This window comes from Caballeronia sp. LjRoot34 (assembly GCF_964253815.1).
GTDB lineage: Bacteria > Pseudomonadota > Gammaproteobacteria > Burkholderiales > Burkholderiaceae > Caballeronia.
On record NZ_CAXUSB020000004.1, the window covers coordinates 399,341 to 453,438 of the forward strand.

62 protein-coding genes, 1 tRNA gene and 3 pseudogenes (2 of these 66 running past the window's edge) are annotated in these 54,098 nt (G+C 58.4%); 40 read left to right on the plus strand and 26 right to left on the minus strand.

What is annotated here, in order from left to right; translation table 11 throughout:
* From ACSQ36_RS42275 to ACSQ36_RS42380, 22 genes are all read left to right on the plus strand, one after another.
* Positions 1-20, plus strand: the final stretch of a protein-coding gene (locus ACSQ36_RS42275) for a hypothetical protein (RefSeq protein ID WP_436186840.1). 172 nt of this gene lie to the left of the window's left edge; 20 of the gene's 192 nt are visible here — the last part of the coding sequence; its start codon lies beyond the left edge, outside the window; the stop codon is at positions 18-20.
* The gene (locus ACSQ36_RS42280) at positions 17-838 is read left to right on the plus strand and encodes a hypothetical protein (RefSeq protein WP_436186841.1); all 822 of its coding nucleotides are present in this window, start codon (positions 17-19) and stop codon (positions 836-838) included. Before ACSQ36_RS42275 ends, ACSQ36_RS42280 begins: the two co-directional genes overlap by 4 nt.
* 181 nt (positions 839-1,019) lie before the next feature.
* Positions 1,020-1,700: a tyrosine-type recombinase/integrase gene (locus tag ACSQ36_RS42285; protein WP_436186842.1), complete on the plus strand. Its 681-nt coding sequence runs from the start codon at positions 1,020-1,022 to the stop codon at positions 1,698-1,700.
* A 115-nt stretch (positions 1,701-1,815) separates the two neighbouring features.
* Positions 1,816-2,061: an AbrB/MazE/SpoVT family DNA-binding domain-containing protein gene (locus tag ACSQ36_RS42290; protein ID WP_436186843.1), complete on the plus strand. Its 246-nt coding sequence runs from the start codon at positions 1,816-1,818 to the stop codon at positions 2,059-2,061.
* On the plus strand, positions 2,058-2,456 hold the full coding sequence (locus ACSQ36_RS42295; protein WP_436186844.1) for a PIN domain-containing protein: 399 nt from the start codon (positions 2,058-2,060) through the stop codon (positions 2,454-2,456). Before ACSQ36_RS42290 ends, ACSQ36_RS42295 begins: the two co-directional genes overlap by 4 nt.
* Before the next feature lie 46 nt (positions 2,457-2,502).
* Positions 2,503-2,979 carry a DUF6998 domain-containing protein gene (locus tag ACSQ36_RS42300; protein ID WP_436186845.1) on the plus strand — a complete coding sequence of 159 codons (477 nt, stop codon included), beginning with the start codon at positions 2,503-2,505 and terminating at the stop codon, positions 2,977-2,979.
* Positions 2,980-2,993: 14 nt separating this feature from the next.
* The gene (locus ACSQ36_RS42305; protein ID WP_436186846.1) at positions 2,994-3,233 is read left to right on the plus strand and encodes a hypothetical protein; all 240 of its coding nucleotides are present in this window, start codon (positions 2,994-2,996) and stop codon (positions 3,231-3,233) included.
* A 6-nt stretch (positions 3,234-3,239) separates the two neighbouring features.
* The gene (locus ACSQ36_RS42310) at positions 3,240-3,521 is read left to right on the plus strand and encodes a hypothetical protein (protein ID WP_436186847.1); all 282 of its coding nucleotides are present in this window, start codon (positions 3,240-3,242) and stop codon (positions 3,519-3,521) included.
* Between the two features lie 418 nt (positions 3,522-3,939).
* Positions 3,940-4,281 (plus strand): hypothetical protein, encoded by a 342-nt coding sequence (locus ACSQ36_RS42315; RefSeq protein ID WP_436186848.1) that lies wholly within the window; start codon positions 3,940-3,942, stop codon positions 4,279-4,281.
* Between the two features lie 106 nt (positions 4,282-4,387).
* Positions 4,388-4,681 carry a hypothetical protein gene (locus tag ACSQ36_RS42320; protein WP_436186849.1) on the plus strand — a complete coding sequence of 98 codons (294 nt, stop codon included), beginning with the start codon at positions 4,388-4,390 and terminating at the stop codon, positions 4,679-4,681.
* Positions 4,682-4,702: 21 nt separating this feature from the next.
* Entirely contained in the window at positions 4,703-5,041 is a 339-nt protein-coding gene (locus ACSQ36_RS42325) for a hypothetical protein (protein WP_436186850.1), read from the plus strand.
* A 284-nt stretch (positions 5,042-5,325) separates the two neighbouring features.
* On the plus strand, positions 5,326-5,559 hold the full coding sequence (locus ACSQ36_RS42330) for a hypothetical protein (RefSeq protein WP_436186851.1): 234 nt from the start codon (positions 5,326-5,328) through the stop codon (positions 5,557-5,559).
* Between the two features lie 14 nt (positions 5,560-5,573).
* Positions 5,574-5,984, plus strand: coding sequence for a hypothetical protein (locus ACSQ36_RS42335; protein ID WP_436186852.1), 411 nt, complete (start codon positions 5,574-5,576; stop codon positions 5,982-5,984).
* Between the two features lie 58 nt (positions 5,985-6,042).
* Positions 6,043-6,252, plus strand: a complete 210-nt coding sequence (locus ACSQ36_RS42340; RefSeq protein WP_436186853.1) for a hypothetical protein — start codon at positions 6,043-6,045, stop codon at positions 6,250-6,252.
* A 230-nt stretch (positions 6,253-6,482) separates the two neighbouring features.
* On the plus strand, positions 6,483-7,193 hold the full coding sequence (locus ACSQ36_RS42345; RefSeq protein ID WP_436186854.1) for a hypothetical protein: 711 nt from the start codon (positions 6,483-6,485) through the stop codon (positions 7,191-7,193).
* Between the two features lie 149 nt (positions 7,194-7,342).
* The gene (locus ACSQ36_RS42350) at positions 7,343-7,708 is read left to right on the plus strand and encodes a hypothetical protein (protein WP_436186855.1); all 366 of its coding nucleotides are present in this window, start codon (positions 7,343-7,345) and stop codon (positions 7,706-7,708) included.
* 210 nt (positions 7,709-7,918) lie between these two features.
* Positions 7,919-8,503: an H-type lectin domain-containing protein gene (locus tag ACSQ36_RS42355; protein ID WP_436186856.1), complete on the plus strand. Its 585-nt coding sequence runs from the start codon at positions 7,919-7,921 to the stop codon at positions 8,501-8,503.
* Positions 8,504-8,531: 28 nt separating this feature from the next.
* Positions 8,532-9,089: a hypothetical protein gene (locus ACSQ36_RS42360; protein ID WP_436186857.1), complete on the plus strand. Its 558-nt coding sequence runs from the start codon at positions 8,532-8,534 to the stop codon at positions 9,087-9,089.
* Positions 9,090-9,129: 40 nt separating this feature from the next.
* The gene (locus ACSQ36_RS42365) at positions 9,130-9,393 is read left to right on the plus strand and encodes a hypothetical protein (RefSeq protein ID WP_097276777.1); all 264 of its coding nucleotides are present in this window, start codon (positions 9,130-9,132) and stop codon (positions 9,391-9,393) included.
* A 97-nt stretch (positions 9,394-9,490) separates the two neighbouring features.
* Positions 9,491-9,856 carry a hypothetical protein gene (locus ACSQ36_RS42370; RefSeq protein ID WP_436186858.1) on the plus strand — a complete coding sequence of 122 codons (366 nt, stop codon included), beginning with the start codon at positions 9,491-9,493 and terminating at the stop codon, positions 9,854-9,856.
* 42 nt (positions 9,857-9,898) lie between these two features.
* A complete protein-coding gene (locus tag ACSQ36_RS42375; protein ID WP_143331861.1) occupies positions 9,899-10,162 on the plus strand; it encodes a hypothetical protein in 264 nt (87 codons plus the stop codon).
* A 163-nt stretch (positions 10,163-10,325) separates the two neighbouring features.
* Positions 10,326-10,778, plus strand: coding sequence for a hypothetical protein (locus tag ACSQ36_RS42380; protein ID WP_436186859.1), 453 nt, complete (start codon positions 10,326-10,328; stop codon positions 10,776-10,778).
* A 176-nt stretch (positions 10,779-10,954) separates the two neighbouring features.
* Here ACSQ36_RS42380 and ACSQ36_RS42385 read toward each other — a convergent pair whose 3' ends face one another.
* Complete coding sequence (locus ACSQ36_RS42385) at positions 10,955-11,272, minus strand: hypothetical protein (protein WP_436186860.1); 318 nt, start codon at positions 11,270-11,272, stop codon at positions 10,955-10,957.
* 355 nt (positions 11,273-11,627) lie between these two features.
* Here ACSQ36_RS42385 and ACSQ36_RS42390 point away from each other — a divergent pair, with 355 nt between their 5' ends.
* The 3 genes from ACSQ36_RS42390 (at position 11,628) to ACSQ36_RS42400 (ending at position 13,808) form a co-directional block, all read left to right on the plus strand.
* A complete protein-coding gene (locus tag ACSQ36_RS42390) occupies positions 11,628-12,110 on the plus strand; it encodes a hypothetical protein (RefSeq protein ID WP_436186861.1) in 483 nt (160 codons plus the stop codon).
* A gap of 233 nt (positions 12,111-12,343) precedes the next feature.
* On the plus strand, positions 12,344-12,814 hold the full coding sequence (locus tag ACSQ36_RS42395) for a DUF3876 domain-containing protein (RefSeq protein ID WP_436186862.1): 471 nt from the start codon (positions 12,344-12,346) through the stop codon (positions 12,812-12,814).
* Positions 12,815-13,295: 481 nt separating this feature from the next.
* The gene (locus ACSQ36_RS42400; RefSeq protein WP_436186863.1) at positions 13,296-13,808 is read left to right on the plus strand and encodes a hypothetical protein; all 513 of its coding nucleotides are present in this window, start codon (positions 13,296-13,298) and stop codon (positions 13,806-13,808) included.
* Here ACSQ36_RS42400 and ACSQ36_RS42405 read toward each other — a convergent pair.
* Together ACSQ36_RS42405 and ACSQ36_RS42410 are read right to left on the minus strand one after the other, a co-directional pair.
* A complete protein-coding gene (locus ACSQ36_RS42405; RefSeq protein WP_436186864.1) occupies positions 13,749-14,555 on the minus strand; it encodes a tyrosine-type recombinase/integrase in 807 nt (268 codons plus the stop codon). The two genes, ACSQ36_RS42400 and ACSQ36_RS42405, sit on opposite strands and share 60 nt — an antisense overlap.
* Before the next feature lie 249 nt (positions 14,556-14,804).
* Positions 14,805-14,930 (minus strand): hypothetical protein, encoded by a 126-nt coding sequence (locus ACSQ36_RS42410; RefSeq protein ID WP_436186865.1) that lies wholly within the window; start codon positions 14,928-14,930, stop codon positions 14,805-14,807.
* 349 nt (positions 14,931-15,279) lie between these two features.
* On the opposite strand from ACSQ36_RS42410, the gene ACSQ36_RS42415 reads away from it, so the two are divergent.
* Entirely contained in the window at positions 15,280-15,825 is a 546-nt protein-coding gene (locus tag ACSQ36_RS42415) for a hypothetical protein (protein ID WP_436186866.1), read from the plus strand.
* Between the two features lie 47 nt (positions 15,826-15,872).
* Here the strand turns inward: ACSQ36_RS42415 and ACSQ36_RS42420 are convergent.
* The 8 genes and pseudogenes from ACSQ36_RS42420 to ACSQ36_RS42455 form a co-directional block, all read right to left on the minus strand.
* Positions 15,873-16,037, minus strand: a pseudogene (locus tag ACSQ36_RS42420) (SOS response-associated peptidase family protein); the annotation flags it as partial.
* Between the two features lie 427 nt (positions 16,038-16,464).
* Positions 16,465-16,857 (minus strand): hypothetical protein, encoded by a 393-nt coding sequence (locus tag ACSQ36_RS42425; protein WP_436186867.1) that lies wholly within the window; start codon positions 16,855-16,857, stop codon positions 16,465-16,467.
* A gap of 308 nt (positions 16,858-17,165) precedes the next feature.
* Positions 17,166-17,891: a hypothetical protein gene (locus tag ACSQ36_RS42430; protein WP_436186868.1), complete on the minus strand. Its 726-nt coding sequence runs from the start codon at positions 17,889-17,891 to the stop codon at positions 17,166-17,168.
* Positions 17,892-17,902: 11 nt separating this feature from the next.
* Positions 17,903-18,574 carry a hypothetical protein gene (locus ACSQ36_RS42435; RefSeq protein ID WP_436186869.1) on the minus strand — a complete coding sequence of 224 codons (672 nt, stop codon included), beginning with the start codon at positions 18,572-18,574 and terminating at the stop codon, positions 17,903-17,905.
* A 16-nt stretch (positions 18,575-18,590) separates the two neighbouring features.
* On the minus strand, positions 18,591-19,064 hold the full coding sequence (locus ACSQ36_RS42440; RefSeq protein ID WP_436186870.1) for a hypothetical protein: 474 nt from the start codon (positions 19,062-19,064) through the stop codon (positions 18,591-18,593).
* A 781-nt stretch (positions 19,065-19,845) separates the two neighbouring features.
* A complete protein-coding gene (locus tag ACSQ36_RS42445; protein WP_436186871.1) occupies positions 19,846-21,216 on the minus strand; it encodes a hypothetical protein in 1,371 nt (456 codons plus the stop codon).
* 160 nt (positions 21,217-21,376) lie between these two features.
* Positions 21,377-21,568, minus strand: a complete 192-nt coding sequence (locus tag ACSQ36_RS42450) for a hypothetical protein (protein ID WP_436187008.1) — start codon at positions 21,566-21,568, stop codon at positions 21,377-21,379.
* Positions 21,569-21,657: 89 nt separating this feature from the next.
* Positions 21,658-22,857 carry a hypothetical protein gene (locus tag ACSQ36_RS42455; RefSeq protein ID WP_436186872.1) on the minus strand — a complete coding sequence of 400 codons (1,200 nt, stop codon included), beginning with the start codon at positions 22,855-22,857 and terminating at the stop codon, positions 21,658-21,660.
* Positions 22,858-23,151: 294 nt separating this feature from the next.
* Between ACSQ36_RS42455 and ACSQ36_RS42460 the strand changes: the two genes are divergently transcribed.
* The 3 genes from ACSQ36_RS42460 to ACSQ36_RS42470 all read left to right on the plus strand — a co-directional run bounded on the left by ACSQ36_RS42460 (position 23,152) and on the right by ACSQ36_RS42470 (position 25,584).
* The gene (locus ACSQ36_RS42460; protein ID WP_436186516.1) at positions 23,152-24,648 is read left to right on the plus strand and encodes a hypothetical protein; all 1,497 of its coding nucleotides are present in this window, start codon (positions 23,152-23,154) and stop codon (positions 24,646-24,648) included.
* 104 nt (positions 24,649-24,752) lie between these two features.
* Positions 24,753-25,259 (plus strand): TPM domain-containing protein, encoded by a 507-nt coding sequence (locus ACSQ36_RS42465; protein ID WP_436186873.1) that lies wholly within the window; start codon positions 24,753-24,755, stop codon positions 25,257-25,259.
* 154 nt (positions 25,260-25,413) lie between these two features.
* Complete coding sequence (locus ACSQ36_RS42470) at positions 25,414-25,584, plus strand: hypothetical protein (protein WP_436186874.1); 171 nt, start codon at positions 25,414-25,416, stop codon at positions 25,582-25,584.
* Between the two features lie 76 nt (positions 25,585-25,660).
* Here ACSQ36_RS42470 and ACSQ36_RS42475 read toward each other — a convergent pair.
* Positions 25,661-26,004 (minus strand): annotated as a pseudogene (locus tag ACSQ36_RS42475) (zinc-binding dehydrogenase); the annotation flags it as partial.
* Between the two features lie 77 nt (positions 26,005-26,081).
* On the opposite strand from ACSQ36_RS42475, the gene ACSQ36_RS42480 reads away from it, so the two are divergent.
* Genes ACSQ36_RS42480 through ACSQ36_RS42490 form a run of 3 tightly spaced genes read left to right on the plus strand, consistent with a single transcriptional unit; the run spans position 26,082 to position 29,839 of the window.
* Positions 26,082-27,815, plus strand: a complete 1,734-nt coding sequence (locus ACSQ36_RS42480; protein ID WP_436186875.1) for an ABC transporter permease — start codon at positions 26,082-26,084, stop codon at positions 27,813-27,815.
* Positions 27,816-27,825: 10 nt separating this feature from the next.
* Positions 27,826-29,145 (plus strand): ABC transporter ATP-binding protein, encoded by a 1,320-nt coding sequence (locus ACSQ36_RS42485; RefSeq protein WP_436186876.1) that lies wholly within the window; start codon positions 27,826-27,828, stop codon positions 29,143-29,145.
* A 7-nt stretch (positions 29,146-29,152) separates the two neighbouring features.
* The gene (locus ACSQ36_RS42490) at positions 29,153-29,839 is read left to right on the plus strand and encodes a VIT1/CCC1 transporter family protein (RefSeq protein ID WP_436186877.1); all 687 of its coding nucleotides are present in this window, start codon (positions 29,153-29,155) and stop codon (positions 29,837-29,839) included.
* Positions 29,840-30,108: 269 nt separating this feature from the next.
* Here ACSQ36_RS42490 and ACSQ36_RS42495 read toward each other — a convergent pair whose 3' ends face one another.
* Genes ACSQ36_RS42495 through ACSQ36_RS42515 form a run of 5 tightly spaced genes read right to left on the minus strand, consistent with a single transcriptional unit; the run spans position 30,109 to position 35,310 of the window.
* Entirely contained in the window at positions 30,109-31,560 is a 1,452-nt protein-coding gene (locus ACSQ36_RS42495) for an efflux transporter outer membrane subunit (RefSeq protein WP_436186878.1), read from the minus strand.
* Positions 31,561-31,572: 12 nt separating this feature from the next.
* Entirely contained in the window at positions 31,573-32,715 is a 1,143-nt protein-coding gene (locus ACSQ36_RS42500) for an ABC transporter permease (protein ID WP_436186879.1), read from the minus strand.
* On the minus strand, positions 32,712-33,656 hold the full coding sequence (locus tag ACSQ36_RS42505) for an ABC transporter ATP-binding protein (protein ID WP_436186880.1): 945 nt from the start codon (positions 33,654-33,656) through the stop codon (positions 32,712-32,714). The genes ACSQ36_RS42500 and ACSQ36_RS42505 overlap by 4 nt, the downstream gene beginning before the upstream one ends.
* Positions 33,653-34,612 (minus strand): HlyD family secretion protein, encoded by a 960-nt coding sequence (locus ACSQ36_RS42510; protein ID WP_436186881.1) that lies wholly within the window; start codon positions 34,610-34,612, stop codon positions 33,653-33,655. Before ACSQ36_RS42510 ends, ACSQ36_RS42505 begins: the two co-directional genes overlap by 4 nt.
* Positions 34,609-35,310 carry a TetR/AcrR family transcriptional regulator gene (locus ACSQ36_RS42515; protein ID WP_436186882.1) on the minus strand — a complete coding sequence of 234 codons (702 nt, stop codon included), beginning with the start codon at positions 35,308-35,310 and terminating at the stop codon, positions 34,609-34,611. The genes ACSQ36_RS42510 and ACSQ36_RS42515 overlap by 4 nt, the downstream gene beginning before the upstream one ends.
* Positions 35,311-36,282: 972 nt before the next feature.
* Here ACSQ36_RS42515 and ACSQ36_RS42520 point away from each other — a divergent pair.
* The 3 genes from ACSQ36_RS42520 (at position 36,283) to ACSQ36_RS42530 (ending at position 40,288) form a co-directional block, all read left to right on the plus strand.
* Entirely contained in the window at positions 36,283-36,975 is a 693-nt protein-coding gene (locus ACSQ36_RS42520) for a CBS domain-containing protein (protein ID WP_436186883.1), read from the plus strand.
* Between the two features lie 158 nt (positions 36,976-37,133).
* Positions 37,134-37,967, plus strand: a complete 834-nt coding sequence (locus ACSQ36_RS42525) for an HAD family hydrolase (protein ID WP_436186884.1) — start codon at positions 37,134-37,136, stop codon at positions 37,965-37,967.
* On the plus strand, positions 37,949-40,288 hold the full coding sequence (locus tag ACSQ36_RS42530; RefSeq protein WP_436186885.1) for a glycoside hydrolase family 65 protein: 2,340 nt from the start codon (positions 37,949-37,951) through the stop codon (positions 40,286-40,288). Before ACSQ36_RS42525 ends, ACSQ36_RS42530 begins: the two co-directional genes overlap by 19 nt.
* 60 nt (positions 40,289-40,348) lie before the next feature.
* On the opposite strand, the gene ACSQ36_RS42535 is transcribed toward ACSQ36_RS42530, so the two are convergent.
* From ACSQ36_RS42535 to ACSQ36_RS42550, 4 genes are all read right to left on the minus strand, one after another.
* A complete protein-coding gene (locus tag ACSQ36_RS42535) occupies positions 40,349-40,618 on the minus strand; it encodes a BON domain-containing protein (protein WP_436186886.1) in 270 nt (89 codons plus the stop codon).
* Between the two features lie 480 nt (positions 40,619-41,098).
* On the minus strand, positions 41,099-41,539 hold the full coding sequence (locus ACSQ36_RS42540; protein ID WP_436186887.1) for a hypothetical protein: 441 nt from the start codon (positions 41,537-41,539) through the stop codon (positions 41,099-41,101).
* A 165-nt stretch (positions 41,540-41,704) separates the two neighbouring features.
* Entirely contained in the window at positions 41,705-42,040 is a 336-nt protein-coding gene (locus ACSQ36_RS42545; protein WP_436186888.1) for a c-type cytochrome, read from the minus strand.
* Positions 42,041-42,499: 459 nt separating this feature from the next.
* Positions 42,500-43,051, minus strand: a complete 552-nt coding sequence (locus tag ACSQ36_RS42550; RefSeq protein WP_436186889.1) for a lysylphosphatidylglycerol synthase transmembrane domain-containing protein — start codon at positions 43,049-43,051, stop codon at positions 42,500-42,502.
* Between the two features lie 601 nt (positions 43,052-43,652).
* Between ACSQ36_RS42550 and polX the strand changes: the two genes are divergently transcribed.
* A complete protein-coding gene (gene polX, locus ACSQ36_RS42555) occupies positions 43,653-45,395 on the plus strand; it encodes a DNA polymerase/3'-5' exonuclease PolX (RefSeq protein WP_436186890.1) in 1,743 nt (580 codons plus the stop codon).
* Between the two features lie 99 nt (positions 45,396-45,494).
* Positions 45,495-46,505 carry a DHH family phosphoesterase gene (locus ACSQ36_RS42560; protein WP_436186891.1) on the plus strand — a complete coding sequence of 337 codons (1,011 nt, stop codon included), beginning with the start codon at positions 45,495-45,497 and terminating at the stop codon, positions 46,503-46,505.
* Between the two features lie 49 nt (positions 46,506-46,554).
* On the opposite strand, the gene ACSQ36_RS42565 is transcribed toward ACSQ36_RS42560, so the two are convergent.
* The 4 genes from ACSQ36_RS42565 to ACSQ36_RS42580 all read right to left on the minus strand — a co-directional run bounded on the left by ACSQ36_RS42565 (position 46,555) and on the right by ACSQ36_RS42580 (position 48,742).
* Complete coding sequence (locus tag ACSQ36_RS42565) at positions 46,555-47,508, minus strand: universal stress protein (RefSeq protein WP_436186892.1); 954 nt, start codon at positions 47,506-47,508, stop codon at positions 46,555-46,557.
* 341 nt (positions 47,509-47,849) lie between these two features.
* The gene (locus ACSQ36_RS42570) at positions 47,850-48,068 is read right to left on the minus strand and encodes a hypothetical protein (protein ID WP_436186893.1); all 219 of its coding nucleotides are present in this window, start codon (positions 48,066-48,068) and stop codon (positions 47,850-47,852) included.
* Positions 48,069-48,215: 147 nt separating this feature from the next.
* Positions 48,216-48,503: a hypothetical protein gene (locus ACSQ36_RS42575; protein ID WP_436186894.1), complete on the minus strand. Its 288-nt coding sequence runs from the start codon at positions 48,501-48,503 to the stop codon at positions 48,216-48,218.
* Positions 48,504-48,654: 151 nt separating this feature from the next.
* Positions 48,655-48,742, minus strand: a tRNA-Leu gene (locus ACSQ36_RS42580).
* Between the two features lie 1,144 nt (positions 48,743-49,886).
* Between ACSQ36_RS42580 and ACSQ36_RS42585 the strand changes: the two are divergent.
* Positions 49,887-50,102: pseudogene (locus ACSQ36_RS42585) on the plus strand (hypothetical protein); the annotation flags it as partial.
* Between the two features lie 1,129 nt (positions 50,103-51,231).
* A complete protein-coding gene (gene grpE, locus ACSQ36_RS42590; protein ID WP_436186895.1) occupies positions 51,232-51,807 on the plus strand; it encodes a nucleotide exchange factor GrpE in 576 nt (191 codons plus the stop codon).
* A 210-nt stretch (positions 51,808-52,017) separates the two neighbouring features.
* On the opposite strand, the gene ACSQ36_RS42595 is transcribed toward grpE, so the two are convergent.
* Positions 52,018-52,835 (minus strand): IS5 family transposase gene (locus ACSQ36_RS42595; RefSeq protein WP_436186896.1). Its coding sequence is split into 2 segments (ribosomal slippage): positions 52,018-52,487 and positions 52,487-52,835, totalling 819 coding nucleotides; the frame shifts between segments, so codons are not numbered across the junction.
* Positions 52,836-52,962: 127 nt separating this feature from the next.
* On the opposite strand from ACSQ36_RS42595, the gene dnaK reads away from it, so the two are divergent.
* Positions 52,963-54,098, plus strand: the 5' portion of a protein-coding gene (gene dnaK, locus ACSQ36_RS42600; protein ID WP_436186897.1) for a molecular chaperone DnaK. Its footprint extends 832 nt past the window's final position; 1,136 of the gene's 1,968 nt are visible here — the first part of the coding sequence; the start codon lies at positions 52,963-52,965; its stop codon lies beyond the right edge, outside the window.

The following is a 54,098-nucleotide window of genomic DNA, read 5'->3' on the forward strand; positions in this document are numbered from 1 at the left end:
GGAGGGTGCCACGGCCATGACCACCGATCACTCTATTCCGCAATGGCTTGGGCCTTACGCACGTGGTGAAAAGGCAGGCTGGTCGCAAAATCACATGGCGTACGCTGAGTACGGTGTCGACGGCTCGGCCGACGACGGCGAGTGCGATGAACGCATTGCGATGCAGCGCCCGTTGATGGTGGGCTATGCGAGCCGTACGGGGACCAGACGGAACCTGGCTGCTTTGCGCGATGCCGGGTGGCGCCTTCTCGTTTCCGCCAAAGGCGAGCTTCGCACCGAGGGCATGCGCTACGCCCTGGACAATGGCGCCTGGTCGGCGTTCGTTCAGCAGCAGCCATTTGATGAGGACGCATTTCTCCTTGCCGTAGATCGGCTTGGAGAGGGTGCAGATTGGATCGTGCTGCCGGACATCGTAGCGGGTGGTCTCGCATCGTTGGAGTTTTCGTTGCGGTGGAAGGAACGACTGCGCGGCATGCCAACAAGGATGCTGCTCGCCGTGCAGAACGGGATGCAAATCAACGATGTTGCGAGCTTGCTGTCACCGGCTATAGGCATCTTTATTGGTGGCACGACCGAGTGGAAGGAAGCCACGGCGCAAGCCTGGGGTTCTGTTGCGCGACGGCGGCACTGTCACCTGCACGTCGGGCGGGTGAACTCAGCTCGTCGGATTCGCATTTGCGCGGCCGCCGGCGCTGATAGCTTTGACGGTTCTGGCGTTAGCAGATACGCAAAGGCGTTGCCGCGACTCGACCGTGCTACACGGCAAGGCGATATGTTCGCCGCCGCGGACGATTCGCTTGAGGAAGCACGGCGAGCAACTGCTCAGCTGTTCTTGTAGCAACTTTCGACAATCCCCAAGGCTTGCCTTGGGGATTTTTTTTGGCCGTCGTAGGTGCGCTGCATGTGGCTTCAGGTACTTTCCGAGGTTGGTAGGCGGGGTGCGGTGCTGTGCTCGAAAAACAGCCTCACGGTTTTTCTCTCTGAACACGATCGATTCCCTACACGTTCAGAGGTTCGCTATGCACCCACACATCAAACGCGCCGAAGTACTATCCCCCAGCCAAATCCGGCATCTCCTTCGAGTTACGGATGCCACCAGCCGTCACCCGGCGCGTGACGCGGTTGTTTTGCTACTGGGGCTGGCATGTGGGATGAGAATCACCGAAATTGCCCAGGTTACCGTTGCAGACTTTTACTTCGCGAGCGGCGAGTTACGGCGGGAGGTCTCATTGCGTGCGGCGATTACGAAAGGATGCAGACAACGCTGCATTTATCCATCGTCGCCCAAAATTATTGCTGCGCTGGGCCGCTACGTTTCGCACAGGCGCGAACGGGAGATGGGAACAGCAATGGGCCGCACGGATTATCACGGTTTTAATTCCCACCTTCCTCTCGTGCTCAGTCGGAAGGGTTATCCGTTTTCATTGAGCTTGAAACCCCGTACCGACGCGCAGGGAGCTGCAACAGGCTATTGGGCGGCTGATTCGCTACAGGCGTACGTCACCGGGCTATACCGAGCTGCTGGCACGAAAGGAACAAGCCACAGCGGCCGTCGAACATTCGCGACAAGGCTGCTTTCCAATGGCGCGACCATCGAGCAAGTTCAACTGCTTCTCGGGCACGAGAGCATTGACCAAACGAGCCGGTATATCGATGTGTCGCTCGCCGAGATGGCCCGAGCCATCGCAACGGTCATTTGATGCATGGGAATTTCAGTTTTGGCGCGATTTTGCCGTAATCAAAGGGCTAGCGCGCTATTTGGCGCTTGCTTTTATCGCCACCTTACCATAAAGTAAGGAATATTGGAGGGTGACTATGACAGCAGCAACTATCACATCGAAGGGCCAGGTAACGATCCCGGTGGACGTACGCAACCACCTTGGATTGGAGTCGGGCGACCGGATCGAATTCAGCTTCAATGAGGTCACGGGCCGGTACGAGGTTTACCCAGCGACGCGCTCGCTTGCGTCGCTCAAAGGCATCGTGAAGAAGCCCGCTAATCCCGTGTCGATTGAGGATATGAACCGGGCCATCGCCGAGCAGGGAGCATCACCGCGATGATCGGTCTGGATACAAATGTTTTGGTCCGGTACCTCGCCGAGGACGATGCCTTGCAGTCGAAGAAGGCGACGGCCCTTATGGCGTCTCTGACGGCAGAGCAGCCAGGGTACGTTTCGCAGGTTGCACTGGTCGAGGTCGTGTGGGTGCTCGGGCGCTGCTACGGCGTCGAGCGTGAGCAGATGAAGGACATTATCGATTCGATAATCGGTACCAAGGAACTGGTCGTTGAAGGTGCGGACACGGTGCGAAAAGCACTTCGCGTTTTCGGTGCATCGGCGAAGGCGGATTTCGCGGACTGCCTGATCGAACGGTCGGGGCACGTCGCCGAATGCGAGTACACGGCAACTTTCGACGTGATGGCTTCGAAGGTCGCCGGGATGCGTTTGATTGCGTAATCACGGCGTGGGCCGATAACGGAAAACAGGACAAGGGGGAAGCTGAGTGTTGATAGAACTGCCGAGCGTCGTCCGCGAATTGTGGTGCGCGCAGCAAGCGCTTGCTCGTCATTACGCAAGTACTGGGCTGAAGTTCACACTCGACGGCCGACTTGTAGGGGACATTGCAGAAGCGTTGGCGCTGCACCACTTTGACTTAGTAGCCCCGGAAAAACGAACAAAAGGGGTCGATGCTCTCACCAGAGCCGGGCGCACGGTGCAAGTCAAAGCTACAGGACGGCCGAAAGCGGGACCCGCATTCACGCGCGGACGAGGCTTTGCTGAGTACCTCTTGTTCTTTCGGATCGATTTTTGTGTGGGCACGGCATCGGTCATCTACAACGGACTCGAAGCGCCGATTCGCGCTTTGTTGCCGACCAAGTGGGACGGCACTTCCGTCGTCTCCCTTGCCGCTATCACAGCAGCGGCGAGCACCGTGGTGGGTCACGAAATGTTACCGGGCCGTCTTACGAGCTTGGTATAGGAAAAGAGCCACAGATGAACAACCAGCAATTTCAGTTCGGCAACGTAAGCTACCTCGATGAGCATAGCCGGGAGGTTGGCATTCAGTCGACTGTGCGAGTGGGTATCAAAAGTGTTTTCACCAGCTGCAACTGCGGGCATTACTGGCTCGCGCAAACTGGAGCCGGCCTCGCCAGCGTAATCGGTGGTGTCATCATCGCCTGCCCTGAGTGCAAGGTGTCGGCCAAGGTCTCAGGCAGTGAACTGGAAGCGTAGGAAAACATGCCTAACTCATACACACTAGAACTTCGCCGCAAGCTGTTGCTCGCTCACTTTGAAGAGCGTTACGAGGAAGACTTAAAGCTGGCCCGCGAACGTAGCTCGTTCGTTGAGGTAACAGATGACATTATCGCAGGCAAACACGGTGCAATGACTGCGACAGTCACGTTGACCACCACGTTTAACGGCGAGTTGAGCAACGCCCGTGCGCTCTACGTATATCGGTTGGGCTCACCATCCGGTCAGCCGAAAGGTTGGCATTGCTATAACGATTGGAAAGACTAAACCGCGCAACGGAAAACATCGGCCTGCGAGCGCTTTGCATTGTCCTAAAACTTTACGGAGTTGTCGAACATGGGAGACACGGAAATTTCGTTTGTTAAAACCCCCGGGCTGATACTGGACCGAATCCTTACGCTGCTCGCTCACAAGGGCCGCGCGATAGCGATGGAAGCGCTTACCAGGGCGGTAAGTGAGGACGTACAGGAAAATAGTCGAAATTCCGGTTACACGCCTCGCACACTGCTTTGGTATGTAATCGGGGTCCGTGTTAGCGGAGACTCAACGTTCCACACGCAACCGGCTTTTGTTGATGCGCTGGGTCTCAACGCCCACGCGCAACAGATTTACCGCGTACACCTGTCAGCCATCGATACGTTTCTAGCGCAAACCAAAACTGCCACATAAGCCGGGAAACAAACGTATGAACAATGAGAAGGATTACATCAATGTCCTTAAGGCGTTGGACCGAACTGGACCCATGTCCACTGCCATGAATCAACTCAGCGAAGTGGCCGTCGCGACCGAGGATGAAAAGTTGCGAACAGCGCTTGAGGGAATTTGCGCCATGGCACGACAACAACTCGTGCCGATCGGGGCGCAGGGACGGCTGCTCGGGATATCGCCGCAGAGTTTCCCCACGCTTCATAAGGCTTTCGGGAAGCTCGCCAAGTACTGCGAGCAACAACGTGATGCGTCTGAGAAACAGTGGGAGATTTTGGCGAGACGGGCGGGCTGGACGCCACCAAATTCCACCGGCGGATGAGAATCATCGAAGACTACTTCAGGGATACTCCGCAGGCGGCTCGGCATGTACCGCCTTTCTTGTGTGGACCGCGAAGGTAGGCGGAATGGAAAACAGGGAATCCAACATGACAGGTAACCAAAACGTTGATGAGGCATGGAAGGCGCTGGCCGATCCCGTGCTCAATCAGTCGATCAAGCGGCGACGTTCCGAGATACAAGCGCTGGCAGGATCAACAGCCTTGATCTTGGTCGCGCGCGTGACCGTGGGCGATGAAACGTTGATCGTCCGGGCGGACGAAATCACGGCTGCATTGACGGCCCTGAATGGCGAGCCGAAGGCGGGTATGCGGTTGAACGCAAGGATCGAGTTCGATGCCATGACGCCCGCCGAGTTTGCTTCGATCCCTGAGTATCAGTAACGGCATCGGAAAACGGAAGTCATGAGAAAGCAAAAGATGCCTATGGTCCGCGTTCACAGGGTCATCGCCCGCAATGTGCACAATCAAACTCGCGAGTTCATGGTTCCTGCCCCGAGCGAAACTGCAGCATTGCTGAATTTTCAAGATAGTAACTGGCTATACGATTGCAAATTCATCCGATACAGTGCCCCCGAGATTCATTGGGGTACGTCGGGTATGTCATTCCATCTGGAGGGAGACGTGATCGAGGAAGGGCATCCTAGCTACGAGTACATGTATGCCTATTACGCGCGAGACATTGCGGCGTTCGTCGTAGATCTTCAGCGGACCGGTCACATGTTGCCCGACGATCCGCTCTGAACTGACCCGATACTTCTTAAAGTCGCCACTGCGCGACGGAAAATCATGGCGACTATTCCACGACCCCGCAAGCCGCGTTATGTCGTTCGCGATAGCGCAGGGCGAGCGTTGCGCGAGACTGATTCCAAGCTGACCGCCCGGTGGGTCTGGTTCAAAAATCGACGCAATGGCTCAACCGCACATGACCGTCTTAGCTGGATCGAGGACGAAAAAAGCTGGCTGCGTTGCGGCGATCTACCGCCCGAGAAGCGGGCAAACTGAGAACGGAAAACAGAGGAAAGGACATGGACAAATTTGAACCTATGGCCGATCTGGTCAAACGCCTAAGCGGCTCCGACGCATCGGCTCAGGCGAAAGCGGTTGTCGAGGCGATCAAGCTGATTGAATCTGCACCGGGCTACCTCGATCAACACAACCGGGCGACGGCGCTGTATCACCTGGCGGTTGCGTTGTCTGGTCGTGACCACGCCGCAGAGACGTTGGAGACCGCCTCCTTCCTCGCAAGCGACATCCAATAGCTCGGAAAACAGTTATGAGCGAAGCAAAACTCAAAGACCCGGCGGAGCAGCGTGCCGGGATAGATCAAATAAACCGGGCGCGCGAGCTTTGCGGGCGACCGGTTGCTCTGAACGCGAAGTTGGATGCTTTCTTGAACGGGAAGCCTAATCGCGGTCAGATGGTCGAGTTCATGAATGACTTGAAAACGACCGGACTGCAACAGCAAATGGATGCCAACATCGCGCGCATTTGCAAATCTGTTGGCATTGAAGAACCGACCGGGACCGACAAATTGCTCGCCTTGCAAATCGGCCTCCTTCAGGAACAGAACGAGGCGTTGGCCCTACTGGCGAATTGGACCGGCCAAGTCGTCGACCAAACGAAGCAGCAGCCATCCATCTTCGGCCCCGTTCTCGCGGCTCTCTTGATCGGCAAGGCACTTTAGGCCATCGGAAAACATTGGCGCACAGACTTCCCCCTCATGTGAGAAATCAAGGATATTTATGGCAACAACTATGTACTTCGAAGAAACCATTCGAGACCAAGGCGGCAAGGCAACGTTTGACGTTGAACTAGGCCGGTCGTCGTTTTATCCGGAAGACAGCATCTATCTGACCGTCGACGGGAAGACGGTGATTATGGATTACGACACTGCAAAACGGTTTGTGGAGGCTGTTGTCCATGTGGGGCGATACCACCGCATGATTGACTAGGCCGGACCACGGAAAACACCCATGCCGACAAGACCATTGGCTGACCGTATGTTGGACGCTGATGTAAGAGCGTCAAGGTGGCTGGCTGACGCCAACGAGGCGCGTGAGCGCGGCGACAATAAATATGCCGCAGAGTGTGACGCGAAGAGTCAACATTGGTTGGACCGCTTCAATCTTTTGAGCGGTCGCGGTGATCGGCAAGCACCAAAAAACTGAACACGGAAAAGAGAATGACACTGAGCTTTACTACTGATCCGGTGGTTGACGGCGAGCTTCAATTCACGGCCGGTATGTGGCTCGTCACACGCTCTCAATTGCTGAAGTGGGGCGGTGCAAAACGACTCTTTTTCGCACCGGGTGGCACCGAAGCTCGATGCCTGAAGATCGATAAGGCGTTCGGCAGGTTGGCTTGCTGGACGACTTTTTCTGTCGGTGCGGAATATCTTCTGAAGGGTGCGGTGCTGGCCAACAAAATCGAAATTCGGGAGGCCAAGCCCATGGCGGTAAAACCGAAGGATGCCGACATTGTGGAGTGGTGCCGTAAGGCACGCCGTTACAAAGGGGATCCTTCGAAACTGGAGACCACCGCATATGCAGACTATGGCGCTCTCACGAATCTACTCCAGAGATGGGTGCCGCTGATGATCGATCATCACAAGCCAGGCGCAGCTTCCGACCCAGCGGAAATCGAGCGCTTTGAAGCGAGGGCCGACCTGATGTACGGCGCGTTCGTTCTCCTGACTCAGATGATTCGCAACCGCGATGCGCACGCGTATGTGCCCAACGTGCGGAACCAGCACGAAAATCTACTCGTAGATATGTTTGTTCCTGCGTTCAACACGCTGGTGGATTGGATGCCGCGACCTCCCGTGCAAATCGATGAAAGTTATAGGAAGCGCAAGACTTTGGTACAAGATCTAGTCCGGCCAACGCTTCGCTAACTGCATTCACGGAGCCATTCGATGGGATTTCGTCGCGCTGGAAGAATGAACGAAGGAAGATGCGGAGCGAGTCGGTATGCTGGCCGACGTGGAGCGCAAAGCGATCGCGGCAGTCGAAAAGCTGCTCGCGCAATAGGACGGGAAAGCACATGACCACACATATGGCGCGGCTTCTCTTTGATCGTCGGGGAGACGTAGGCAGGTTGGACTATGTGACTGCGTGTCCAGCCGACTGGGCGCCAACTCCCAATCGTTGTCACGAAAATGCGGCTGCATGGGTGGACAGGTTTCCGTCCTGGGAGGTGGTTCGCGGTTGGTTGCTTGTTGCTGAAGACGAAGTTATGGGAACGATGTTCGATGCGCATTCAGTGGTGCGGGATGAGAATGGCAACCTTTGGGATGTGACGCAAGGTGAAGTGCATCGCTTTCTCGTTCATCCTGGGGATGACGAAGAATTCGTGGAACGGGTCGACGCGGGACCATGGGTTCGGTTGAGTTATATCCCTGGCATGTGAAACAAGGAAAAGAGCCAGGCGCAGGAGCGCCCCGCCGCGGCCGGTATCGCTGCATTTCGCGCCCGGCACGACGAGCTCGCATTGACCAAGATTGGTAGGCCGTGGCGTCAGGCATTGACCGCGATACCCTGCGGAGGCTGTTCAGGGCAGCGGTTTCGGTGCCAACCGTGGACATGCTTCGGTGATAGAAGGGATAAATGGAGGCTTCGTATGGACGATAAGATCGCCGGTGAGGCACCAACCGAGCAGAGCAACAGCGGCAATAAGGGAGCAGGGACAGATTCCGGCGCTCAGCTAAAACTCGGCGTTATAAGTTCGGTCACATCAGTGGTCATTGCTGTGATTAGCGCGATCGCTGCTTGGCATGCGACAACAAAGAGTTCGTCTGTCGAAGCACAAGTTTCAAGCATAAACTTTATAGCAGGGACTGTTAGCACCGGAGGAAATGCCCAGTTCGGCCCGTTACCTGCGGGCTTTGAAGGCAATATGCCGCAAAACTGGCGTGCATGGCGAAGGCAGATTTCGTTTTGGAAGGATGAGAGTGGCATTGCCCGACCGGGCGTTCGACCGTTTTCTCGTCCGCCCCAAGTTTTTGTCACGCTGAAGTCGATAGATGGGGGCGGGCCCGGCACTGGCAACGTTCGTATCAGCGTCGCTGCACCTCCTGCGGAGGTAACACGTGACGGCTTCGCCTTGTACATGTACACATGGGTCGACGAGAGTGGCAAGACGCATGCGCCCGCATGGGTAGAGGTATCGTGGTTCGCCTATGATGGTCCTTCATCGACTCAATGACAGCAAGCAACGGAAAAGAGGAAAAGCCGTGAAACTTGAACAAGGCGCCGCCGCTTCGTTTTTTGCCGGATTGGATGAGGATGGATGGTTATTCTTTCCCAATCGATTTGAGTGCGGTCGATGCGGATACGGCGTGACGTTCTCGTCCAGCGCGTTGGTCAACGCCAGTGCCTATCGATGGAACGGCGCCCGTGTCTCGAAGCTGAAGGGTTATTCACGTGGAATTTTCGATGAGGTCGAGAGGCGTTTCTCTGGGGAAGACCCTGAACGTTTCTTCCTGGACTTCCATTGTCCGCAATGCAGGCTCGCCACGGGAATCGGCTTCGAAAGGTACGAATTTCACATGGCAGCGTACAGATATAGACCACTGGCGGTTTGGACCGTCGATCGCGAAGAAAAGGTCATGCCACAAGAAAGCGAGATGGGAGTCCGGGTGCAGTGCGCGATTTGCGGGCGCGCGCTTGGCGATGTGGACGACCCGCTCAGCGTCGATTGTGGCGGCGACTGTCTGCGATGCATGGCAGACTGTGGCGATCCCGATTGCATCGCAGCGATCGATGCCTTGAAGAGCGCTGGCCGGGTTTAACAAGGGAAAAGCGGCTTCGGCTGCGAGACAAGGAAAAGACATGGACGCGATACAGGCGGTATACACGGCAAGCAAGTGGCTGGACTGCATCAGGACTCAGCAGGCCCGCGATGACCTCAGCAAAGCGCAGAAAGATACTGTGATCCGGGTCGCACTGGACGAGATAGAGAAGGTATTAGCCGAGGCAAAGGCGGCCAATCCGGTTCCAGTCATGTTGAGCCAAATCGATAGGCTCCTCCTCGAAAAGTTTGGACCCGACGCGCTCAAGCAATCTACGGAAGCGGACAACGAGCCGAAAGCGTAACTGAGCAAAGCATCAACGCCAAGACCGTCGCCACGTTTGACGACTTGAGGAACTCAGACAGAAATTCGCCTGCATCGCAGGTACCAAGGACAACATAATGAAAATCGCTGTGACAAGATTCGACTATCTGAGGCGTGGTGGACAGGCGTGGGTGTGTCTTGAAGACGATTTACCCGACAGCAACCTCGACACAACGCCGAGACTGAAGATGCACATGCACTGCGCAGTTCGCGCGACACAAAGTGTCCCCGCCACCGATGATCAGATCGTCGTGCCGCATCCCATTGTGGCTGGACTCCATATCGTCGCTTGGTTTCCGTCCGCCGACGAGAAGACCGCTGACACCCAAATTTGGCCCGAGCGGAACGCATACCGCTTCAAGGCCGTCCAGCTTGTGGCGAACCTCATCGCCACAGCGGAGCTCGATGTATTCGGTTCGCACATTCCGACCATCATTGCGTAGGAAAACCGCTCGCGCCGATCGTGCGGGCAACACGGACAAATCATGAACGTATTTGTTGTTATTGATGATGCAATGGGCGGGGATCAGTACGCTGGTGTTCATCGGACACAACCTGATGCTCGGCCAGGAGCCAAGGTGATTGAAGTGAAGGTAGTGGGTGCGCAGACGGACCCGCAGTTCGTGTATATCGCACAGACCTATGATCGGGCGATGGACGTCCATCGTTATGAAGGCGTTTACGGCAACTATCAAAGCGCGCACCAAGCATCTGGCCCAAAAGGCTCGACGCTTGGCGTCAGGATCTGAGCCAAGGAAAAGCTCGCGCCGGTCGCGCGGGCCAAACAGGACAACAAGGATCGCGAGATGGGGCAAGCAAAACAACGCGGGTCGCGGGAAGGACGCATTGCGCAAGCGCTGGGCCGCGCCGAAGCCAAGGCCGCGCGAAGAGCAACGCTTCCGGTATCCCTGCATGGACATGAGCCTGACGGAAAAGGTTGTAAAAAGAATCCGAACGGAAGAAGAGGCGACCTCGCCGCTGTCCGAAGTGGAAGCGAGGCTTGCGGCTGCCGAACTTCCGTATGACGATCAATGCGAAGTCGCGGTTGTCCTCTATTTCGTGCGCGACTTGATCGCGGAGGCGTATCGGGGTGGGCTTGCGGGTGGCATTTTCTCAACCTCGGAAGTGGATTCGGAACTGGGGAGGAGAAATGCTCTGCTCGCTTGCAAATGCGTGCTTTCTGGTGATGGGCACCTCAATGACCGCTTCCGAGATGTTCTAGTGAGCGTCCTTGATGGGCGTGATGTCGGTGAGCTCGCGGACGTCGATTGCGGCAAGACTGCCGCTCGGTATTGCGAGTGGCTCGAGCTACCTCTCGACTCCGCGTGGAGAACCTTGGCATACAACTCCCGCAGCTCCTGCTGATTCAACGACGGAAAAGACGATGTCTGCATTGACCACATCACTTGCGCTGCGGGCCGCGATTAACGTGCTACATGACTCGGCGGAATCGCGCAGGATGCCGTCAGGAGAGCCGTTGGATGGTAACTGCACCTCGACGCTGCGGAGACCCTTGAAGAGTCTCTGTCGGACCTTCGTGATCACGAGTAGGAACAGCAAAAGCCACGATGAAAAGCGCCAATGATGTGTTGCTTTGCGACTTTTGCGGAAACAGCCAGCACGTTGCCAGATTGCTCGTCCGCGGCATTGCGGACGCGACGATATGCGACGAATGCATAGATGCGTGTGGCGAGATCGTCGCCGAGCGTGGCGCGCAGAAAATGGACCGCATGCCGAAGATAGTGAACGCCGCCAAAGAGTGGGCGGCCAAGGCCATCGGGAAGCGGTGAGCTAACAACTTGGCCTAAATAAAAGGCCGGTTCGCGCCGGCGTACAGGGAAATAGGAAAAGCTATCCATCCGCATTGATCTCAAAGCCGCGGTGCGACGCACACGGTAGTCACGACCAACACCGACATAGAACGCAAATTGGTCGAACGAGCGCTACTTGAGGCACGACGCCTTGTGCCGCGAGCTCAGAGCCTAATGGGATCCGTGTCACCAGGTTGCCAGCCCTGAGCTCGGACGGAAGAAAGTCGGGTGCAGATCTAAAGTTTTCCTTTTTTAATCCGACAACACTTGTAGGCTGGTAGGGCGCGAGCCTCCGGCGGACTGCGGCCGAACGCGACTCGAGCATTCGCTCAACCGGCATCTCGCAGAACTGGGGTAAGGAAATATCTTGTTAAACACTGCAATAATAAAAATCGGAAATCGCATGAATACGAAAAATATCGTGGCTATCGGTCTTGCAACCGTGTTATGTGGCTGCTCGGCATTGCAACAGGTCACATCACAACCGCAGACTACGCCGACGGCTTCGCCATCTCCAGCAGGAAGCACCCAGCAGTCAACTTCTACCGCCGATGGTCGCAGCATCCAGAAAATCCATGTCGGTGGAATTGACGGTGAAATTGTCGGTATACCTGCGAAGAGTAGCAAATTCGCGAAAATTCGGATTGGTATGGGTCAGAAGGAAGTCGAAGATTTGATTGGTGTTCCGAATGACTCTCACGATTACGTTACAGGTAAGGCATTTATTCCGTTCTATTTTGGAAAAGACGCTTATCGTATTCAAACTTTTTACAAGAAAGAAGGCTCTCTCACCTTTCAGGGCGGCGGGATCACTGGGACCAGCAAAGTACTTATCCGCGTGAGTGTCGATACGACAGCGGACGGCTACGCACATGACGGAAATTAAATCATCTTTATGATTGGGTACGCACGCCGAGCGCTGGGTTCGTACGCGTTCCGAGCGTTGAGCCTGGCCCTCGGTGTACTGGCGACGGCAATGTTTGTCACGGTTCGCGAGAGCCGGGAGCCAGACAAAAAAGTACGAGCCCAGATGACGCGCACGTCGAACGAATGTGCTCGGCTTGCTAACTCTCTGCGCGTCCGAAGGGGGGTGCGGAACCCAATGCGGCCCGACATTCCTTGCGCGAAAGCGTGACGGTCATAACCACGGAAAGGTTTTTCGCGCGTAGGCGCACCGAAGCCGGCCGGCCGTTTTTCGCGCGTAGGCGCACCGAAGCCGGCCGGCCGCCGGTAACAAGGAAAAAAGCGATGGTGCGTAGTTTGATTTTCGTGGCGTCTGTGTGTGCATTTTCTCTGCTGGGTGGATGCGGGGATCACGGCGGAGATATTTACCTCGGGAAGTGGTCAGCGCCGACTCGGCACACCACTCTTGAGATAGCAAAGAACGGTGACAACTATCTGGTCGCCGATACGCATCTGAACTTTTTCGCCGGTGGTGTGAAGACCGACAAGTTGCCCGCCGTTTACAAAGACGGAATGTTGGTCATCGGCACGGGGTTGGAATCGCAAAGCTTGGGCTACGACAAAAAGAAGGACGTCGTTCTAATGCAATTTGCCGACGGGACGGGAGAGCTTCAGCGTGTGAAGTGAGAGGAAAGGCCTGTAAGTCAAAGGGAGGTGGGTATGGCAACGTTCAGTTACGCACGGCAGAACGCTATAACGTCGAGTGTGGATCGGACTCGCGTCGACGGTGGCGTGCAGTGAGTTGCCATTATCTCTTTCAACTACTACGATACCTTCGAGCCGCATCGAAATCGAACTCTGAAGTTGAGAGCGGAGGTGACGGGGACTGGAGAGCCAGCGGCGAGCAGGGGCCAGGTACACCTCTGGACTTCCTCTGGATGGAAATTGATTTTCAGTCGCCCCTGGGATTATCTGAAGGCCGACATCAGCGTGTTGGACGACATCGGCAATGCCGAAGCCGAGGCATTCGCATCGGACATACAAAATCTCTTGAAATTCGGTTTTGAGACCGCATCGGAATAGCATCGTGAGAACAGGGAGCAACGATGAATGAGTGATTCTGACGGATATGTTTACCGCTATGACAGCTCGGCTGTCGCATCTCGACTTGTTCGGCAGCCAGTTGCGCGCGCGCCACTGGAGTTGGATAACAAAGGACAGTCATCCGCACGTCTCGCTGATCGAAGCGAAAAAATCTCTGTCGGCAGGACAAGGGATCTTCCGCATCAGCTTCTGGAAGAATTTTGGAGCAGCGTTGCAATCGTTCGGCGCGACTTACCGCACGAGTCTCGCAGTGCTGCAACGCGTGCGCGATGATCATCCCTTCCTGGCGAGCCTGACACGTGAAGACGATGACTGGCTCAAGCCAACCGCGTGGCTCTACTGGAAGATCGACGCGCATGCCCATGAGCAGGAGTGGTCTGTCGATGGGATTTTTCTGGACGACGTCGAAGTACAGGATTTGGACGGAACATGGCGTCGCTTCAAGGACGCACTGGTTATGAAATCCGCAGAGACGCGGCTTGCCGGCCGGGGATTCCGCCCCATTTTACTTCGGCGGTTACATTTCCTCGATGGTCTGGCGAATGCGTACCGCCGTGCGATGGCTCGACAGTCCTAACAATGAACTGACCTGCTCGTTGGTTTTTCCCGCTCGCAGGTGCCGGCGGCAGTACGTGTTGCGCAGCAGTCTAGGGCTCATGTCGGCGGCCGCGACATCGACCTCTGCGAGCGCCTTGCGCACACATTGCCCCAGGGTGTCGTCTTTCACAGGCTTGCCGGCAGCGGTGGCTACGAACAGCCACTCGCTTGTGCATGTCATCTCGTTACGTTCGGCGACATACGCAGTCAGCACCTCGAGGGCGAACACGTCGATGGGTACTTTGCGCCCAAGGCGGGGGCCGCTTTTCGCGATAGCAACGTCGGGTCGGATGCCGCCCACCGCAAGGTCTGCGCGTTTGAGGCGCTTCAGTTCTGCGGATGTAATCCCGCTGGCCGCCAGGAGCGCCACCACGGCCTTGTTCCGAATGATCTTGAAGGATGGATCATCCGGCACCACGAGAGACCGCTGGAGGCGCTCGTCGTCTTCGAAGGACAGATAAACCGGAGTGGGCTCGTCTTCCGGCCACGATTGTGTCAGCAGCATCGTGGTCGCCGGATTTTCTTGGCGCACGCCCACGTCGACCAGATGCCGCGTCAGACGATCGATGAGTTTAAGGTAGCGGATCTGCGTAGTCGTGCCGTCGGCGCAATCGGGTGCGATATGGATAAGGAAGCCATCGATATGGTCTGAACCGAAGGTGGCCACGGTTTGGCCGCGTGAGGCGAGGTAGCGATGAAAGCGCGAGAACATCGCGCGATGCTGCACGATGGACTGTTCAGCAAACGGCCGGCGATCGGCGCCGGCAGCTTCCTCGGCTTGCCAGTTTGCGTAGGATCCTTCGGGGTCGATGAGCCAATGGGTCAATTGCATAAAATCGATATACTGAAATGGCGCCTTTCACATCCTACGCGAAGCGACGCTTCGCGCATCGGTTTGCAAGGAGAGGGGATATTTTCGTGCTATTCGCGCTGGTTCTTGATCCTCATGCCGAGCACTCACGTCACTCACGACGATCTATGCGGTGCAGGCCAGCATCAGATTCGCGCTGAGACCAAGCTCCTCGGCGATATAGCCCCAGTCGTGATGGAACGCGTCGCTGCGAGAAACGTCGAAACCCGCAAGATAGACGCGCAGCGTCATCGCAGCTCGCTCGATAAGCGGGGAGGGCGCAAAGAGGCACTCGCGCACTTTTCGTCGGATACGGTCCAACTGCTTCTGGACCGACGCAACGAGCTTTCCCGTTCGGCTCGCGAGCTCTTCGACGCTCAGCCCTTGGTCAACAAGTTCGAGGGCAATAATTGTTTTTTCGTCAGCCTGAGCATTGCCCTGGACTAAAATTATCAACTATGCTGGATGGACGCAAGACTCGTTGCAGAATACGGCGACCTGCTGAACGCTGGTCCGAATCGCCATAGGTACGTGTCGAATTAGCGAACGGACAGTCATCCAGTCGGTAGTGCCAGAGACAGGCTTTGCTGGGAGCCGCAAAATGGAATGGGTGGCCGCCGAAGACATGACCGCGAGACGGATTTTGCAACTTGCAAGGACTGACTTGGTCGAAATTCTAAGTGCCGTCGTCCACGACAAGTGCGCGGATCACCTTCCCTTAGAAAAACTCGGAGCGGTGGCTCCTGCGGTCAAATCAGGTCTGGTTAGCGCATGTCGCTTTCTACTGAGAAATCCTCACGATATTCGCGATGAAACTTTGTGGAGAGTCTTGTTCGGGCTGCCGTCATACTGGGAACCAGCCGTATCGAGATCTGAACCTCCTTGGCCGCATCATCAGTTGCAAGCGTACAGATGGACGGCGACCATCGTCGCCTACTCGGTTCGCAACGCGCTTGAGGGCCTTCATACGGACCATATTCCAGATGAGTCGATGCCGGCGTTAAATCGCGCTGTGCGGAATGCGGTCTACGATTTATTGTTGCGCACTCCTACTCTCGGTTGGAGACTGAGCAAAATGCCGCGAGCCTATCTCACTGTCGCTGCCGAGACTGGTGAATTTCTACAGCTACCCCGTCCCATCGGCTAGATACCTTGGTCACCTCGAAATCGGCATGCCTACGTGGGCGCGACAGCTCAAGCCGCCTTACGGTCGTCGTAGTACGGTAGGTTCCGATCGTCAAGAATAGCGTCGTATTGCGCCGCGAGATTCAAAGGGTCTGGATCGAGCCATTCATCGTTGTGCTCGGATTTGACCGGGATAATGCAGCGGTCATGGCCAGCAAGTGCTATCTCTTGCGGGTCCGGCCCGAGTTATTTGAGTGGCTGAAGGTCTACACTTAAGCGCGCTTCCGACGCGACACCACGACACCATTTCGCGACTCGGTTACCGATCCTGGTCCGAAGCCGTAATGCTCTCTACGCCAAGCCATCGTCGTATTCACCGCGGCTGCGACGAAGTCGGTCCAAATGCGCTTTGAGGCGTTCGAATCTTCGTAGGCGGAAGCAAAACACTTGGTCGCCTCTTCTAGTGGCATTTCCATTTTGAAGACGTCCACCGCATTGTCTTCGACGTTGACGGCAAGTGTTACCAAGCACCTCGTCATTACCGTATTCCTGTTCCATTTCGTTGCGCATCATGCCATAGGTGTACAGTCTCTTGCGCGATCGAGGACGCTGGCTTGACACAATTAATGCGCTCAACGGTTTTTAAAGTGCATTGCAAGTGTTATCCCCCTACGCGCCGGATCGCCTCTTGCGCGGCCAGCGCGGCAATCTCGGCCTGCAGCTCCGCCCACTTGCCGACCAGGGTCGGATCGGTAGTCAGAAATAGTGGTTTCTTGGCCCATCCGGTGACGACGTCGCCTCTTGAACCGACTTCGAACACGCGCAGGTCCTCGTCCTCGCTCACGCCGTTGTCAACCAGATCGCGATACGAATACAAGTTGTACAGTTCCAGATCGTCGGCGGGCCTGCCGACGATCAACGCGATCGCAGCTTCAAAAAACCGCCGCGCGGAATCTCGCGTGGATTCGAGTGCAAACGCCTGGACACTGCCCTCACCACTTTCCCAGATGATCCGATACAGGCTTACGTGGCAATCGTGACTGAGCATGGTCATTGTCCTTCTCCTGGTGCTCAACGAAGTAAAAGGGTTGGCGTTCGTGTAGAACGTCGTTCAAAAATTTCACCATCGCGACAATGTAACCGTTACTTCGCTCACAGGCTCGCTTGTGCAGCGATTGCCCTGTCTGTTCATACAGCCCGGAGTAGACGTGAGTCACGATCACCCGACTGGGTGCGAGCGGGTGTGAAATCCCCGTCAAATTCTTGTTCCGACTTTCAACGGCCCGTTGCGACATCCGAAGCCGCTGACCGTTGGCCTCACATAGGACGGCACAAATCGCAGCTCGTTGGACGCTTTGAAGGTCAGTCGGTGGCGGCCGTAGGAGCATCGAGATCGGGCGGTTCAGTTCGCATCAAGTCCCCGATGAAGTAGGAGTGGATGTCGGATCCCACGAATGTCTCAGTCGTGACGTCAGCCTGCTTGAATAAGTCGGGCGCCGCCCAGTCCCCGAGCGCCAAGGCAGGCATGCCTCGTACTCTGCGCGACGGGTAGGCAAAGCCGTCGGGCCGGTCCTCGGGCGGCAAACTCAGCATCGCTTCCCTAAGCCGAAGTCCTAGCCATTGGCAGGCTTCGTGATCACTCGACGAAATGATGTCGTGGATTCCAAGGCGACTGCTGTGATCTTCTCCAAGATTCCAGAGCACGAGTTGGCGCTTAAACCTAATTCTCGCGATCACCCCACGCGCGGTGGCCTTGCGCGTGATGTGGTAACCGTTTCCCGCGCCGCGGTTGCTCAAGACGAGTTGGCTTTCCCAAGACGCAACGAGGCTTTCGCCCGCAATATATACCCAGGTGAATTCAAGTGATCCGTCCGCTTTCACAAATTCGGGCGGGGGTCCAAAACGGTGCGCACTAAATGGCGAAGCGGTTGCGACATACTTCTCATTATCGACCGCACGTACGAATTCCTTGCCAACGTCATAGGTATATCGTTGTTGGCTTAAGGCTCGAAAGATTTGCTCCGCGGTTGGAACCAAACCCTCCAGCCAAGTCGGCATGCTCTTTTTTAATTCATCGTCTATGGACATCGGTTGTTTGCTCAGTCCGGGTCCGCGACCTCCAGTGCTGCGAGTGCAATGACTTTGTCCTGCCGCACCTTTTCAGGGAGCGACAGCATCCGCGATTGTTCGGGCGCGATCGCACCACGATCCTCGAACGGCAATCCTGCGAGTACCTCTGCAGGAGACAATTCGTTCAGTGCGTCTCGTTCAGACACGAAGAAGCTATTGACCTGTATTCTCGATTTCCTGTTGAGGACTTCCAGCACTTTTGGTAGGTGAGAAGGGACATCGCCCACGAACTGCCAAGCCGGATAGGCTCGGCCGTTCTGCATCGTTGGCGGGATCACGCTGTAAAACTTCGTATGATCGCCGCGGTATAGGGTGCTCTTCGACATACCAGTGTGCTTGAGTACCTCTTCAGGGCTCCATCTGGAGACTGGCAACGATTGCGTTTCTTGTGGCTCGGGGACGCCGTCGCCTAACAGCATCTCGGCCAGCGACGCGGCAACCGCTTCGCGCGTGGCCTCGCTCGCCAAGAGCTCCTTGTCCTTTTTGGCGAGAGACGTCCGCAGCCCATCAGAAACACCCTTGAGCAAATCTTGCGCGACCCGATCAAGCAACATCGCCGGATCACCTGAATACTGCCCCACCACCAGCGCGAGCAGATCAGTCTTCGTCACGCCCTTGTTTCTCTTCGTTGTCAGTTCCATTTCAGATCCTTCCTGCTCAGGAAATCGACGGCGGCGCGCCGATCGGCGCAACCATGCGGGTTCGCGCTGCGGCGCTTCGCGTGAGAATGCTTGGAACGCGGCCCGCCAACCCAACCGCGCCACAACGGGCGCGCCGCTTCGCTAGCGTACGGTTGCGCAGCGATTTCAGGAGTTCACCGCCGCGTCGAACGGACAGAAGCGCGTATGTGCGCTGGAGCTGCTTCACCCAGCCGGGCGCTTCGCCCGACGCACCCTCGAAAGTCACCGGGCGGCCGTTGCGCCGGATCACTTCGTAGTCAGTAGGTTTAGAGCCTAAATATTTTTCAAGCCAGCCCCAAGGCACGCTGATGAGGCGACCGGACTCTGGCAGCCTTTCCGCAACCTGCGCAAGGCGCTCACGGCGAAGCGCCGCGACGCGGTCTTGCTCGGCGCACACGCGGGCAAGAAACGCGTCGCGATTCTGATCCGGCCGCGGCATTGCCTCGAGCATTGCACGGGTGCGTGATAGCTGGACAAGCACTCTATCAAGCCCAGAGGTAGCAAGCTCTCTTACCCGTCGCCGCTCTTTTTGTGAGAGCTCAACTTCATCGTCCCAAGTAAGCATGGGGTAACCCTCACTAGGGCAATGTCGTAATGAGGATAGCTTACACCATTTTTCCCATTTTTCCCACTTGTCTCATTATTCCCGCGATCGCACGGTTTCAAAGCTGAATGCAAAAAATCGGTTAGCTCGCTCGAGCGGCAGACGCTGGTCGCCGCAGAATCTGGTAAATGCTGGCGAGATGTCGCTCCCCAACTTCGGCAGTGGCATGCCGGGTAATAGCATACCGGGGCGGCGTCACCCCAAGTGCGCGGCACACCTTGGACAAATACGGCTTGACGCCCGGGCTGGCACAGCGTTGCGCCGCGGCGGCGATCGCTGCGTCATCGACCTGGGCGCGCAACCACGTCAGCACTTGGCGATCGCGCTCGTTTTGAACTCGCACCCACTGTTCCATGTGGCCTCCCAAAGCTGTATGTATATACAGTACTTTCAAGATAGCCCAAGCTTGTGACAAACACAAGGCGGCGCAGCTAGAATTCTCTGGTGTGCCGGAGGTGGGGCGCCATAGTCAGGGGCCCACCAATAGGTCTTGCAATGCTGCGAGATTTCCAAAATCTTTCGGCGCCGCGCTGCACCTGGGACGCCAGCGAGAACCGTCCTCGCGGGCTATCGTGGTGAGCCTCCCAATACGTCTGACCCGTGGTATCAACTGCGATGTCGATTCAAATCAGAGCGACACGATTTGTCGCAATAGTTCCAAGGCTTTCATTTCGTCTAGGCGACCAGTACGCGCTTTGCCCGCGAGTGTCTTTATCAGCGCTTCGGCTATCGGTTCGATACCTAGCAAATCGTCCAAGCTAGTTGCCGAAGTGAGACGGTGCGGCTCGGTGATCACCTGCGTTACGGGGGCTGGCGCAAGCTGCTGACGGGCGGCGGAGAACGAGACATCGTTATCACCGGTTTGCCGAACAGCCGGCTCGACAGCGGACGGAGCCGCTTGATCTAGTTGACCCGTGACCAAGTTCGGCTCAGCGGCGTCGCTTGCTGGACCGCCTGTGCCATTCGCATCAGGGGGTAGGGCGAGTCGAGCACCCGCAGTTTTCGCCTTCGTACTCGCAGGCTTCTTCGCCGATGTCGCTTTTGGCTCAATCGCGGGTGGCAGTTCTTGCTGAGCGGATGCATGGTGACGCGACGGGGGAACAAGCAAATCCGACACCGACTCAGGGATGTCGGTTACTGAATGCGGAACGTCCAACCAGCCAGTCGGCAAACCGAGGCGTTCGGTGAACCGGTTTGCTTCGGCATCGTTCATACGTTTCTGTCCGTAGAAACGATTGGCCATGTTAGAGTCGCTAATTTCCATCACCGCGCCGAGCCGCACCTTCGATCCTTTGCGGGACGTAAGCACGTGCAGGTTAGCGCGACGAATGTTTTCCAAAGCTGCGACGTCGTTCAACGGCAAGGTTTGCTGAGCCCCCGACTTTGAAGACGTTTTGACTTTCGCAGGTACCGATTTCAGTGGGGTTGCTGGGACAGGTTTCGCCGCCGTAGTGTTGCTCTTCGCGACGGCCCGTGGCGACCCGCCATTTGTCTTCTTTGGCATTTCTGGTTCTCTGGGCAAACGATCGGTTAGGGTAGGGGGGTGATTGGCCTGCGTAACAGGAGCCGGCTTCAACACTTGCTCGTACGTAGACTCTGGTTCGGCGTTCACATGAATGAAGTCTAGTGGTGACCTCAATCGTGCAATGGTCTCGGGCGTGAGGACAGGATTGGGCTGATCGAAAAACCCATCCGGTAGTCCAAGCGTCGTTTCGATATGAAAGGCTGTCTCAGGCGTGAATCTCTCGCCGTTTACCAATTCGGCCACGCGCGTTAAGTTGGAGTCGAGTCCCAGTGCGATGTTCTCCGCGCCGACCGCGTCTACCAACAATTTAAACGAACGCGTTTTGAAAATGGACGCCGTCTGGGCCGGATCTCGAGTAGGTGGAGCTTTTACGTATGGCTTGTTCTGTCGGTGGGATGTCGTTTTTGAAGGTTGGCGCGATTGACGCTGGCCATTGTCTCGAGATCCCGAGTATCGCCCGTGTGCTTGACTCATAAAGTGGGGCTCCCCGCCGTGAAATCACTATCAGTTTTGGCATTATAGGCGAGGGTGTTGACACACGACTCGCCGTCAGGCGATGAGCCATTCTGGTAACCCGGGTGCTGACTGTCTTGTGTCGGTGAGCTCTATGTCAGGATCTAGGGACAGCTTGCGGCTAAATAATTCGTAGATGGCGAATCTTGCCGATGCGCACGGAGCGTTTCAGGATGAGATCAGTGATGTACTCGGGAAGAAGGGCGCGCGGAATGTTCGCGGGCACGCCTTCGACAACTTGCGACGGAACCTTGGCGATGTAGTCGTCGGGCGCGCTCGCCAGGCTGTGCTCGTAGCTGACGCGATAGTCCATGATGGGGGAGAGTCCGGGGAAGGTCGTTGTCACGCCCGATTTTATCAGCGCGGACCGTTTGCCGGCTCCTTTTACGGTGACATTCCGGCTTACGTTTTCGGCGTCCACATGAAGCCGCCGTTCATTAGGCGCTTCACCCACGCTCCACGGTTCCCGTGTTTCGCCATCAAACGAACGAGGCCTCTGCGAAATGCCGCGTCGTTCTTGACGCATGCGTAGGCCTCTGCAAGATCCTGAAGAAGTTGAAACGCCTGACCGTATGCGTGGCCGGACCCGCGCTGTAGTGTGGTGTCGATACGCTCCCATGTCGCGCTTTCGTGCTCGATCAGCGAATCCAGGTAGCGGCGCCGTTCGGCAATATGGCGCACCTCTGCAGCGTCATTTGCTGCCCGTTCGCGACGTAGTCGAAGTGCGCGGGCAGCATCGCGTCGAGCGTCTATTTCAGCAACCGTCCGACGCGCCACTGGCTCGGCCCCGCCGGGGTTACGAGTGCGATCCCAGTTTAGAAACCGAGTGCGCAAACCACGTTCGGTTTCCTGAGCGTTCCCACGAAGCAGTTGGCGCAAAGCATCACGCATTTCCGCTGCGGTGAGTCCAAGCAACCATGGCTCGAAGCGCGCGTCGTCGGCGACGTCGGCCAATAGAGGCGGGCTGGTTTCGGCTGCTGCTGCGAGCCAGTCTGGATCGAGCATCATGAACTCTGCCAATGACGCCTGCGCAGGCGTCAGTGTTTGCAGCCCGTTCGGCAACGGGGGTTCACGGTCGCTGTCGCGGAGTTCGCCATTGACTAGCCGGGCGAGCCAGCCGAGGTACAGGGGGCGTGTGTCGCCTCTTAGTAGTTCATCGCGCAAAGGCAACAGCCTTGCCATCCAACCCGGACCGTCTGCCTGTTCATAAAATCTGGCGTGTTCGCCGGAATCGTCGTTGAACGACCAGTCAAGAATCGAGTGCTGAGCGGTTCGATTTACCTCAAAAGCCGTCGGCATGGAAGCATTCGCCGAGAGAGTCGGGGAACCTACGCAGTCGAGTATGAGCTTCACGTCGATGACGTCCCGTGGGATACGGAGCAGCAGGCGGCAATTTCCCCAACTCGAGGAATAGACATGAGCGTCGAAAAACCGCTCGACCCAGTCAAGCGGTTCACCCTTCAGATTGCCCCAGTGATATTCGTTGATAAAGCACGATGCCGTGATCGTCGCTCGTGTGGAACGGCTTCTCAATTCGGATTGAGCTTGCTCCGTCAGTAGTTGGTCAACCGCGGCAAACTCGTAGTATTGATATTCGCTCATGACTTATTTCGTAAACGCGTTCAGGGCTGGACAGGCGGATCGAACTTCAAACCATGTCAAGTCTGGTTTTAGGCACGAACTTGTTCAATCAACGGGCCAGGCATCGGCCCACGTGGCTCTCGGCATCAGTTAGATTCGCATTGCGTGACCGGCCGAGACTCCGCGGCAGTACATCGACCTCGATTGCAGCCACCACACCTCAAATCTCGGGCGAGGTTCAAAGCTGCGTTACACATGCGAGGGAGCGAAGAATAATGCGGGATAATGCGACCCCATTTTCAACGCCACGTCGCCATGAATTTATCCGTTTGCGCAGCCTCCATAAAACTGACTACCGACGACCGTAAGGTGATGGCCGTTCGGGCTTTGGCGGGCGCTGAACCGATCAGTGCGCTGGCCGCCCGGCACGGCGTGAGTCGTCCGTTGGTCTACCGGCAGATGGACAAGGCCCGCGCCGCGCTTGACGAGCTCTTTTCGCCGGCGCAGAGCGACAACGGCCAAGACAAGGTGCTGTTCTCGCTGCCGGTCACCAAACGATGGCTGGAGCAGGTCACCCTGGCGCTGACGATGGTTGCTCACGCCTCGATGCGCGGCGTCATGGAGTTCATGACTGATCTGCTGGGCGTGTCCATCAGTCTGGGCACCGTGCACAATATCCACCAACGGGCGGCGCAGCACGCCATCGTCATCAGAGACAGCGTTGAGCTGTCGGCGATCCGGGTGGGACTGCACGATGAGCTTTTTCAGGGCTCGCAGCCCGTGCTCGTCGGCATCGACGCCGCCTCGACCTATTGCTATCTGCTGGCCGCCGAAGACCATCGCGACGCCGACACCTGGGCCGTCCATCTGCTCGACCTGAAGGCGCGCGGACTGAATCCCGGTTACACGATTGCCGACGCCGGCACGGGTCTGCGCGCCGGCCAGAAACTCGCCTGGCCCGGCACTCCGTGTCATGGCGACGTGTTCCACATCTGTCAGCAGTTCGAAACCCTCGTCAACATCTGGGCACGCATCGCCAGCGGCGTACGCTCGCAACGCGAAGCACTCGAAGCCCGGCTCGCCAACCCGCGCCGGCGCTGCCAGGATCACCTGCTCGTGGCTGAGCTGGTCGCGCTTCGTCAGCTTGAAGCGCGCTCGTCTGAGCGGGCGGACGACCTGCGCACCCTCGCCCAGTGGCTCGAACGTGACATTCTGTCGCTGGCGGGTCCTGAGCGGGCCGCCCGTCAGGAGCTGTTCGACTTCATCGTCGATGAACTTCATCAACGTGAGCCTGAAGATCCATCACGCATCGGCACGATGCGCGTCGCCCTGCAGAACCAGCGCGACGACCTGCTCGCCTTCGTCGGCGTGCTCGATGACAAGCTGGCCGCTATCGCGCGCACGGCGGCAGTACCGGACTATCTGGTCCGCGCAACGTGCATGCTGCATCGCAAGCCCGACACCTCGGCTGCCTTCTGGCAAGGCTGGAACCGGCTGCATGCCGCTATGGGGCGCAAGTTCTACGGGGTCTGGACCGCGGTCTCGCAAGCCATGCAGAGCACGCCACGCAGCAGCTCGCTGGTTGAAAACCTCAACTCCCGGCTGCGCAACTGCCTGACGCTGCGGCGCCATCTGAACGGTAGCCGCGCCTGGCTGGGCCTGCTGCAGTTCTTCTTCAATCACCGTCGCTTCATGCGCAGCCGGTGCAGCGAGCGGATCGGCAAAAGTCCGCGTGAAGCGATGACCGGCCAGGACCATCCGCACTGGCTGACACTACTCGGACTCGGTCCGCTTCAGCCTCGGCAAAGTTGATCGCCTGAGGTCGAAAAACCTCAAATTGATTCGTATTCCATATTACGTCTGCCTGAAAACGCAGGACGAGTCAGCTCGTCTGTGTAACGCAAAAAACACGGGTTTTGAACCACGCCGACCTCAAACGTGTCATCAGACATTTGTTCGTGACTCGCTGGCACGTGGATCGGGCCTTTCCACCTGACACGCTGCGCGCAACTGAAAACGCCATCCAGGAAAGCCATCGCGCGCACATCGGTCAGATCCGGGTTGCTGTTGAAGGCGCGCTGCATATCGCGGCCTTATTGGACGGAATGTCGGCGAGAGCACGTGCTATCGACGTCTTTTCCGAATTGCGAGTCTGGGATACGGAACACAACAATGGGGTACTCATCTATCTGGTGCTCGCCGATCACGATGTGGAGATTGTTGCCGACCGCGGGGTGCATGCCAGGGTGAAGCCCCCCGAGTGGGAGGCCATCTGCCGGCAGATGGAGGCCGACTTCGCGCTCGGCAAATATCAGACCGGAATATTGCGGGGCATCGAGCAGGTAACGGCGTTGCTGAAAAGACATTTTCCGCCTCAGCAGGAAAATCTCGACGAATTGCCGAGCAAGCCGGCCGTGCTTTGAGCACTTACCCACTCGCGCGGGACGATTTTGGCGCTCGTGCAAGGTGTTAAGGGGATCGCGCGTAGCCCAAGCCACCGCGACGCTGAATGTAACGTTCCTCACAGAGGAACGAAGTTGATCTGAAAGTCCTTTACCGACCCAACAAGGAGTAGCCATGAGCACCAATACTGTTAGCAAGATACTTTCTGAATTTGATGATCTCGCGTCGAAAAGCGACGACATAAACGTCCAGGCCTTGATTCGAGCAATGAAGCTTCATGCCGAACTGACGAATGCGAGGCTCTTGTCACTTGAACAAGCATTGCTTGCCTCATTGAAAAAATAAGGAAGCAGTAAGTTGGGGCCACGGCCGCAGGTAGGTCTTGCCGCCGCGTTTTCTGAATCAGTCAGCAGACTATCCGTCAGTCGAGTGTCAGCACCGCGCGGTCGTCGATCTTGTCGTTCTTCAGATTGGCGAACACGCTGCTGATGTTTGCCGGGCGCTCAGTGTGAATGCGCGCGCGTATCCCACCTTCGGCTGCAAGTTCAAGGGACTTCTGCAAATCCCGTCGCGTCCCGACGATCGATCCACGCACGGTGATGCCATTGAGCGCCGTTGAAAAGAACGGCAGCGGAAAGTTGCCCGGGGCAAGCCGTTGAGCACGACGGTACCGCCGCGCCGGATCATACCGAGCGCTGGAGCGAAGGCGCGGCGCGATACGGCGGTGACGAGCACGCCATGGGCTCCGCCGATTTCCTGACGCAGTCCCCGTTGATACAGGTCAAACGGGCCGCTCCGAATTCGGACACGATACCCAGGGACATATTCAACGGGGTAACGCTGTGGAGCACCACGCCGAAGTTCTGCGAGGAGGAACATGGCACCAGCACAGTCCGAGCTGGCAGGATCTTGCTGCGGTGCTGCTGGTGTTGGGCATGGTGATCCTGCTAGGCGTGGGTGCCCGGCAGATGGTGGGGCCGCTTGTGATCTCTCATCAATCGGGCATCTCGCTGGCTCCCGCAGCACTGCCACTCTATACGCTAAGGACGATCACGCGGATGCTGGCCGCGCTTGGCGCTTCGTTGATCTTCACTTTCACGTATGCCACGCTGGCGGCAAAGAGCCGCCGGGCCGAAATGGTCCTGATCCCGCTGCTGGACGTGCTGCAATCGGTGCCTATTCTCGGCTACCTGTCCTTTACCGTAGTCTTCTTTGTCTCGCTGTTTCCTGGCAATGTGCTTGGTCCGGAACTCGCTGCCATTTTCGCCATTTTCACCAGCCAAGCCTGGAACATGGCGTTCAGTTTCTATCAATCACTCAAGACGATTCCGATCAGTCTCGACGAAGCGAGCCGCAGCTTCCGTTTGTCCGGCTGGCAACGCTTCTGGCGCCTGGATGTTCCCTTCGCCATGCCGGGTCTCATCTGGAACATGATGATGTCTATGTCGGGAGGATGGTTCTTCGTCGTTGCCGCAGAAGCCATCTCGGTTGGCACTCTCCAGATCGAGCTTCCGGGTGTCGGATCGTACGTCGCGACGGCGATACAGCAACGCAGCCTGGGTGCGGTAGGCTGGGCGATCCTCGCGATGACGATCGCCATCGTGCTTTACGATCAGTTGCTGTTCCGGCCAATGGTTGCCTGGGCCGACAAGTTCCGCCTCGAGGATACAGTTGCGCAAACCGCGCCGAGAAGCTGGGTTCTCGATCTGTTTCGTCGCTCGAAAATCACTGCGCGCCTGAGCGAACCAATTGGAATGGGCTTGCACAAGGCGGCACGCGCCCGGTTAGTCCCGCCGGTCCATGTTCGTATCAGAGGCGGGGCGCCCCTGTACCGCCTTGCTGATGTCCTCTGGATGGCTCCCATCCTCGCCGCCGTCGCCTACGCCGCGTGGCGCCTCGCAAGGCTTGCCGGGGGCGCACTTTCGTGGAGCGATGTCTGGGTTGTCGCGACCAACGGGGGGCTTACGCTGGTACGCGTTGCATTCCTCGTTTTTTTCGCGTCCCTCGTCTGGGTGCCGATCGGCGTTGCCGTCGGCTTACGGCCCAGGTTGACGGCACGGGTCCAGCCAGTTGCGCAGTTCCTTGCCGCCTTTCCAGCCAACCTTCTGTTTCCCGTGTTCGTTTATTTCATCGTGCGCTTCGGTCTCGCGCCCAGGATCTGGCTCGTTCCGCTCATGATTCTGGGGACCCAGTGGTACATCCTGTTTAACGTCATCGCGGGTGCCAGTGCATTTCCGAGCGATTTGCGGGAAGCGGCCACCAGCTTCAGGGTGCGGCCCTGGCGCTGGTGGCGCGACGTCATGCTTCCAGGCATCTTCCCTTATTACGTGACAGGCGCGATCACCGCATCCGGAGGTGCATGGAATGCGAGCATCGTCGCCGAGGTGGTTAGCTGGGGGCCGACCAAGCTCAGCGCGGGCGGGCTTGGCGCCTATGTCGCGCAGATGACCGACGCAGGCGATTTTCGCCGTATCGGACTCGGTATCGCGATGATGTCGGTGCTCGTTATCCTCACCAACAGGCTGTTGTGGCGGCCGCTTTACGCCTTTGCGGAACGCCGCACACGGCTCGATTGAGAAAGACATCATGGACAGAATCGCGACCGCGACAATACACGTGCCGACCATTGCGTTCGACAAGGTCTGCATGGCCTTTGCCAAGCCGTCCGGCGAGCCCTTGCCCGTGCTCGAGAATATCGACCTGGCATTGCGGGAGGGGGAGATCCTTGGGCTGCTTGGACGCTCGGGGTCGGGGAAATCGACCCTGCTGCGCATCGCCGGCGGACTGATCAAACCGACCTCGGGGCAGGTGCTCTATCGGGGAGCGCGATTGACCGGCCCATCGGAGGGTATCGCCGTCGTGTTCCAGACATTCGCGCTTTATCCGTGGCTCACCGTCCTCGAGAACGTGGAGTTCGGCCTCGACGCTCTTGGGCTAGCGTTGGACCAAGTGCGCCGCCGCGCGATGTCGGCCATCGATCTCATCGGGCTCGATGGCTTCCAGTCCGCCTTTCCGCGCGAGCTCTCAGGCGGCATGCGTCAGCGCGTCGGCTTTGCCCGGGCAATTGTCAGCGAGCCGACTCTGCTTCTGATGGACGAGCCCTTTTCGGCGCTGGACGTGCTGACGGCCGAAACCTTGCGAACGGATTTCCTCGATCTTTGGGTCGAACATCAACTCTCTACCAAAGCCGTGCTGATGGTGACACATAACATAGAGGAGGCAGTCATGATGTGTGACCGGATTCTCGTCCTTGGGGCGAATCCCGGCCACATTGCGGCCGAGATCCAGGTTCCCTTGCCGCAGCCGCGCAATCGGCTCGATGCGTCGTTTCTCGCCATCGTGAACGAGATCTATTCGATTCTGACTTCGCGCATGAGCGAAGCGATCGACAGGCAAACTCAGATCCACGGGGGATTGGCGCTGCATCTGCCGAACGTCTCGATCAATCGTATCGCCGGGTTCATCGAGAACCTGACTTCACCATCTTATGAAGGACAGGCGGAGCTGGCGAAGATCGCCACACCTCTTGGCCTTAAGAGCAGCGACGTTTTCCCCATCGCAGTGGCTCTCCAGATTCTCGAGTTCGCTGATATCAAGGACGGAGCGATCAAGCTCACCACAGCCGGTCGAGTTTTCGCCCAGAGCGACATGGATGAACGTAAGCGCCTCTTCAAAGAGCACCTGCTCCGCTTTGTGCCTCTGGTCACTCATATCCACCAGGTACTCGATGAACGCGAGGAGCACCGCGCGCCCCGAGAGCGCTTCGAGCTGGAACTTCAGGATCATCTGAACCGTAACGAAGCGGAGAATACGCTGCGAACGGCGATCGACTGGGGGCGATACGCAGAGCTCTTTACCTATGACGACCGGACGCGAACGTTTGGGCGCGATGAAGCGAAGGAATAGTCGAACCATGGCCCACCATATTCATCGTACGCATCGTGCGGGCTGGCTACGCGCTGCTGTTCTTGGCGCCAACGACGGTGTGTTATCGATGTCAGGTCTCATGGTCGGCGTGGCCGCGGCACAGACACAGCCGCACGGTATCCTGGTCTCCGGAGTGGCAGGATTGGTAGCGGGGATGCTGTCAATGGCTGCCGGAGAATATGTCTCCGTCAGCTCACAAGCTGACATTGAACGCGCCGACCTCGCAGTGGAGAAACTCGCACTAGAAAACGAGTACCCTCTGGAGCAGGCTGAACTGGCGGGTATCTACGTTCGTCGTGGCCTCGAGCCGGCGCTCGCGACTAGGGTCGCCGAGCAATTGATGGCTTTCGACGCGCTTGCGGCCCACGCGCGCGACGATATTGGCATATCGGACGCAATGACGGCGCGGCCGATTATTGCGGCAACGACATCCGCCGTGAGTTTTGCCAGCGGCGGTATCGTACCGCTGCTGAGCGCATTGGTTGCACCGGGAGCCACGCTCATACCTGTCGTTGCCACTGTTTCGCTTGTCTTCCTGGCTGTGGTAGGCGCTCTGGCGGCACACGCTGGCGGCGCACGCATCATTCCCGGGATGTTGCGGATGCTCGCGTGGGGCGCGATCGCGATGGGCGTCGCAGGCTTAGTCGGGACATGGTTCGGTGGGGGCGCCTGACGGAAACTCCGATTCCCAGTCCGGATTCGCCTCAGTGGCTGTATTCAAGCCTCGGAGATCAGGGTGAGTCGGAATATCGTGGCGCGGCATTTGGAATTCTCCGGTACTCCTATCAGGCCGTGGCGGTGGCTCCGTCGGCTCGTGTCACGCAAAGCCTGAAGTTCAAGATCAGTGCGGGCGTCAGTTCAGCCATCACGACCGTCGGTGCCGGTGCGGCGTATCAACGGCAGGGCATGGCTTGCGCTGGCGACGGCTTGAGTACGGCGCCCCTACTGCGCCGCCGAAACCTGCCACACCCCACCCAGCGCTTGAAACAGCGCCGCCGTATCTGCGAACCGATCGGCCTGCGCACGGGTGCGGTCGAGCGCGGATTGCAACGCCTGCCGCTGCGTATCGAGCAAACCAAACTGGCTGACCCCGCCCGCCGAATACTGCGCGTGCGCGATGTCGAGGCTCGCCTGCGCCTGCTGCGCGGCATCATCACGCGCCTGCAGTTCATGCGCGTCGTTCTGGAGCGCTGTCAACGTATCCGCCACCTGTTGCAGCGCCTGCAGCACCGTCTGCTGATAGTCGGCGAGCGCTACATCGTAAGCCGCTTGCGCCGAACGCTTCTTCGCGCGCAATTCGCCGCCGTGGAAGATCGGTTGTGTCAGATTCAGGCCGACATTCCAGATGTTCAGCCCGCTCACCACGTCTTGAATACTGGTGCGCTCCGAGCCGATCCCCGCCGATAGCGCAAACTGCGGATACAGGTTCGCCGTCGCCACGCCGACATTTGCGCTTGCCTGATGCAGCAGCGCCTCCGACGCACGGATATCAGGCCGCTCGCGCGCGAGCGTCGACGGAAGGGTAAGAGGCAACGTCTCCGGCAGATGCAGCGAATCGAGGGTGATTTCGCCGAAATCCGCCTTAGACGGCGCAACGCCAAGCAGGATCGCAAGCTGATGATCGGCTTGCGCGAGTTGCGTCGCGAGCGGCGGCAACGACGCACGGGTTTGCGCGAGCAGCGTGCGCTGGCTGCGCACATCGAGCTGCGAGACACTGCCTGCTACATAGCGTCCTTCCATGATCGAAAGTTGCTGTGCCTGGGTGTCGGCGAGGCTTTGCGTCAGCGCGATCTGTTGCTGCAGCGATGCACGCCGAACCGCAGTCGAGACCACATTGCCCGCGAGCGAGAGCCGCGCCGCTTCGAATTCGAACGCCTGATAGTCGACTTGCGCCATCAGCGCTTCCAGGGCCCGGCGATTGCTGCCGAAGAAATCGAGCGCATACGATACGCTTACCGATGCGTTATACAGCGTGAACGGCCCCGGATTACGCACATTCGGAATGCCGAACTGCGCGATATCGATTTGCTGCCGCACACCGGATAGGTTGGCGTCGACGCTGGGGAATTCGCTAGCGCCAAATTGCGCGTTGTAGTTTTCGCGCGCCTCGATGAGTTTCGCGCGGGCTTGCGCGAGCGTCGGGCTCTGCCGCAAGGCCTGCTCGACCACACGATTGAGCGCGTCGGATTGAAACTGTGTCCACCACATCGCCGTGGCGTGCCGGGCAGCGTTGAACGCTTGCGACGCCCCTGCAGCACCGTTTGCGGCTACCGTCGCGGTGGGCTGTGCCTCGCGCGTATAGGTCCGCGTATCTGGCGCCGCAGGTACCTGAAAATCTGGTCCAACCGCGCAACCAGATAGCGCAGCGACGGCAACGAGAACGAGCGGTTTCATCGACCCGCCCCCCTAGTCAAGCGTGCGCCGATAGAAGCGCAGCGCAATGCCCATCACGACGACAGTGAACAGCGCCACCGGCCATACCGACGGCCACAGATCCACCCAGCCGTTCCCTTTGAGCAGGATGCCGCGAATCAGCCGGTTGAAATACGTGAGCGGCAGCAGACTACCAATGAAGCGCGCCCACGCTGGCATGCCCGCGAACGGAAATATGAAGCCTGACAGCAGCAGGTTCGGCAGAAAATAGAAGATCGTCAACTGCATCGCCTGCAGCTGGTTCTGCGCCAGCGACGACAGCGTAATACCGACCGTCAGATTTGCAGCGATAAACAGCAGCGCGGCCAGATAGATCGCAATGACATTGCCGAGGAACGGTACATGGAACACAAAGCGTGCCGCAGTAAGAATGATCGTCGCCTGAATCAGTCCGATCATCACGTAAGGCACGATCTTGCCGGTCATCACTTCGATCGGCAGCACAGGGGTGGCGAGCAGGTTTTCCATCGTGCCGCGCTCGCGTTCGCGGGTGATCGCGAGGCCGGTCATCATCACCATCGTCATCGTCAGGATCACGCCCATGAGGCCCGGCACCACATTGTATTGCGTGATGGCTTCCGGGTTGTACAGCTGGTGGACCTGCACGTCGAAGGCGGCGGGGCTGCCGTTCAGGTGCGCGAGCGGTCCGACAATGTCCTTGTCCGCGACCGGCTGCACGAGGCCGGGCAGGGCTGCGACGGCGGTGCTGGTTGCGGTCGGGTCGGTGGCGTCTGCTTCGACCAGCAGAGACGGATGTTCACCACGCAGCAGACGCCGCGAAAAGTCTTCCGGTACGCTCAGCACAAACTGCACACGACCCTGGGCCAGCGCGCGGCGGCCGGCTTCTTCGTTGGGCAAGGTTTCGACGATGTCGAAATAGTCGGAGTTCTTCATACCCGCGACGAAGCTGCGTGAGAAAGGGCTCTCGTCGCCCATGATGACGGCGGTCGGCAGATGCTTCGGGTTGGTGTTGATCGCGAAGCCGAATAGTGTGAGCTGGATGATCGGCACGCCGACGATCATCGCAAACGTGACGCGGTCGCGCCGCAACTGGCGGAATTCCTTCAGCACGACGGCCCACCAGCGCGTCAGCGAGAACAGGACGCGCGTGGTCACGATGGCGCTCCGTAGTTGTCGGTCGAATGGGTCATCAGGGAAATGAAGACGTCTTCGAGCCCGGTTTCGATGCGCTCGGCGCGTAACGCTGTACCTTCCGTGGCCTGTTTGACCGCGGACTCGAGCGCAGCGTGGTCGCTGCCGCTTACATGCAACGCTGAACCGAATACGACGGTCTGATCGACGCCGGGTGTCTTGCGCAATTGCTCCGTCAGTCGGCTCATGTGCTCGCCGTAGATGGCCCACGTGGCGAGGTTTTGCGATTCGATGATCTGTTTCGCCGTGCCTTGCGCGAGCAGTTTGCCGTAGGCGATGTACGCCAGCTTGTGGCAACGCTCGGCTTCATCCATGTAATGCGTGCTGACGAGAACCGAAATGCCGCGCGCGGCGAGCCGATGCAGTTCTTCCCAGAAGTCGCGGCGCGCGGCGGGATCGACGCCTGCGGTCGGTTCGTCGAGCAACAGCAATTGCGGCTCATGCAGCATGCACGCGGCGAGCGCGAGGCGCTGCTTCCAGCCGCCGGATAGCGCGCCCGTCAACTGGTTCGCGCGGCTTTGCAGTCCTAGCGATTCGAGCGCGCGGTCGACCGCCTCGCGCCGGTTCGGCATCTGATAGATGCGTGCAACGAAGTCGAGGTTCTCGCGGATCGTCAGGTCGTCCCAATAGGAAAAGCGCTGCGTCATGTAGCCGACGTTGCGCTTGATCTGCGCGCTCTCGCGCACGATGTCGTAGCCCAGGCATGTACCGGTGCCCGAGTCCGGCGTCAGCAGGCCACACATCAGGCGGATGGAGGTCGTTTTGCCGCTGCCGTTCGGCCCGAGAAAGCCGAAGATCTCGCCACGCGCAACCTGCAATGACACATCGATGACGACATGCTTGTCGCCGAAGCGCTTGTTGAGCTTCTGCGCGTCGATCGCGTATTGCGGCGCGGGCGAGTTCATTGCAGCGTGACCGCGACAGGTTGGCCAGGATGCAGCTTGACTGCGTCGGCGGTAGACGGATGGGCTTCAACCATGAACACCAGCTTCGCGCGATTCTCGTTGCTGTAGATCACGGGCGGCGTGTATTCGGCCTCGCTCGACAGGTAAGTGATCTTCGCGGCAACGTCCGCCGCACAGCCATCGCAGTGGATCGTCAACGCACGGCCAAGCGCGAGCTTGCCGACCACCGTCTCCGGCACGAAGAACCGCACCTTCACATTCTGTGGCGGCAGCATCTGCACGACCGGATTGCCGGCCTGGACCCACTCGCCGACGCGATATAGCGTGTCGTACACGAGTCCTTCTGCGGGCGCACCGACGCGCTTCTGGTCGAGCTTCCATTGCGCCTGTGCGACGACTGCCTGCGCCGCGGCGACCTGCGCACTCTGTGTGGACAGTTGCTGCGTTCTGCCTGGCAGTAGCGCGACCTCAACCTGGCTGGTCAGCTCGTGGACCTGCGCCGCGGTGGCGTCGGCGTCGGCGCGCGAGTTGTCGAGCTGCGCCTTCGCGATGCCGCCCACGCGGAACTGCGCGTCGTCGCGCGTCAGTTGCAGCGCGGCCTTGCGGGCATTGGCGACGGCTTGCGCCAGCTGAGCCCGGGTGGCATTCACCTCGGGACGGCGCTTGCCGGTCTGGATGTCCGCTAGTTGCGCGCGTGCCGCGGCGAGTTGCTGCTGGGCTTGCTGGAGCGCGGCGGCTTCATTGACGGATTCGAGTGCGAAGACAGGCTCGCTTGCCGCGACGGTTTGTCCGCGCGCGACCGACAGTTGCGTCAGCGTGCCGGACTGCGACGAACCGAGATACACGAACTCGCCCTCCACGTACCCTTGATACGTGTTGTCGTCGTGATGCGAGCAGGCGGACAGCGTCAGTACAACGAACAGCATACATACGCAGGCGCGCAAACGTCGGGTCATGACTTGCTCCGTGAAGCAACGCGGCGCTTTGGCTGCGCCGCACGGGGTAGCGGCTGCATGCCGCCGATCAACAGCGCGCTCACATGCCGGCGCAACGCGTCGCGCTCGATCACGGGCAGACCCCGCACGCTTTGCCAGATCTTCGCGGTAGCGAGTGGCAACATCACCAGCGCGAGTATTGAGTTGAACAGCATCTGCGCTTCGAGTTCACTGTTGACGGTGCCATCCTGCTGAGCTTGCGCGACCCGAGCGCCAAAGCGCTTGATGTTATGGAATGGAATGCGCCGCAGCATCCGTTCGCGCAGCAGGCCGCCCTCGTTGACGATTTCCCGCAGCCACAACGGCGGCAACCACGGCATGCGCTCCGTCACATCGAACAGGCGCGCGACGAATTCCTGAGCAATCGCGAACGGATCGCCGGCGGTGTCTTCCGCCGCGGGCTGCCAGACGAACTCCGCTGCCAAGGCAAGCCGCTCCTCGACCACCGCATCGAGCAACCGTTCCCGATTAGTGAAGTAGTAATGGACTAGCGCTGACGTGACATCTGCCGCAGCCGCGATCTGCGCGACGGTGGTGGCGGCAATGCCGCGTTCGGCAAAGAGCCGCGTTGCCGTATCGAGCAGATGTTCTCGCACGTCGAAGTCTTCGACCGCTGGGCGGCGGCCGAGTGGCTTCGTGGGCGTGTGTTTTGCGTTCATTGCTTCACAGTAATTGATGAGTTAGTTAAATTCAAGATCGGGTGCGCCCTATGCTATCTGGATGTCTCTGACGGATGCGTTGCCGTATCTGTCTCGGGAATTGCAGGCAACGGCGCACAGATGGCCGATCTCGTCTTTATGCGTGAGTTGAAGAAATGACTGCGCTTCAATCCGCGCCAGGCGCTCGAAACAGGTGATGGACTATTTAGCGCCGTGAGCGGCAATCTGATCGCACCGACTTGGGTTGGTAGCCTGCTGTTCGATCTCGCCTTCCGTGTCTCGGTGGAAACGACAACTACGCTCGTCGGCAGGGATCGCCGTCTTTGTGTCGGAACGCGATATTAATCGCTGGGGTCATAGCGCGCACGCCGCAGTTGACGTCGACAAATACCATGTTCAGGTCTGTACGAAATCGAACACCGGAGCCCATCGAAGGCGGCAAAAGAAGCGGAAGTAAGCAGGAGGTGACGCCTGATAGCCGCGCATGCTGCTGATGTAATAGGCAGTTCAGTGGATGCTGGCGCAGGTAAATCGATACGCACTTGATATAGGTCAACGAAAGCCCCGACATCACCGCTGCTGTCAGGAAAGCGTCATATGGGCAGTCGAGACTGGATCGCTCACCCAGACAAACGGCTGCCATGATGCAAAAGACCCAAGCGATCGCTGTGATGCGACAGAGCAACCCAATACTTGTTGGCAAACAGGCCCGGCGACAACATTGACCCACATCAATGGCCCCGGGTCTGTCATCGCATAGTCTGAAATTTGGGCAAACGGCTCGGCTATCGTCCTTCAGACGTCAAGTGCTGGCGCGTCTGCAGCACGGACACGAACGACGGTTCTAGAGAGTTTGGGAAGCAACCCGGACCGTTTGTAAAAGCCCGACCGGAGGACAAACTGGTCGTCGCGAAATCGTCACCTATTCTAGTCAGCGTAAAAGCGTACGAAAGACCAATTGAGGAGGCTAGCATGCGCGCATCGGATGTAATGACCACGGCCGTCATAACGGTAAAGCCGGAAATGGCCGTGCGTGAAGTTGCCAGATTGCTTTTGGAACAGGGAATCAGTGGGGCACCGGTTATCGATGCAACTGGAAAAATCGTCGGGATGATCACCGAAGGCGACCTGATTCACCGGACAGAGGTCGATACCGAGAAGCCCACACGCTCTTGGTGGCTTGATCTGTTTTCGTCGGACCGTGATGCAGAGGACTATGTGAAGTCTCATGGCCTGAGGGTTAGCGACGTTATGACCTCAGATGTGATCTCGGTTGATGAGGCGACCTCTTTAAGTGAGGTTGCTAACTTACTGGAAACACGACGAATTAAGCGGCTTCCTGTTATACGGGCCGGGCAACTTGTGGGTATTGTCAGCCGAGCCAATCTCATCCAGGCGTTGGCCAGTTCATCGGAGGAGGATGTGTTGAATGAGGCGCCTACAGACCACGAGATCCGCGCGATGCTGATGGGCGAACTAACCGGTCACAGTTGGGCTTTTGCGGGCCGCAACATTGTCGTTAGCAACGGCGTTGTCCACCTGTGGGGCACGTTTCGCTCAAGGGAGGCGGTGGAGGCAGTGCGTGTTGCGGCGGAAGCGACTCCTGGGGTCAAGCGCGTTGATGATCACACTGAGGAATACCCGGTGGTCATTTCAGGGTTTTAAGGTTCGCAGGAGGAAGGGGAATAAAGGGTCTGCACGGCCTTCCGTAATTCACCCTGATCCGCGTACCGATCGGGTTGATGTGGCGTCGCGCCACCTTGCACGAAGCCGTGCTGCCGGTCCCAAGCTACTTCGACCGAAATGATTTCCCGGAGCATGACATGCGATCAATTGGACGTACGGGCTCAATGCGCGCCTTCAAGTCGGGCGCTCCAGGACCGTCCGCCCTGAACGCTCAAAATCTTCCGGCCATCGACCGCCGCGAACCGCCAGCATCAGCATCCAAGGTCTCGCAGGTCCTGTCGGCCGCCATTTTCGATGTGGACGGCGTTCTGCTCGCTTCGCCTCACGAGCGCGCCTGGCGAGAGGCGTTCCATGACTTTGGCGACCAAGCACGCTTTACCACGGCGATGTATCAGTCTGAGGTCGCGGGCAAACCGCGACTCAGCGGCGCACTGGCCGCCCTACAGGCGTTGGGCGTACCCAATGCTGAGAAACAGGCCGCGGCGTACGCAGAGCGTAAGCAGACGCGACTGGAGGAACTGATCGGCGCAGGGTCTGTGAACCCTTTTCCCGACGCGCTGCGTTTCGTCCTGGCCCTTAGAGGATTAGGTTGGTCGCTCGCCGTCGCCTCATCGTCGAAGAACGCCAACGACATGATGCGGCGCATTTCCGTGGATCCTGATCACAGCCTGTTTGATGTCTTTAGCGCCAATGTCTGCGGTGTCGATCTGAGGCACGGTAAGCCAAACCCTGAGATCTTCCTGCGTGCTGTCGCGGAACTACGTGCCGCGCCCGCACAATGTTTTGTGGCCGAGGATTCGCCGGCGGGTATTGAAGCCGCCCGTGCAGGCGGAATGGTAGCGTTGGGGATCGCGCGGCTGGGTGACGCTGCGCTGCTTTGGGCGGCCGGGGCGAATCTGGTTGTGACTAGCCTCGATGAGATCGACATCAATGAACTCGCGCGCGGGCGCCTGTGCCGGAGATCGCCGTGAACGGGCGGGGGATTCTGGACCGAGCGTTGACGCCAAGCACCGACCCAGACTGGATCATCTCCGAGGCCGGCTACGACCCACTACGTGCAGCCAGTCGGGCATCGCGATTCGCAATCAGCAATGGCTTTCTCGGCGTGCGCGGCGCGCGTGCAATTCATCGCGGAGGCCGTTGGGTTGCTGTGTCCCATACGATGGTGGCCGGGCTTTTCGACGCGCTCGAGGAGGAGGACGCCATACCGCGCCTGGTGGCGATTCCCAACTGGCTTCAAACCCGGATCCTCCTCGGGAAGGAGCCCCTGGTACACGCAGAGGGTGACGAGAAATCGCAGCAGCGGATCCTGGATATGCGACGGGGCGCGGTGGTCGCTGTAGACCATCTTTCGAACACAGAGGGCATCAGCGTCCGATTACGGAGTCTGCACCTCACCTCGCTTGCCGAGCGGTCAATCGGCCTTCAACTCGTCCAGTTTGAGATAGAGCAAGCTGGTATCGAGGTCACGCTTGAGGCTGCCGTGGACAGCGTTGGCATGGGCCTGCTGTCGGAGCACGTCGAACAGGGTTTCGGCGTATGGCGCACGAGTTCTTCTGGCAAATGTGTGGCAATCGCTGCTGCATTGTCGCTGCGGATTGACGATCAGGATGTCGTGCCGACGGAATGCGGGCCGTTGCGTTGGTCCTGGAGTTGGAGGTCACAGCCCGGACAGACGATTTGTCTAGCGCGTTCGGTAGCTGTGACGCGCAGCGATGTTGAAGACGCCAAGTCCGGCCGCGATGCGCAGATCTCGCTCGACGCTGCGCAGAAACTCGGTTGGTCTGGCGTGGTGGCCGCGCATGAGGCCGCCTGGACGAGCCGCTGGCACGATAGCGACGTCGAGGTGCAAGGCGATCCGGCCGCACAGCGGGCATTGCGGTTTGCGCTCTATCATCTAAACGGCGCCGCCAATCCGGCAGACGAGCGCGTCTCGATCGCAGCTAGGGCGCTCACCGGCACCGATTATCATGGGCATGTATTCTGGGACACCGAAATTTACCTGCTCCCGTTCTACATTCTGACCTGGCCCAAAGCGGCGAGGGCGCTTCTCATGTACCGCTTCCACACGCTGGATGGAGCTCGCGCGAAGGCGACTGCAATGGGCTGGAAGGGTGCCCTGTATGCCTGGGAGTCGGCTGATACCGGCGAAGAGGCGTGTCCTTCCCGGGTGATCGCACCGGATCGCAAGCTTGTCGACGTTCGCTGCGGCAAGCAAGAGCAACATATCAGCGCGGACGTCGCCTACGCTGTCTGGCAATACTGGGAGGCGACAGACGATGATGTCTTCCTGCGCGAAGCCGGAGCCGAGATCCTGTTCGAGACCGCCCGTTTCTGGTCGTGCCGGGCACAACTTGAGGGGGACGGACACTATCACATACGCGGCGTTATTGGTCCCGACGAATATCATGAATCAATTGACGACAACGCCTTCACCAATGGCATGGCGCGCTGGAATATCCGGCGTGCGCTCGAGGTGGCCGCATTGTTGCGCACACGTTGGCCGCAACGCTGGGTGAGCTTGTCAGCCTCCCTTGTCCTGAACGACAACGAACTGAAGCAATGGCATAGCGTTGCCGAAAGAATAACGACCGGATTTGATCCCCGGACCGGGCTCTTCGAGCAATTTGCGGGGTTTTTTGCACTCGAGGACATCGATCTCGGTAACTATGCGGGTCGTTCGGTGCCGATCGACGTGGTGCTGGGGCGTGAGCGAACGCAACGATCCCAGGTGGTTAAGCAAGCTGATGTCGTAGCCCTGCTGGCACTGCTACCTGACGAGTTTCCCGGCGACTCAGCGATGCGAAACTTTGACTACTACACGCCGCGCTGCGGGCATGGGAGCTCGTTGAGCTTCGCCATGCACGGGATTGTCGCTGCCCGGCTGGGTAACACTGAAGCCGCGTTGGATTTTTTTCATAACACATCGGCGATTGATCTCGACGATAGCCACCCAACTATGGACGGTGGCGTACATATTGCGAGTCTGGGCGGGTTATGGATGATGGCGGTATTTGGCTTTGCCGGGCTATCGCTTGGGGGTGACCACCTCGCGCTCAATCCAAACTTGCCAGCTTCATGGCAGTGCCTTGCCTTTAGCGTGCAATGGCGTAACAGGCGTCTAAAGATCAAGCTCGTGCCTGCTATGCAAAGCCTCGAAGCGACGCTGGAAACGGGAGAACCGATGAAGCTTGCGGTAAGCGGGAAGGTCTTTGATCTAACTTCGCTGGAGACGCTTCGAATTGCAACAATTTCGAGGACCAGCATGTCGCCGGGCGAATCGAATGGATGATCGCTACGTCAGCGATGGTGGCTTTCCGCATATCATCCAGCTCTATAGCGGAGTTCTCGATCACAGTTCGACGCGGAAAAGACACTGAGGAGATGTGCTATATCGAACTCGACCGTTAACGACCAACGCGACTCCGCGCAGACGAGCTACGTTGCTTGCCGCCACGTTCCGCTGATAACCTGAGGCCACTTCGCCCGATAGCGTTACGCGGCCCTTCTCAACTTCGATCCTAACCGCTCCCTCTGTCAAACCGGCAATCCATCTAAGGACTGAGCGAGCAGCCGACGCGATCTCCTCGTCGGCCCGCTTGTCGCTGTCCGGAATCCGCACGTCGAGTCCGATGACGACCGCCTTTACTCCTTTTACACGCTGAGCCGCTCTTTCCGCCCTGATTTTGCTATGGCAGAACTTGCGACTTGCTGTCTGTCAATCTGGCCCTGCATTGCAATTTGCTGCCTCGGACCGACTGGTGGGAGCCAGCGAGGACATCAGAAGGGCAGTTCTCATCAATCGGCCCGATCGCCCAGTTAAGCGCGCAGACCACGGCCTCGTTGGGCGTGCGGAACGATTCCACGTCCTCGGACAAATACTTGCGATAGTCGCTCGATACTTCTTCGGGCCGCAAGTGGCAACGGGCGGCGACCGGGAAAAATGGGCCGCCGGCCTCGCGTGCCGTGGCACTAATAATGCATGACTTATAGTCGAAAACGCATGGAACTCTCTCCATGTTGAATGAGGCGGCACCAAATCAGGACGGCGGTTCGTCGTCGAAGCACCCACGTTCACGGCTCGTGAACGGCTGCGCAAGGGTCATTGCCGCACTTCGTTGTCCCTTTGGCGCTCGAGTTCTGTCGACTTCAACTCGTTCATAGCAGCGTCCTTGTCGGCCTTGCGGTTGATCTTCGCGTTGGCGACTTCTTCCTTGTATCGGGCCTTCGCTTCCTCGACGCTCGCATGCATCTGCTGTTTAGATGCCTTCTTCGACGCACGATATTCGGCGGCCGCCTGGGCATTGGCATTTCGCCGTTGCACGAAGGGGTCGGTCGGAGCCGGCGTCACCGGTCGCTGCGCAGGTGTCGGAACGCCAGCGGCAGATGCTTGACCGTTCGAAATACTGGGCGCCGGCACGTCGGCCGTGTTCCGGTCGACGCGCTCCTGTTCTGCCATCGCGGGTCTGGTGCTCAAGGTATATGTAAGCGTCATGAGCGCAACCAACACGCCGACCAATACACGAATTCGAATCTGAGTCATATAACGCTTGCTCCGAAAATATCCTGGTGTCCAGTCATGGCGCTGAGAGTCGCCATACCCTCCAGATTACTCACGCATGCGTGATTGTCGACCTGCCGTTTGGCAGGCGGAAGCGGGCCGCGATGTGTATCGCTTGCTTCAGCCGACGAGCCAGCGGGCATTTCATCACTGGCGAAGTACCCACTGAACGAGAACATGTGCATCGTCGCGCGAGAGAAGACCGCCGCCGCGTCCAGCGGCTGATGGCATCGCCATGTCTCCCCAGTGCGCCCGGCCGCCCAGCCGTAGCTTGCCTTCGAGCATGGCGCTGGCATCTGGCACGCGGCGATAACGTGCGGCGATCTGTTGAAAGGAGGGGGCGCGAAACGGTGTATCGACGGTGTGGCAAAACATGCAGCGTTGCTGGTCTAAGAGCGCCGTGGGTTCGCCCTCGGCGAACGCGCAGCCAACGCCACCGAGTAGCGTTGTGGCGGTGCCGAGCACGCGGAACAGATGCCTCATGTTTGGCCGATTCAGGATGACACTCCAAGAAAGCCACGTTCTCGGCACAGCGTACGTGCGCAGAGGTCTGCTGCCTTGATCCAGGTCAAGTGACATTTCGTTTGGCCACGCCCGTTTTGCGTCGAAGCGGTTGCTCTACCTACCCCGAAATTGCCCGACGCTTGAGTGTCGACCTATGACGGTTGGTGCGCCGCGAGTTGGAGCATGGACGGAAGTGTGAAGCCCGCTTTTTGCGTGCGGTGCATACCTTCGCGAACGCCTTGAAGCGACCTTCAACATCCGATCGACAGATCAATCGTGGCCGACATGGCGGCACCGGAGTGCGCCGAAGTTCGCGCGATGCGAGCTAGCTCTTTACTTCTCGCCAGGCAGCCGGACAGCGATGTCTACCGGTCCTTTTTCTTTACCGAACAACGTTTCCGGATGCTGCCGATAATCTGCATTCCTATATGGCGTCCATCATACAGGGCTAACCCACGCGATCGGCCGGCGTTTGCCCCATTTCTTCAGCCCCAGGACAGCTGCGGGGACTGCTACCGTCACGACCACGAAAATAGTGATCCCGATCACTAGCGGCAGGTTTAGCCGATGCTGCAGCCCGAGCATGCCGGCGCTGGCGAGCACGACGATCAGGTAGGCAATATCGTAAGACACGAGGCCGATCAGCATCGCTGCCATCGCGATCTCCGGGGGAACGTGTCGTCTGATCAGACCAAGTACCACCAACATCGTGCCGCTGATGCCGCCGCTGGGCAGTACCTGGTCGGTGAAGACCTTGGCGACGCCAAGCGGAACGAGAGTCCGCAGCGGCAGTGGATGTCCCGCGCGATGCAAGGCCTGACGCCACACGAAAGCTGCACTGACGTAGGTTCCCGCCTGCACGAGGAGCGCCACGAGTAGCCACGCAGGATGTGCCGATCGCACAAGCTGGAGCAGCTTTTCGAGCGAACCGAGATGCAGTGTGACGAGAATGACCGCGAAAAAACCCAGCAGGCCCACCACCCAAAACATCAACGATCGCAGCCGTGACGCTTTGCCGAGCAGACCCGGCGCGATCCTGACAATCCCTGTCTCGGTAGAAGGAAGGGGCCTTCCCTCCTGCGGTAGGACCTTGCTCTCAAGGTTTTGGGACGCGTGGACGGTGTGAGTTTGCGGAGTGGGCTTGTATGACCTGTAGCGAGACAGGAAAAGGCTGCCGATGCTCTCGGTATTGCCTGGTCGTTGGCGCCGACTTGAACATTGTAGTTGGGGTTGGGGTTGGACGCCACCATCCTGAAGGAAGAATTTCGCCGTGGCGGCTCGCTGCAGCGGCTGTTGCCGCCACCGCTCCAGTCGTGAGCCGCGTCGGTTGCATGCGCAAAGCCAGACACTCACTCGTCCGTTTCGAGAAACTCCCGCGTGGCGCGCGCCTGCGTCGAGTTATGCAGGGCATCGAGAGCGCGGCGTTCCTTCGATAACCGTGATAGCCGGGGAGCGAGTGGGTTGACCCATGTCAATGTGGAGGATGAGTCGCGGAATAGAGTGAATCGGGGCGCTGTCACCGGACCGGTTGGGACCGGCTGGCAGTGCACATCACTCGCCCGCGAAAGTACTACCAATTATCCGAGGAAACATGCCGGTCCACAACGCAGACATCGGGGCCGCATTCACTGAAATCGCGGATCTGCTCGAGATCCAGGGCGAGAATCCGTTCCGCGTGCGTGCGTACCGCAATGCGGCACGCTCCGTGGGCGAACTCGGACGCAGTGTGCAAACCATGATCTCGCAGGGCGAAGACCTGAAAGGCATTCCCGGCATCGGTGACGATCTTGCGGCAAAGATCCAGGAGATCGCCGCCAGTGGGACGTGCACGCTGCTTCAGCGTTTGCGCAAAGCGTTGCCTCCCGCGGTCACGGAGTTGCTGCAGATTCCGGGGCTTGGTCCGAAGCGGGTTCGTGCGCTGCACGAGGCACTCGATATACAGACGCTGGAAGAACTCGATCACGCGGCAAGGCAGGGGCGGATCCGTCTGCTGCCGGGTTTTGGCGAAAAGACCGAAGAGCACATCATCGAGAGCATCGAAGCGCGTCTGAACAAATCACGACGCTTCAGGCTGGCTGTGGCCGAGCAGTACGCCGAGCCTCTGCTTGAATACCTGCGAGCCGTGCCAGGTGTGGAAGCGGTGCTCGCCGCAGGCAGTTTTCGTCGCATGCGGGATACCGTCGGCGATCTCGATGTCCTTGTCGCGGCACGTGACAGCGCCGAGGCGACACGGCGCTTCACACACTATGATGAGGTGAAGACGGTCCTTGCCAGTGGCGAGACCCGGTCGAGCGTGGTTCTGCGTTGTGGCATGCAGGTCGATCTGCGTGTCGTTGCACCGGAAAGCATTGGTGCGGCGCTGGTCTATTTCACGGGATCAAAAGCGCACAACATTGCCTTGCGGCGCATGGCTCAGGCGCGGGGGCTCAAGATGAACGAGTACGGTGTGTTCAGGGGCGCCCAGCGCATCGCCGGAGAGACGGAAGAATCCGTCTATCAATCTGTCGGGCTCGTGTGGGTCCCACCGGAATTGCGCGAAGATCGCGGTGAAGTGGAGGCGGCGCATACAGGACATCTGCCGACCTTGATTGAACTGGGTGACCTGCGCGGCGATCTGCATGCCCATACGAAAGCAACAGACGGCCACGATAGCCTGCGTGACATGGCACTGGCTGCGCGTCAAAGCGGATTGAGTTATCTCGCGATTACCGAGCACTCGCAGCAGCTTGCGATGGCGCATGGATTGGACACGGTACGCCTCGCGAAGCAGATTGATGAGATCGACCGGCTAAATGCGCAGCTGGAAGGCATTACGCTGCTCAAGGGCATCGAAGTCGACATACTCGAAGACGGCAGTCTCGACCTGCCGGATTCCATCCTTGCCCGTCTGGACATTGTGGTGGGCGCGATTCATAGCCACTTTGATTTATCTCGTGCGAGGCAAACCGAGCGTGTATTGCGCGCGATGGACCATCCGTATTTCAGCATTCTTGCTCATCCCACCGGGCGCCTGATGGGTGAGCGGGAGCCGTACGACATCGACCTGCAGCAGGTCATCCGCAAGGCGCGTACCCGTGGTTGCTACCTAGAACTGAACGGGCATCCTGAACGGCTCGATCTGCTTGATACTCACTGCCAGATGGCCAAGGCAGAAGGGGTTCTGGTCTCGATCAATTCGGATGCTCACAGTCGCTTGGAATTCGGAAACCTGCGTTACGGAATCGGGCAGGCCCGTCGTGGCTGGCTGGAGAAAGCCGACGTACTCAATACGAGATCGCTTGCAGAGTTGCGCCCGCTACTCGCGCGCACGCTCTGTGCCGCGGAACCGACATGAACACAGGTGGATGCCGCCGTGCCTGAGCTGTTTCCCCAGCCTGCTGCTCATCGACCTGTACGAACTGACGAAGCTCCATTCATAGTACGGTGACAGGGCATGAAACATTTCGATGTGTTCAATGGCGATGCCGACGGAATCTGCGCATTGCATCAGTTGCGATTGGAAAAACCATTGAGGTCTTCGCTGATCACAGGTGTCAAGCGCGACGTCGAACTGCTCGCCCGCGTTCCGGTCAGCTCCGACATATCCGTGACAGTGCTGGACATCTCCCTGGACGTCAATCGGACAGCATTGCTTGCGTTGCTCCAGCACGGAGTCAAAGTTGAATACTTTGATCATCACTTTTCCGGAGCAATTCCTGCACATCCCAACCTGAGGCCATACATCGATACGACGCCAGAAACTTGCACGAGCCTGCTCGTGGACCGTCATCTGGGAGGACAACACAGGCTCTGGGCTATCGTCGGCGCCTATGGCGACAACCTCTTGCATGCGGCCGGAACGCTTGCTCAGAGCCGCACGCTGCAACCTGAGCAAGTCGAACAGTTGCGTGAACTCGGAGAGTCGATCAATTACAACGCCTATGGGGACACTGAGGCGGATCTGTTAATCCCACCTGCCAGGCTTTACGAAAAGCTGCACCGTTATTCCGACCCATTCACTTTCGTGACAAACGAGCCGATTACGCAGGCGCTGCGTGACGCTCGACGCCAGGACATGGAGTTGGCACAGAGACTGCGGCCCGATGCTGCTCTCGCATGCGGAGCAATCTATGTGTTGCCAAATGAGCCATGGGCACGAAGGGTGCGTGGCGCTTTCGGTAACTTCCTGGCTACGAGCTTTCCTGATCGTGCCCACGCCGTCCTGAGCGAGGACGTTCAGGGTATTTACACAGTGAGCGTGCGCGCGCCGCTGGCGAACCCTTACGGTGCCGTTGACCTGTGCAGACGGTTCGCAAGTGGTGGGGGGCGGGAGGCTGCGGCTGGTATCGGTCGGCTTCCACATGATCGTCTGAGGGAATTCACTCTCGCATTTGAAGAAGCGTTCGTGAACAGTTCTCAGGTTCAGACCATCTCCACTCAGACTGCGCGACCATCCACGCAATGAGGGCTTTTGGGCAGCGCAGTGGGCTGGTTTGTACGCACGACCCAGTCACCTATTCAGCGCCGCCTACAGCCACATCGACGGGCGGGCACGCCAACACAGGGCGTGATGCGCTGCGCAATGTGCGCTCGGCGACGCTCCCGAGCAACCATCGAGTCGCAGCTCGCCGGCCCCGCGTCCCCATGACCAAAAGCTGAGCCCCCCAGCGATCGGCGTCGAGTGCAATCGCTGCATGTACATCGCGCGCATCTGCGGACGTATCGATCAACTCTGTGTCGCCCGTTCGCCCGTATGCTTTTAGGAAGGCTGCCGCGCGGTCGAGGGTTCGCCTGCCATCCCGGGTCAAGACATCATCTGGCCAACCGTGCATATGCAGCACGCTATCCACCACAAACACGACCCGCCACATCGCCCCGTGCGGCACCGCTTCTAGCGCGGCGCACAGCGCGCGCATTGCCGTTTCACTGCCGTCAACTGCGACGAGGACGCGGGAAGGCGCGGCCACGTCTGATTTCAGGTTCTCTGATGGCACATACAGCACTGGAACCCCAACCATCGCAGCCACATCTTCTGGATCGAGGCGCTCGCCCCAGCCTCCTGCCGTCGCGCGCGGATGCGCAGCGATGGCGACCAATGTCGCGTCCCATTGCTGCACCGCTTCGCCCAACACCTGTGCGGCGCGACTGCCATGAACCGAGAGGTCGAGAAGTTCTGTCTCCGGTGCGAGGTTGGGGCCTTCGATATCTTTCTTCGCTTCGGCTAGCGCTGCCTCGTTCACCCGAATCGACTCGACGTGCGCGTCGTGCCAGTCCGAATAGCTCAACGGAAGTGTCGGAAACAGCACGCGCGGATTTCCAACGATGCTCACGAGCCTGACGGCTGCGCCCGGCTCCGCGAACCCCATTGCATAACGCGCAAGCGACCTCATCCCCGTGCCACCGGCCACAGCGATCAATAGCCGATTGAACGGACGATGCCCCAGCGTAGCGTTTACTAGACTGCTCATCGGATCACCTCTTTCCAAAAGGATCAGTTGGTCGCCACAGTTAAGGGTCCTTTTCCCTCAACTGTCGAAGAATCTGGTTCCATCATGGGCGCCGGAGGGGGGTGCCGGTTGATTTGTGTCAAACGAACCGCGCGCTATCCGACGCGCCTGACAGACATCAGTGTCTGCCAGGATGCCTGGCCGCGACCGCACGCCCAAGTGGCACCACCGACGCTCAGCGCGAACCCGGTGGTGTCTACGTGCTGCGTAAGTGACGAGCAGAACGTGCATCAGTTTTTGCCCGTCTGCCGCATCATCGCAGGGTTGCTCACTGTGCAGCGAGCTTCGGGGAATGACTCACACTACAACAATTGATCGTCGAGCAACCTCAGATTTTTCCGCTTCACCGCGCTGCGCCGCTCGACCCCATCGGCGTGCAGCGAGCGGATCATGATGCGCTCGCCCCGTGCCTCACCCAGCACCTCCGCAATTCGGTCGCCGTACCGCACCAGCGCGCCGCTCTTGGGACGTACCTTTAGCAGGAGGCGGGCGCGGGAGCTGACAAGTTGGGTGCGCGGCATGGCTGAAAAGTGAAAGCGTTCATCGGCAAAGGAGACGGCCCGTTAATCCGGGCTCGGGCGAACTAACGGCGACGCGCCTGCGCCGGCGAGAAATTGACGTAGTTGTTTTTCGGCTTCCACCACCCGGGGCATCGGTGCCTCGCTCAATTACTGGCCGTGCAGCGCCAGTAAGCGTTCGATCACGGGCCCGTCCTGCTCGCTGATTATCCATTTGCCACATTTAGCTGCGACGGCGAGGGCGTTTTCGAACGCCGCTTCAGCCTGTTCGTAACACTCAACGGGCAGCTCACCAAACCCCATGCGCTGAAGGTAGTAGGCCGTATACACCGAACGGACCAACTCGTTGATCTGATGCCGATTCGAGCGGTCGCCTCGGCAAGCAGCCAGCGCAAGGTGGTGGGCGAGCGACAACTCGCGTGCTGATTGTGCCGGCATCGGTAAAAGCGCCGACTTGCTCAGCGGTTTGCGGATTGCACCCGGGCGGGTGGGCTTTCGCTTGGGCATATGCCATGCGCGTATTGAACCAAAGTTCACAAAAATTTGGGCCATCCTGCTATCGACGTCTCAGCTGGCTACTGGTCGTTGTTGGTGCCGAGGCCGGAGTCGAACCGGCACGCGCTTCGAATGGTGGCGGATTTTGAGTCCGCGGTGTCTACCATTTTCATCACTCGGGCTGGAGGGCCGGCCTCCCGTGAGTCGCACACGGTACCCGTGGATGATAAGCCCACCGAGTCTCCAACCACGTCTGGGATCGAGCCCCAAAGTGCGAGCCGCATTTTTGGGGCAACAGGGCCGGCGCTCCACGATGCTGAAGGGCGGCGAGCGGCCACGAAAACCATTCGCTGGCGCGAAAAATCGAAGCTTCGGCCGTCAGCGCGGCATTAATTGGCAGCCATTTCGTTGGCGAAAGTTGGACATTGCTTCGCCAGCTCCCAGGTCTTTCGACATTCAGCGCGTTCGAGGGGCAGCGATTGTTCGCCCACTCTGGATTGATGCAGTCGGTCGGGGCATGAGACAGCTACCGGATTGCACGCTCATTGCTTTCTGTTTCGGGGCGCCTGGTCGACGGGCATTGATATACGTCAATTGCACGGCAAGGTGCAGAGATAGGCTATCAGTAACGCGCAGTTGCTGACAGCTGCCAAGGCGCACGGGAGCGTAGATGACGAGGGGTGCCGCGCGGACGCCAGCCCGCACGTCGGCACGGGCTAACAACACCGCGAGGCAACTCCATGGGATTTTTATTATTGGCAGCAATCTTCCTTTCATCGACTGGATTGCTTATCAAAGCTTCGGTAGCGCCGCCGCCGGCGGTGATTGCGCCGGCCCCTGCTTCCGGCTCGGGAAAAGGCAGGACCACGGCCCCGCAGCCGCGTCCCGAGTTGCCGGGGATGAGTGCTCCACTCCCTTAGCGGGATCCTGATCCGCCCTCACCAATACTGCGTCGAACAAACGCATAAGTGTGGATGCGTGTCCGAAGCGCCGGTTCGATGCAGTGACGATATGTGCAATGGCAACGAATGGTAGTTGTCCGATTAAATACGGTCGTTGTGACCCTCCAACTCTGAACGGCCGCTACCGGGGGCGTGAGCTGTCTCTCGAGATCCATCAGCGGCGCTGCTTAGGAGACGCGGAGCGGTTAATTCGGGTGGTTAATCGACGTAAGCAATTGAAGGGCGGTTTAAGGGTGAAGTGCAACATGGGTTTAATGTTTAGAGGTTGTCTTGCTGAAGCCAGGGTTGCAGCGAAGACCTCGGAGGTGACAAACAGGTCCAGCTCGTCCAACGCGACGAGTAGGACAATCATTTGGAGACAACCATGCATTTCGACTACCAACAGTTCCACATCGACGCGTCGCCTCTTGATGAGGGCGGCCACTATTACGCCCGCGCAAAGATCTACCGGCGCGCCTCCGTGGGTAGCGATGCCGTCGAGGTAAAGTATTCGGGCGATCTCGGCGATTATTCCTCCGACGCGGCTGCTATTGAGGCGGCACAGCGCTGGGCGATTCAGTGGTGCGACGAGAACTCGGCTCAGGCCACGAGCTACGATTCCTCTAGAATCACAGTGGAGACACATATGGCCGAAGGGAAGGAGCAATTTGAAGAGCACGAAGGCTTCACTATCCGCGTCTTGGTTATTCCGGAGTATTCGCCGCACCCACCAGACATCCAGTTCGGGTATGTCGGATACGTTTGTCGCCCCAGCGCAGATATTCGCTATTCGCCTAGCAAGGTGAATTTCTCTCACGCGGTACCTGACCTTCCAAATGCAGAGGCCGCAGAGCAAGCCGGGTTCGCCGAAGGGCGGTCGATCATTGACAGGACGCATCCGGACTTGACGGTTGATGGTCTGTAATTTCGCGCGTCGCCTTCCCGAAGTTCGATTACCGTAGACATGAGTGGCCGTTCGACACCATCCTACCTACGTCAGACCCCGTGTCCAGCGGGTCATCCTGACTGGCCGCGACGATTAAATGGGCGCATCGGTCCCGACACCGCGTAGCCAAATTTGTACAGTCGTCGATGGCGATCCGTTGCCCACACCTGTTGGCGCGTTGACCTATCTGCTTCAAACCACGATCCGCGACAGGGATGATCCATGTCAAACGACCCCGAGCTTTCCACGCATAGCCTGAACGGACTGCACCTGGCAAAAAGGGAACAATTTTTGCCAGAAGCGGTACTGTCGAAATTCGACTAATGCACAGGAATATAGGATCGAGCAGCCAACGAAAATCAACCATATCTGCATCTGAAGTCAAGAACAGTAACGTGGTATCGGTCAAACCTCAGATGACAGTTCGTGAGGTTGCAAAGATGTTGATGGATCACCGAGTCGCAGTCCACCCTTTACCGCTACGGCTGGGCGTCTCATCGGCATGATCAGCTAAGGCAACCTGACTGATTGGACACAACTCGGTACTGGTACGCGTCGCAACTCCTGATGGCACAAACTGGTTTCGTGAGGCTGTGACGTGGAGTTACGTTGAATCACATGATCTGAAGGTCGAACGCGTAATGACGGTAGATGCCATTTCCGTGGATCAAGGCACGCCGATAAGCGAGTTCGCCAATATAGTGGAACCGCGACGGTGTAGGCCGAGACCGCAATGTTGTTGTCGATTTCATCCTTTTTCACTCAATAGCAATCTCTCAACGCCATGGAAAACACGCAAGATCATTCCGCGAGCCAGTACCTGATTCCCGCCGACGAGACGGCGCGAACTGATCGACAGGTCAACGCACCGGACGCGAGCGCCGCACCGGAAACCGCGTACGAAACTGAAGCACTGCTCGCCGAAGCGCAAGCACGAGCGACGTCGCTGCAGGAGGAGTTCTTGCGCGCGAAAGCGGAGACGGAGAACGTACGGCGCCGGGCACATGAAGACGTGCAGAAGGCGTATAAGTTCGCTATCGAAAACTTCGCGCAAAGCCTGCTACCGGTAATCGATAGCCTGGAAGCGGCGCTGGCGCATTCGTGCGACGATTTTACGCAATTGCACGAAGGCATTGAACTGACGTTGCGGCAGCTGACCGGTGCGCTCGAAAAAGGAAGGGTCGTCGAAGTAAATCCGGTTGGCGAAAAGTTTGATCCGCACCGACATCAGGCCATTTCGATGGTGCCCGCCGAGCAGGAAGCCAACACGGTCGTGTCGGTGCTGCAAAAAGGCTATGTGATAGCGGATCGCGTATTGCGGCCTGCACTCGTGAGCGTTGCCGCATCGAAAAACGTTTAGTTAAAGACACTGCTGTGATGGCCATATCCCTGCCGAGCTCCGAGCCACACGAGATCCTGACGCTTGGGCGAGCGGCCGGCTGGGACGACGCGAAGCGCATGAGCGGGTTTCACAAGGAGCGTTTCGAACGGCTGAAAAAAAGACCGATGCGCATCGGGTTTGGGTCTTGAGAACCGTGCGAACGAACATATTTGAAGTTAAGAGACGGTTTCAAAAAGGCTGAACAGATCGCTTGAGGGCACTCCAACAGATGAGGCAAGCGGCGAACTTCAGGAAGGCTTCATGGATCCTGGCAAGTCGTTCGTAGCGCACTCGAAGACGATGGAAATTATGGAACCATGCATGAGTACGTTCGACTACCCATCGATATTTTCCGAGACCACTGCCATGCTCGGATCGGCGCCTCGCAAGAACGGGTTGGATACCCCGATCGCGCAATTTCTGCCGGTGTACATTGGAGTCGTATCCGCGATCAGCGTAGAGGACTTGAGGCTTTTTCAAAGCGCGACCGCGAATACCGCGAATGGGTGGAATCGCCTCAACGAGCGGCAACAATTGTGTGATGTCATTGCGATTGGCACCGGTCAAAATGATCGAGAGTGGCACCCCATTTGCGTCAGTAGCGACATGGTGCTTGGAGCCCGGTCGCCCACGATCTACGGGGTTTGGCCCAGTTTTTGGCCTGCCCCGATAGCCCGCACAGAAGACGAATCGACGATCACCCGTGAGAGGTCGATTTGGCCTGCTGCACGTAACTCGGCAAGCAGCAGTTCGTGCAGTCGATCCCACACCCCCGCTTCTTGCCAGTCGTGCAAGCGGCGCCAACAGGTCACCCCAGAGCCACAACCCATTTCGGCGGGTAGATCGCGCCAACGCAGCCCCGTGCGCAGCACAAACAAAATGCCGCTCAATGCTGCGCGATCGGGTACCGGCTTGCGACCTGGGTACTTCTCGCGTCGAGGCTTCGGCTGTGGCAGTAAGGGTTCGATTCGTTTCCACAATTCGTCGTCAATGATTGGCTTGTTCATCCCCTTGACCTCGTTGTCATGACGACCAAGGTTAACAGCATGTCCATGAAGTTAACAGCCCCTTTCATGTCTTTTTGAAACCGTCTCTAAGGGTTGAATCTTTGGGCAAAGGAAGGAGGTGATAGAAATGAGCAAAATCATCGGTATCGATCTGGGCACGACGAACTCGTGCGTCGCGATCATGGAAGGCAACACGGTCAAGGTGATTGAGAACGCGGAAGGGGCGCGCACCACACCGTCGATTGTTGCGTACGGAGGCGACAACGAAGTTCTCGTCGGGGCACCCGCGAAGCGTCAGTCGATCACGAACCCGAGGAACACGCTGTACGCAGTCAAACGGTTGATTGGCCGCCGTTTCGACGAAAAAGAAGTGCAAAAGGACATCGCGTTGATGCCTTACAAGATCGTGCGCGCCGATAACGGCGACGCCTGGGTCGAAGCCCGCGATCAAAAACTGGCACCGCCGCAAATCTCGGCTGAAGTGCTGCGCAAGATGAAGAAGACCGCTGAAGACTATCTCGGCGAAGAAGTGACGGAAGCCGTCATTACGGTTCCGGCGTACTTTAATGACAGCCAGCGTCAGGCGACGAAAGACGCGGGCCGTATCGCCGGTCTGGAAGTGAAGCGGATCATCAACGAACCGACCGCAGCCGCGCTCGCGTTCGGTCTGGACAAAGCCGAAAAGCGCGACCGTAAGATTGCAGTGTACGACTTGGGTGGCGGCACATTCGACATATCGATCATCGAAATCGCGGACGTTGACGGCGAGAAGCAGTTCGAAGTGCGGTCCACCAATGGCGACACGTTCCTCGGCGGCGAAGACTTTGACCAACGCATCATTGACTACATCATCTCCGAGTTCAAGAAGGACCAAGGCGTTGATCTGTCGAAGGACGTGCTCGCGCTGCAACGCCTGAAAGAAGCCGCTGAAAAGGCGAAGATCGAGTTGTCGTCGGCCGCCCAGACTGAAATCAACCTGCCGTACATCACGGCGGACGCGTCAGGTCCGAAGCACTTGAACCTGAAAATTACGCGTGCGAAGCTGGAGTCGCTGGTTGAAGACCTGATCGAACGCACGATGGAACCGTGCCGTATCGCTATTAAAGATGCAGGCGTGAAGGTCGGCGAAATCGACGACATCATCCTGGTCGGCGGTATGACGCGTATGCCGAAGGTGCAGGAAAAGGTTAAGGAATTCTTCGGCAAGGAACCGCGTCGTGACGTGAACCCTGACGAAGCCGTGGCCGTTGGCGCCGCGATTCA

Coding starts and splice junctions, on each gene's coding strand:
- ACSQ36_RS42495 (WP_436186878.1), bottom strand. CDS start 31,560: ATGAAACCGCTCGTTCTCGTTGCCGTCGCTGCGCTATCTGGTTGCGCG.
- ACSQ36_RS42315 (WP_436186848.1), top strand. CDS start 3,940: ATGAACAATGAGAAGGATTACATCAATGTCCTTAAGGCGTTGGACCGA.
- ACSQ36_RS42470 (WP_436186874.1), top strand. CDS start 25,414: ATGAGCACCAATACTGTTAGCAAGATACTTTCTGAATTTGATGATCTC.
- ACSQ36_RS42310 (WP_436186847.1), top strand. CDS start 3,240: ATGCCTAACTCATACACACTAGAACTTCGCCGCAAGCTGTTGCTCGCT.
- ACSQ36_RS42295 (WP_436186844.1), top strand. CDS start 2,058: ATGATCGGTCTGGATACAAATGTTTTGGTCCGGTACCTCGCCGAGGAC.
- ACSQ36_RS42505 (WP_436186880.1), bottom strand. CDS start 33,656: ATGAACTCGCCCGCGCCGCAATACGCGATCGACGCGCAGAAGCTCAAC.
- ACSQ36_RS42320 (WP_436186849.1), top strand. CDS start 4,388: ATGACAGGTAACCAAAACGTTGATGAGGCATGGAAGGCGCTGGCCGAT.
- ACSQ36_RS42355 (WP_436186856.1), top strand. CDS start 7,919: ATGGACGATAAGATCGCCGGTGAGGCACCAACCGAGCAGAGCAACAGC.
- ACSQ36_RS42440 (WP_436186870.1), bottom strand. CDS start 19,064: ATGCTCGAGGCAATGCCGCGGCCGGATCAGAATCGCGACGCGTTTCTT.
- ACSQ36_RS42545 (WP_436186888.1), bottom strand. CDS start 42,040: ATGAGGCATCTGTTCCGCGTGCTCGGCACCGCCACAACGCTACTCGGT.
- ACSQ36_RS42280 (WP_436186841.1), top strand. CDS start 17: ATGACCACCGATCACTCTATTCCGCAATGGCTTGGGCCTTACGCACGT.
- ACSQ36_RS42450 (WP_436187008.1), bottom strand. CDS start 21,568: ATGGACTATCGCGTCAGCTACGAGCACAGCCTGGCGAGCGCGCCCGAC.
- ACSQ36_RS42350 (WP_436186855.1), top strand. CDS start 7,343: ATGACCACACATATGGCGCGGCTTCTCTTTGATCGTCGGGGAGACGTA.
- ACSQ36_RS42575 (WP_436186894.1), bottom strand. CDS start 48,503: ATGCCGGCACAATCAGCACGCGAGTTGTCGCTCGCCCACCACCTTGCG.
- ACSQ36_RS42520 (WP_436186883.1), top strand. CDS start 36,283: ATGCGCGCATCGGATGTAATGACCACGGCCGTCATAACGGTAAAGCCG.
- polX (WP_436186890.1), top strand. CDS start 43,653: ATGCCGGTCCACAACGCAGACATCGGGGCCGCATTCACTGAAATCGCG.
- ACSQ36_RS42365 (WP_097276777.1), top strand. CDS start 9,130: ATGGACGCGATACAGGCGGTATACACGGCAAGCAAGTGGCTGGACTGC.
- ACSQ36_RS42560 (WP_436186891.1), top strand. CDS start 45,495: ATGAAACATTTCGATGTGTTCAATGGCGATGCCGACGGAATCTGCGCA.
- ACSQ36_RS42325 (WP_436186850.1), top strand. CDS start 4,703: ATGAGAAAGCAAAAGATGCCTATGGTCCGCGTTCACAGGGTCATCGCC.
- ACSQ36_RS42430 (WP_436186868.1), bottom strand. CDS start 17,891: ATGTCCATAGACGATGAATTAAAAAAGAGCATGCCGACTTGGCTGGAG.
- ACSQ36_RS42305 (WP_436186846.1), top strand. CDS start 2,994: ATGAACAACCAGCAATTTCAGTTCGGCAACGTAAGCTACCTCGATGAG.
- ACSQ36_RS42540 (WP_436186887.1), bottom strand. CDS start 41,539: ATGACTCAGATTCGAATTCGTGTATTGGTCGGCGTGTTGGTTGCGCTC.
- ACSQ36_RS42380 (WP_436186859.1), top strand. CDS start 10,326: ATGGACATGAGCCTGACGGAAAAGGTTGTAAAAAGAATCCGAACGGAA.
- grpE (WP_436186895.1), top strand. CDS start 51,232: ATGGAAAACACGCAAGATCATTCCGCGAGCCAGTACCTGATTCCCGCC.
- ACSQ36_RS42390 (WP_436186861.1), top strand. CDS start 11,628: ATGAATACGAAAAATATCGTGGCTATCGGTCTTGCAACCGTGTTATGT.
- ACSQ36_RS42330 (WP_436186851.1), top strand. CDS start 5,326: ATGGACAAATTTGAACCTATGGCCGATCTGGTCAAACGCCTAAGCGGC.
- ACSQ36_RS42515 (WP_436186882.1), bottom strand. CDS start 35,310: ATGAACGCAAAACACACGCCCACGAAGCCACTCGGCCGCCGCCCAGCG.
- ACSQ36_RS42375 (WP_143331861.1), top strand. CDS start 9,899: ATGAACGTATTTGTTGTTATTGATGATGCAATGGGCGGGGATCAGTAC.
- ACSQ36_RS42485 (WP_436186876.1), top strand. CDS start 27,826: ATGGACAGAATCGCGACCGCGACAATACACGTGCCGACCATTGCGTTC.
- ACSQ36_RS42490 (WP_436186877.1), top strand. CDS start 29,153: ATGGCCCACCATATTCATCGTACGCATCGTGCGGGCTGGCTACGCGCT.
- ACSQ36_RS42415 (WP_436186866.1), top strand. CDS start 15,280: ATGGAATGGGTGGCCGCCGAAGACATGACCGCGAGACGGATTTTGCAA.
- ACSQ36_RS42410 (WP_436186865.1), bottom strand. CDS start 14,930: ATGACGCTGCGCGTCTATCTTGCGGGTTTCGACGTTTCTCGCAGCGAC.
- ACSQ36_RS42425 (WP_436186867.1), bottom strand. CDS start 16,857: ATGACCATGCTCAGTCACGATTGCCACGTAAGCCTGTATCGGATCATC.
- ACSQ36_RS42565 (WP_436186892.1), bottom strand. CDS start 47,508: ATGAGCAGTCTAGTAAACGCTACGCTGGGGCATCGTCCGTTCAATCGG.
- ACSQ36_RS42460 (WP_436186516.1), top strand. CDS start 23,152: ATGAATTTATCCGTTTGCGCAGCCTCCATAAAACTGACTACCGACGAC.
- ACSQ36_RS42385 (WP_436186860.1), bottom strand. CDS start 11,272: ATGGATAGCTTTTCCTATTTCCCTGTACGCCGGCGCGAACCGGCCTTT.
- ACSQ36_RS42570 (WP_436186893.1), bottom strand. CDS start 48,068: ATGCCGCGCACCCAACTTGTCAGCTCCCGCGCCCGCCTCCTGCTAAAG.
- ACSQ36_RS42455 (WP_436186872.1), bottom strand. CDS start 22,857: ATGAGCGAATATCAATACTACGAGTTTGCCGCGGTTGACCAACTACTG.
- ACSQ36_RS42435 (WP_436186869.1), bottom strand. CDS start 18,574: ATGGAACTGACAACGAAGAGAAACAAGGGCGTGACGAAGACTGATCTG.
- ACSQ36_RS42290 (WP_436186843.1), top strand. CDS start 1,816: ATGACAGCAGCAACTATCACATCGAAGGGCCAGGTAACGATCCCGGTG.
- ACSQ36_RS42335 (WP_436186852.1), top strand. CDS start 5,574: ATGAGCGAAGCAAAACTCAAAGACCCGGCGGAGCAGCGTGCCGGGATA.
- ACSQ36_RS42345 (WP_436186854.1), top strand. CDS start 6,483: ATGACACTGAGCTTTACTACTGATCCGGTGGTTGACGGCGAGCTTCAA.
- ACSQ36_RS42550 (WP_436186889.1), bottom strand. CDS start 43,051: ATGTTTTGGGTGGTGGGCCTGCTGGGTTTTTTCGCGGTCATTCTCGTC.
- ACSQ36_RS42340 (WP_436186853.1), top strand. CDS start 6,043: ATGGCAACAACTATGTACTTCGAAGAAACCATTCGAGACCAAGGCGGC.
- ACSQ36_RS42510 (WP_436186881.1), bottom strand. CDS start 34,612: ATGACCCGACGTTTGCGCGCCTGCGTATGTATGCTGTTCGTTGTACTG.
- ACSQ36_RS42525 (WP_436186884.1), top strand. CDS start 37,134: ATGCGATCAATTGGACGTACGGGCTCAATGCGCGCCTTCAAGTCGGGC.
- ACSQ36_RS42445 (WP_436186871.1), bottom strand. CDS start 21,216: ATGAGTCAAGCACACGGGCGATACTCGGGATCTCGAGACAATGGCCAG.
- ACSQ36_RS42285 (WP_436186842.1), top strand. CDS start 1,020: ATGCACCCACACATCAAACGCGCCGAAGTACTATCCCCCAGCCAAATC.
- ACSQ36_RS42370 (WP_436186858.1), top strand. CDS start 9,491: ATGAAAATCGCTGTGACAAGATTCGACTATCTGAGGCGTGGTGGACAG.